The following is a 54,295-nucleotide window of genomic DNA, read 5'->3' on the forward strand; positions in this document are numbered from 1 at the left end:
GATCAAAGTCATAGGGCATCTCAGCTCGCTGCCGTTCAAGCTCTTTGAGCATGAATAAATTAAATGTATTTTTCGGAGTGGGTATACCCGGCAATGGGGGTTTGATCAAGCCAATTCGTTTTTTCTCTGAACGAAGTTTCATCCAATATCCTCGTGGAGGCCTTGGGATGTGATGCTCTTTACAGATCTTTCCAAGCATGACATCTGAAATGTCAAATTCTCGCGCCGCATGTGACATGGGCTTAGACCAAACTAACTCGTAAATTTGTTCGCGGGATAGATCGCCAATCTTCATAAAACCCCCATTTCCAGATTCAGATCGAGGAGTATTAATTTTGCTCGAACGGGTGATGAAGTAAAGAGCTGAAAGCCTACTGCGTTTTGTACTAAAGAACGCAGGACATGTCGTAACCATCTAGGCTATGCTTGTGCTTTTGGCATATTGATTTTTACTCGCCCCCCAGTTAATTAAGCTGCCATTTGACTTTGTGAATCATTTTGTGCAGATTTCTGTGAATCAACATCTGACCATTGGTGCTGCTCACACCAAAGAATGATCTTTTCTTTGGCGTGCTTAAGGTTCGGATTGGAAAAAACTTCAAATTCAACTTGAAGTTGGCTGATTAGCAACTCAATCTTGTCGCTAGCCGCAATCCGGTTTTGAGATATTTGATTGATTCCTTCTTTTATTTTGGAAATGGAGATTTTGCCATGACCACAGAATGAAGAAACACTCCTATATTCCTCAATCAGTATTTGTAATTGATTTAATATACTTGGACTGACATCATAGCCACCTACGAATTGATCAAAATATTTAAGCAATGCAAAGGTCTTGGTACAACTGCGCTGAGGAACTATGTAAATATGAGTCACCTTTTTATTTTCATCGAAATTAAAATAATTGCCTTCGTCAGGAATTGAGTTCTTAATCGCATGGAGTTGATCAAAAAGATTTCCAACCTGCCAGTTCTCCCCCTTTGTTAACAGCAGGCTGCCTTTTTTAACTCTAAATGCCTTCTTCAATTCTGTGCGTGTCAGTTTATTTGCCGTGCTGAAAAGAATGAATGTTGCGTTCTTTTCTACAGATTGATCTGGAGTTGCAGTCATCTCTAGCTCCTAATATTTGTAATATTTGCCACAGCAGAGTGCCCAGCCCGTTTGGCTTGATTGGCACCCATGACTACATCACTAAAGATGCTTCGAGCTGAGCCACGACCCGCAATCACCACTTGATCCAAAACTGCATCCGATGGTGAATTTAAATTGGCATCTGTATAAACACGACGCAGAATAGGACGCCAATAAGCAGGTGGCGGCACATTCATATCAATCAGCACACTACGGTTTTGTATTCCAGCGTCAATCTTGTCAAGGTTGTTTGTGGTCATGATAAAAATCACATGGTGCTTGCCCATGATGGCCTTGAAGCCAGCTTGGGCTGCTTCGGTCAAGTTATCCACTTCATCCATCACGACAAAGTGGTACCCACTGGCGTTGAGCGAAACTAACTGTGTTCTGTTGTTGATCTGCTGTGTTAATTGGGCACCGTTTTGACCTTGGGCACAGGGGTAGTAGTCAACATAGGCCCCTTTGGTGTCACGAATCATGCTTGGATTTAAATTGGCAGCAGAAGGGTCAACCTTGCTGGTATCTATCAGTCCAGGTAGCAGATTTGCAATCGTGGTCTTGCCAGTGCCATAGAGTCCATATAAAACAATGCCACAGACCCCATTAGCGGGGAATGCCAAAGTTTGATCCAAGATACTTTCCAATTTGTACCTGCTGTTCTGATGAAGAGCAAAATCATCAAGGCATTCTGGTTGCTGTACTTTCACGGCACTTGTATTCACGATGTTCATACATTCTCTCTTGATTTGGTTGAGCAGTGACTGCAGACCTTTAGTCCACAGTCACTGGTTTACTGACAAAAAAACAAGTTCTTGATTCAAGCGACTTTGAGTCCTTTGACTGCTGCGAGTCGACTCTCTTCAAGTGCTTTGACGCCATCTTCAAACTCTTTGGCTTTGGCCTGTTCAACGCCAACGCTTGAGCAGGCAGCCAGGGCGCTCTTGACCGCAGAGTTGTTTTGCACAACCTTGCGTATGGCAAAGCTTCCATCGTCTTCTCTGGTGGCAAGAAGTACAACGCCTTCCTCTGTGCTGCTGGTGGAGTAGGCAGCATTCAAAGTGTCACTTTGGATATTGGCAATTGCGCTTGAATTGAGCACGGCTCTGCCAAGTTCCACTTTGTCTTTCATGGTCTTGGTGGGCTTGCCGTTTTTACGGCGAACCTCTTCTATGCCTCCAGATTCTCGAAGGAACTTAGGTAAATCCATCACTGAAACCTTTTCAGATATGGCAACTCTTACGGCTGATGCATAGGCATTGACCCGTCTGCGGTCTACTCCAAATACACAGCGAATTACCTTGGTAATCAATGGCGTGGCGTCTGTGAACTTATAGCCCTTGGTGGTGATGTAGTTGCCAAGTCCCTTGCGCAGGTTTTTGGCCATGGTGTCTCCACCAATCATGGCGTTGTTGAGCATGTAGCAATGCTGAAGCAACCCATATAGTGCATCGTTGGCACTAGCAAGTTCGTTGCTTTCCCAATTTGATCGTTTGGCGATCAAGAGGTCAATGGCCTCGCCAACTGCCTTATCCGGGTTACTTCGGGTCAGCAAAGAGACCATGCTTTCAGCATAGCCATTGCTTTGATTTTGTGTATTTTGGAGTGGCTTGATGCCTGACTCCAATACTTTGGTTTCACTCATGGATGAGCTCCTAGGTTGATTGAGGAAATGTGCAAACGGGCGTGAGCACAAATCTATTTCACCTACTAAAGTGATCAGCGAATACATACCTTTAGAAAGACTCAGAAAAAGTAAACACATATTTTCGGAAGGAGTAGGAGACATGACTGCAGGACATGGAAATCTCTACGACTCAGCCTTGCTGTGCGTACAAGACATAAAAAGATTGCTGTTTAATTTCTTGCGCATCAGTCCCAGTTACTGGAGCGTTTGCAGTAACCCGCACAAACTGCGACTTCACAAGCACATGCCTGGTGAGCAAAGAAACGCGGTTCTATGCTTTCGGCGCTATGGGGATGTGTTTTCCAAAAGCTATGTGGGCTGGAGCGATCTGCATCCTCGGTTGTTTGCAGCACACTGCGCACCTGCTGTGGCGCTGTATTCGAGTGGTGAGACAGGGAGAATCAAAAGTGGCGATATGTTTGTTCATCTGCCTCAAGCAACAGCACTACCAACTGAGTTTCAATGGGCGGATATGCTGATGCAGTTAAAGCGTCAACGCATGGCCAACAGTCTGATCGAAAAACTAAGGGTGCGAATCAGCAGTCTTTGGAAAATACTTAATTTGGTCTACACCCGTGCGCTGCATCCGGATATAGAGCAGTGGCGAGTTGGAGCCTTGGTCCAACTGGTCAAGGACTATGCCGGCAAGTTAGATCCCTGGGCCGCAAGGAGTAAGAACGGCGACGAGCACATGAGGCGACACATGAACATGATGGTTCACAGGTGGCTAGATCGTGGAGCCATCATTGCTGAAAATGCTGCTCGAGATGAGTTCCCAAACGATCAAGGGCTGATATCCAAACAAATTCGGTTTGATTTTGAGGACCGGGCTTTTGTCAGCAGACTTTTTAGTCTGGGCAATGACGAAGTGGCCTTTGTACGCAACAAGGTCCTAGTAGCATGACCCCCTGGTCACCAAGTGTCGGGTTGACCCGACACAAATGATCTGGGCCTGATGGAATTTGAGGTCAGTGAACCTTTAGGGCATCACACCAGCTCAACTGCTCGTCTAAGCATGTCATCCGATGCATCCACATAACCAATCGTGGTCGAGATGTTTCTGTGGCCCAGGATTTTCATCAGCACCCTGATGCTGGCCCCCTTGGAACTGAGGCTGGTTGCAAAAGTCCTGCGACCACTGTGGCTGCTGGCACCATCAATGCCCGCTATGCGATACATGTTTAAGAAGGGAGTGGTCAGTCATGAGCAAGCCATTCAACTCACTTTAACTTCGCTGATTTGAATGATTGGTTGCGAGTCGGTGTAGTTTGCAGAGGTAAACCATTTCACGCTGAAATGATTGCTTTAATGCTGCCGTCTATCAACGGAACGGTCGGCCTGTTGATTCAACAGGCTTTCGGGCGTGCAGCGTGTGTCGCCTGCAACAGTCAAATGGCTTGACTTGATGCCCCTTAAAGACAAAGGTGAACCCTTAATCATTCAGCCAAAATAAAAAAATAAGCCCAAGGCGAATGGATTGGCATATTTTTCTTTTTTAATCATTGATTTACGAATATCATCAGCCCCATAATAAGCGGTATTTTTAATAATTCCGACATTTCAAAAAGGATGCCGATACATGAGCTCAGCACCAGCGCAGCCCAATCCCCCTGTGTCCACCCAACCCACGGCCATGGACTGGCTCTTCCTGCTGTCATGCGCAGTGGCTTTGATTGTGGTGGCGTGGTTTGGGAAGATAAATTACACAGAAGCCACCAAAACCGAGACGGCCAAACGCAACGGCGAAGCCGTGGTGGCTTGGATGCAAGACGCCACCGCTGGCCGCTTTAAACCCGGCTTTGGCGTGGCCGCCTGCGCAGGCACTGCGCAACCCCCTGCGGGCGCTGCACCGGCCACAGCAAAAGCCCCCAACACCTGGGGCGGTTGTTTGGAAGCCATCTTGAAGGAATCCAACATGAAGGCCTTGGACAACCCGTTTCGAGATGGCCTTGCGCTGCACTTTGCCCCAGCCTGTAACACCGATGACCGCAGTTTGGCGGGCAACATCGTGATCGAAAAAATCACCCCCACCCCCCCCGGGTCGGCCATAGCGACCATCATTTCTCCGATCACCCCCGATGTGGTCATCGATCAAAAAATCCAGGTGCGCCTGTCCGTTTGTGACGAAGGTGCGAATACGGTCAAAGTGGCCGAGTTCGAATTCTGAGGTGCACCATGGAACAACCCCTCAAAGCCATCCGAATCGCCGACCTGAACCCCGCTCATTGCCAGCCTGGCTTGCAGTTGCTTTTTATGCTGAGCTATGCCTCGGGCGTGATCAGCCAAACAAAAAGCCCTGGTGGTCGAAGCCAGGGCTTGCTTGAGGTGTGCAGCCTTATGCGCCTGCGCTGCGCTTGAAGCTGGCCCGTACGCTGCCAGCGGTTGTGGCCAACTGCTCATCCAACTCACCTGCGTCAATGGCAGTTTTGATCAGTTCCAGGGTGGGGATCAACTGTGCGGGGCTTGCAATCTCAACTGCAAACTTGCCTCGGGCCAATTCCAGCACCCTTGCCCCGTAGCGGATGGCCACAGCAGTCTTGCCGTTCTCAGCGGTAAACACCCAACTCTTCACACGCTTGGGCACTTCAACTTGGCGGCGCACGCCCGTTTCTGCGTCCCGCACTGTGCGGTACTTGATGGGTGCGAACTGGGTGCCAGCTGCTTGGCATTTGAGCAGTTCAATTTGCTCCCATATTCTGCGCACCATTTTGTTTCGCCGCTGTTGGATGGGGTTGATCTGCAAGCTCTTTCGGGCAGTGGTGAGCTTGAGGTTTGCGAGTGCGGAAGTGGTGGCCATGTGCTGTTTCCTTTCAGTTGTTGAACAAGCACAGGTAATTTTGTGATCGATCAGGCGATCAGGGCGACCTGAGTCCGTTCACTTTGGCGGGTGATTGGGTGCGGTGTCGTGTTGCACGACAGGTGTTGATCGTCCAGTTACGGGACGTTGGGTGGCTGGCTGGCTGCAGCCATGGCTTTTTGCGCCCTGGCAGCTTGCTGGCGTTTGCGCTCTGCGTCCAGGGCAACAGCAGCACGCTCTTTGGTGGCCCTGAGTGTGGCTAATCTTTGTTGCTCTGGTGTTGTGGGTGAGGTGGTTTCAGCCAGCACAGGGTGGCCCACCACGCTGTTCATGCCAAACACATACTCAATCATCAGTCGTGCGTGTGTGGTGCTTTGCGCGAACACCACGGTTCGCACAGTGATGCCCTTGACTCTAATGGTGCAGAAATACTTGTTCATGGTGTATTTAGCCCTGGTCGATTTTGCCAAAACACTAAATTTCAGGTGGTTTTTCTGCGAGATTTATTTGCCAAGGCATAAATATTTGCGAGTTGCGATGAGTTGCTAATGGGTCTCGAGAAGTAAAACGTCGCTTGTTACTGGTCACTAAGTTACTCGTTGCGGCATTTGAGACAAATGAGCAACTGCGACTGGCAACAAGCGACATCAGAAACGCTTTGACATGCGTGACTAAGAGACCAGCAACCAAGCAGCAAGTGACGCCTTTTGGCCTCTGCGACTGGAAGCAACCAGCGCAACAGCAGCAACGCATCAGCAACTCCAACAGCAACATCAAAAGGAGAAATCATGCTGAACAATCAAATCGAAATCGCAGTGCGCCTGTATGACAACAACACCTACGGCAGCACCTATGGGCGTGGCCTATATCGCAAGGCCATTTACAACGGCACCATTGACGCCAAACATTCAAACGCCAAATACTTGGTGGATTTTTATAGCTTCGAGGACTGGGCAAATCAAGCCAAGACCGATCAGCAAATGACCATATTGGCAAATGTCACACCTGAAACTGACTCGCTATTTAGTTGGATCAAGCACTATGACAGCGACACCCGTGTCAAAACGCCTGTCACAGGCATGTGCCGCATGAACATGAGCACCATGGCCATCACTGTGGGCATCATGGATGAGCAAAGGGGCATGGAAGATGTTTGGAATATGACTGCTCACCCCTGCAAAAAAGCCACACGCGAAACCGTGCGAAGCCCCCAGCTGCTGGCAACCAATGCGGATTTGACTGCTTGGTAATTGGATCGCATGACCCAAGGGGTCAGTGCTCACAAGCCCACCGTCCAGCTGCTGGACCCTGGGCTTTTTTAATGGGCTGCTGCAAGCCCTCAAATCAGCTGCACAAGCATGAATTTGTCCCTGTCAGCACCCTGGGCAGCTGAAACGGGGATAAAGGCTGCTGCGCTGCGTAAAAGCGCCCAAGCGCCGGTGTCGTCTAGATCCCACATCAATAGCAATCACGGCATAAATAAACCAGCCAAAGAAAAGTGCGCTTTTCTTAACCGCGTTGATTTCATTGGTGATTTATTCACCCGCCAATTTGACGGGGCATGGTCGCCCATTTCGTCAAAAGAAAACATACTTAATTCAGCGCATGTATTAACTACCAGGAGCAATTCAAAAAATGGCACAAGCAAAATCCCTATCCCCCGCAGAGCTAGACGCTTTGATGGAATTCGTCTCCCGGCGCAGCTATGCCACCCGCAATCGACTGATCCTGTCATTTGGCTTCCACGCAGGCATGCGTGTGGGGGAAATAGCCAGTTTGACCATTGGTGATGTGATGAATACAGATCAAACAGTCAAGACCGAGGTTCGCCTGAGTGCTGAGCAGACCAAGGGGCGACACCCGCGCACAGTGTTCATGCCGCAACGCCTGCAAACAGAACTGCAAACTTATCTTGACCTGCGCCAGCCCACGAACCCCATGCATCCCTTGTTTGTCACAGCGGGTAGGCGTGCGTTCACTGCCAATGTCTTGACCCAGCACCTGTTCTGGCTGTACCGCGCTGCGGGCATATCTGGCGCCAGCAGCCACTCAGGGCGGCGCACATTCATCACCAACCTGGCCAGCAAAGGCATAGGGGTTCGGGTACTGGCAAGCCTCGCTGGGCACCGTAGCATCTCAGTTACCCAAAAATATATTGATGTGAACGATGACATGAAGCGCAACGCTGTTGAGTTGGCTTGAAGCAGGAGGGCGTAAATGTGTCGTGTTACACGACACCTGATAGCACCGTCCCGTAACTGGACGGTCAATTGCTTAAATAGGGTGTCGTAACTGATCCGATATTCCATCAACCCCTAACAACAATGAGTCGGGTCAAACCGACACTTCAACACCAGGGGGTAACGCTGATCACCCTTAATAGTTAAGTTGGCTGCACAGTCAATCCCTCAAGCCCTGTAGCAGATCAATGTTCATCTCCGCACTCAAGTTGGATGAGTAGAACTTCTCCACCATCTCCACTGACGTCCTGGCATTCCTGGCCAGTGTGAGCAAGTCAACCCGCCGCCCGTACAGCAGCCTGAATGTCATGGCCGAGTGCCGCAGGCTGTACAGGGTTCTTTTTTGACCGTTGGTCACATTCCGACCAATGCGGGCTTGGTCAAGCATGAAGTTGAACTGCCATCGATAGGTCTCAAGCACCAGTTCCCTGTTCACTTGCTTGGGCAGGAACACATAGTCCTCTGGCTGACCATGGCCCTGACTGATCTGCCAAGCCAGCAGGCGTTCATACACATGTACGGCTGCTTGTAGGGTGACGATGGGTTTGTCATGCTTCTTGGTCTCTGGCAGGTTCAGCCTCAAGTAGATGTGCTTTGCTCTGATCACTGTGACATGCTTGTGCTGAAGAAACTTGATGTCACTGGGCCGCATGAAGCTGTTGATCATGAACCGAATCATCCAAGACAGGTCCTGACTGATCACAGCGTACTGATCCAGATTCTGTTCACCCCTGCGGCTGTTCACTGTGAACTCAGTGGGTATGCGCTGGCCAATGCGTTGCCTGGACAGGCGAACCAGGCTCATGTACTCAGCCACGGTAAAACTGCCCCTGGGGTGCTGTTTGATGGTGATGGTGGGGAACTTGGGCAAGCTGGCTATCAAGTTCAAGCCATGGGCGTAGTTGAAGACCTTTCTGGTGGCCACCAAGTTCTGTTGAATGCTGGTGGTGCTTTGCCCGCGCTTGGTCAACAGGCTCACAAAGTCAGTCAAGTGCTGGTAGTTGATCTTGGCCAAGGCCATGTGACCAAAGAACGGCAGGATGTAGTTGTGAATGCGGCTGCGAAATATTGACAGGCTCAAGGCAGTCAAGTCATCACGGTCTACCCTGGCTTGCTGTTGGGCCAAGGTGGCTGGCACCACATCCTTGAACAGCGGTACGCTTGCCTCACGCACCGTGATGTGTTCGCCATACAGCTCTGCGCTTTTGATGTGGAAGAAGTGCTTGGCCTGACTGATGGCCGCTTGCTTGTTTGTGGTCTTGAGGCTTTGGGTATAGGTCCGGCCCCGCAGAAAGCAACGCACTTGCCAATAACTGCTGGCATGGGTCTTAAAGATTCTCAGCTTGGTAGGGTAGTTGGCAATGGGCGTGACTGTGGCCAAGATGGGCAGAGTGCGGTGCCGTGCTGGGAGGAAGAGGGTGTCGTTTGCGGCCTGTTCTTTTTCCCAAAATCCCATAGCCACAAGCATATTTGTAGCTAACCTGAAGGGCAACCGAAATCTAAAAAATCAGGGCAGGGCGGTGGGAGGCACATGAGCCATGACCCGCCCAAGAGGCTGCCATGATGCTGCCAATCACTAGGCCATCAATCAAGCCCTCAAAAAACTTTCCGAGCGTTGCGAATTTGTAGCAAACCGCAGACCTTGCTACAGCAGGGCCAAATTTACTGGCAAAAACAACTCATCCGAATGGAGTCGCTGAGCCTTGGTGAAATGGGTCGGCAATGGCACCACAGTCAAAAAAATCATACCTAAAACCAGGTGATTTTTTGGCACTGAAATGGCATGGTCAAGCGTGGTCGTGGCACGGTGAGAAACCGAAAAATCGTTATGAATCAATCACTTACAACGCGACTGAGCTAAAGCGCCGAGCCGCAAATTATAGCGAGAGTTTGCTGGGGCTCGTCACTGGCCAAGACATATTGGGTGCGACCGTTTGGCGTCAGCGTGATTGGCATTAATGGGGGGTGGTTCATTGAGGCTTGGCGGTCCAGCAACGGGTGGGTTGATCAGGCCCGCATGTGGTCAGCCCCTGGCCTCAAAGTGTCGGGTTGAACCAACAGGTTTGTTTAGGGTAGATCAATTCGAGGTCCACAGCGTCCAGCAACGGGACGATTGAACTTGAGACTCAGTGATCATGACCACTTGCTGGCTGTCCTTTTAAAGGACATGCTCACTTAAATCGGTATGTCAGTCCAAAGTTGGCTGTGGGTATGTACCCATTATTAAAAAGTGCGTTTCTGAAGTTGTTCATCTCGGTATCAACATCAGCAGTCGTTACATTTTGCGAGCCGATCAAGTTGGTGGTCGTCGTAGCATCGTACTTGCCGATCATGACGCCTGCATCAGCAAACAAATGAAAGCCAGGCGAATCGACGCTTATGTTGTTGTAACCAATTCCCAAAAATGGGGCCAACTGTGTTGGCGCTGGTTGAATTGCCAATATGCCTAACCTTAAACGCCACGAATTTGATCTAACGCAAGACAGTTTTTCGAGGTCGGCTCACACTTTAATTTTTTTAAAGTTAACCATGAAAACATCCCGTACTTTACGAATACTTGCTGGCATTGCTGTTTTGTTTGGCGTTCTCACAATTATCAGCGGTGGCCAAGTTTTGTTTGGCGACGAAGTCACCCGAGCCAACGCAGGGCAAGTTATAGCCTTTGTTTTATGGTTCAATTTTTGTGCAGGGTTTGCTTATGTGTTGGCGGGGATCGGGTTATGGTTTGGGATGCGATGGGCTTCTTTGGTTGCAATCGTGTTGGCAATAACAACCGCATTATTAGCGGTTGGCTTGCTTGTTTATATTTTTTTGGGCGGAGGCTATGAAATGCTCACCTTAGTTGCCATGGCTTTGCGCTTGGGGTTTTTGGTAGTGCTTGCGAGGCAAGCTAGGCAGGAACTTGAAACGTCGACAACTTAAAAAGAGCGCCCTTCAAGTGCCTAGATTTAAATTAGTAAACTGATCCCAGCTTTATATTCATCAGGCTTGCGTGTGGTCAGCCCCTGGCCACAAAGTGTCGGGTTGAACCGACAGGTTTGTTTAGGGGGTAGATGAATTCGAGGTCCACAGCGTCCAGCAACGGGACGGTGGAGATCAGGTCACATCCTGCTGGACAAATAATAAGTACCTTATTTCTACGACAGTAGGGACTTTACCTGTTCGTATTCCTGCCCCGAAAGAAAGCTCTTAGCTAAAAGACCGTAGTCCTTGATTTGTTCTTTGATGTTGTATGTAACAGTTCCGGATTTGCATATCAGATCCGCATACACAACAAAGGTTCTTAGCTCATTTGAGATCACAGCGGGCACTGGAGCAGGGAATGGATTAAAAGATGGATCTAATCGATCAATGTTCTCTAAGCAGCTTTTTAACTTAAGCAAGTGAGAGTCCTTAGAGACCTCAGCAACACCCAATTTATTGAGGAGATATTCGGCTTTAATCATTCGAGGAAAACGTCTTACGTTAGGCTTTAGGGTGCTTTTCAGATGCTGCCCGAGTTCAATCATTTTCGACCTTGCATCAATCACTATTGGACGTCTATCTTTATCTGCCAAGTATTCGTTTTTAAGATTTGGTATGAACAATTGCCAACCTTCTAATAACCCCAGAAGTCCGCCTCTTCGAGTTTTTCCACCAAAAAAAGTTTCAGACATTGATGAGTAATTCCCATCTCGAGACTTCAATAAATTCAAAAAATTTATATAATCTGCTTTATCTTTGCTGCTAAGAGCCATTGGCTCAAATTTACCAAAAAATGCCGTCAATTCACAACTAGTCGTAACTTCAACATAGTTATTTAAGTTATTCCACTCCAATTTCACGGCACTCATATATCTAACCATGCAACTCATATCAAGACCATTTAGAACAGCCTGTTCATAACGACCCTTGGCACCCTCAGTGTCCTCCATGTAAGGATTTACTAGAGACCACCAACCAGATATTCCATATGTCCCTGAGGGCGCATCTTCGTTGTCCAAACGAAAAATTTTGGTCCCAGGTAATAAAGTTATTTTGCGTGCGAGTTCACCCTTAAATCCTGATTTTGCACGATCTGGCAAGGTGTCTTCGTTGTTAACAGGAGGATTTGCCAAGAGTTCTTCAAGTGTCCATATTAAAATGATTGGCTGATGGTATGGTCATTTCATAATGAATGCAACGATTCTTTAGGGAAGCTATGCAAAAGCCCTGGTGTTCGAATCCAGGGCTTGGTGAGTGGCAATTAACCATTAATCGCCTGTGCTGCGCTTGAAACTGGCCCTCAAGCTTCCAGCGGTTGCTGCCAGTTGCTCATCCAGCTCACCTGCGTCAATGGCAGTTTTGATCAGTTCCAGCGTGGGTATCAGCTGCGCGGGGCTTGCAATCTCAACTGCAAACTTGCCTCGAGCCAATTCCAGCACCCTGGCCCCGTAGCGGATGGCCACATCGTACGGATGGGGTTGATATGCAAGCTCTTTCGGGCGGTGGTGAGCTTGAGATTTGCGAGTGCGGAAGTGGTGGCCATGTGCTGTTTCCTTTCAGTTGTTAAACAAGCACAGGTAATTTTGTGATCGATCAGGCGATCAGGGCGACCTGAGTCCGTTCACTTTGGCGGGTCATTGGATGCAAGTGTCGTGTAACACGACACACCAGAAGTTGCTACTGCATGCTGGGGGTTGCAGGCTTGGGTGGCTGGCTTGCTGCGGCCATGGCGCGATTTTAATTCCTTGGCAATGATCGCCGCAAAAAATCCAAGACACTGGCTTTGGCCCTGCTTCTCGCCTGTTCGTCGCCGATCACTTTCACCTGCCCACCTTTGCCATTCTTAGCGACAGGATCGTAAAACTGAACGGCCTGTGCGTTTGCGCTGTCAAAACCATGGGTTGCGTCTTCATACATCAACAACTCGATTGGCATGAGCGGGTGAGCCGTTTTTAGACTTTCGCAAATATTGGGTGCTGTGTCATAGTCGTCACGGGTACCGTTGTGAATTTGGACGGGTGCGCCTGTTGGAGTGGATAGATCAACGGATCGAGAAGCGATTCCATTTTTGACCCAAACATCGCAAACCGGATAAAAGGCGATGTGCGCAGCAAACTTTGCATTTGAAAGTTCAATGGGGGGATTTTTTGATTTTTTGCCAAAGGCTGTTGCCATGGCGTTGACGCCCCCCCATGAAAAACCCATGATCACAATTTTGTCTTTATTGATATTCGGGTTGTTCGCCAGAAAATGCCACGCCCCCCACACGTCTGGCAATGTGTCCAGGGTTGACCGGGGTCGCCTTGCTAGAGAGGTGACCGCACGTGGACTCCACATGTCCAACTCAAGCACAGCGAACCCGTTCTCCACAAGGTATTCACGGTGAAAAGTGCCTCTGGAGTCGGGGCCTGCGCTCCCATGAACAATAACGATGGCCGTTAAATTTTGTCCAGGTGGCAAATTGAATTTGGCCGGTATTTCACTGGGCAATGGGCTGCCGGAATGGGTCTCGCCCAATGGTTTGACCATGATATTCATGGGGTTTGCAGCAAAGGTCGCGCATCCGAGTGTGATCAGGGCCAAACCCAATAATGTGTTTCGCACATCCGTCTTTCATGTGGTTTTGACTGATTTTATGGCGCATCGATAAAAGCCTGAGCAGGAGGGCATGGACTTAATTTTTACCCAACAAAACATACTGAACGCCCGCAGTGGGGGTGCGGATCAAATTACCCCGGTAGTAAATTTTGATGCCACTGAGATCGGTACTGTGAAGGTGAAATGGTGGCCGTCCTTCCAGCGTGATGTTCTCTGATGGCTTCATGGTGATTTTTCGCTGTGCCTGTGCCGAGTCCTTCCAGCAGACCACGACAGGTTGAGCGGCCACCACATAAATGTAGTGACCAGGGCGTGAGCCTGTTACGGGTGTCAAATCCAATGATGTGCTGCCCCAGTCACATTCGCTGGGTAGAGCATTTGACGGATCTTTGGGCTGTGCGGCCATATTGGCTGCCGCTAGACTGATTCGTGGCTCCACCTGTGGCGTCGTTTGGTTCTGCGCTTTGTTGTCCTGAGCCGTTGTTTCAACCGCCCGCATTTTTTCTGGGCTTGAAATTTGCGATATCCCATACCAAGCTAAAACAAGTGTTGAAAGAATCAACAGCGATGGCACCCATCGTCGCTTTGGTCTTTTGAAGATTTGATCTGAATTGGTATTGAAAGATGGCTGCCGAACTTTGGCAGAGATCAGGGGTGGCGTTTCATTCAGGTTCGAAGGACTGAACAGCCCATCAAAGTCAGCTTCGATGATTTCCTCGCCAAAGGATCGGATCAACTTGCGACCAACCGTGTACTTGATCTCTGGGCTGTAAAAAGCACTGTCCCCGCTTTCTTCAAGCTGGTGAACTTGCGACGATGACAGAGAGTGTTTTTTGGCCAGCGTGGTGATCTCCACACCAGCGGCCAAACGCAATCTTTTCAATTGCTCAGCATGCTCAGGAAGCCAGCACAGCTTGCTCATGATCGGTTAAGCCTTGGCGCTTCGACTATTACTGATGAACTTCGTTCACAAGCCGGTGTTGTGGATGTAATGGGGCATCGTTGATCGGATGCTCTTGAGGGTTTGCCGCTGTTGCCTGATCCAAGTCATTGGCGTTGTTGCTTTGTGCTTGGCAAAAGAGGCCAACAGTGTTTGATGGTCTTTGCCAGTTTGGGCCACCAATTCTGTCCAGCCAATGGGTTCTGTAATGTGTTTATCAATCCATGCGCAAAGTTTGTGCATATCTTGCTCGCTAAGCTGTGCGTTATTGTGAGATTTGTTTAATTCGCGCATGGATTGTCCCCAAACTGGTGCAATTGTTATTTTTTTATTAGAATTAAAGTGTAACTTCAAGGTCAAAAATAATGTTCGGTTTTCGCCATGACCAATGAAAAGAAAGATTTTTCTGGTATTTCATTGCGGAAAAGGCCTGTACAGCAACGGTCAAAAATCACGATTGGTGCCTTGCAAGAAGCTTTTGTTCGGGTTTTGATTGACCGAGGATATGAAAAAATCACCATCCGCGAGGTCACTGCCGTGGCGGGTGTGGGTATTGGCAGTTTTTACGATTACGCACCCAATCTCAGGGCCTTGGCCGCATCTGTCATTCAAAAGCGATGCTTGGACACGGTGATCCTGTTGCGTCAATCCTTGTTGGGCAAAGAGGGTCGGCCCTTTTCTGAATTGGCGGACTTGCTGCTCCAAGCCTTGATCAAAGAAGGGTTTGGCCGACCCAAAGAGTGGACGGCATTGCTGTTGCTGGAAAGGCAGGTGTCTTCAGCAGCTGCACTCAAACAGGTGCATGGGGAGTTTGTGAGCATTTGGGCTGAGGCCATTCAAATGTCAGCAGCGAATGTGCCCAGCGCAAAAATCATCAGCATGGCCCGAATGGCTCATGCCATCAGCTATGGCTGGTACTCGCATGACTTGTTGTTTTACATGGACGACCCCATCACCAGTCGATCCATGTCCGACATTTCCAAAGCAATCACCCATTTCATTGAGTCTGCTTCCATTTAAAGCTTGAAATATGCCACCTTGTCGGTGCGATCGCCCAGCAACAGGACGGTCATGCTCACAGCTTGGCAGCGGCCCTCATCCGCTCCTGAGCCTGAACCTTAGAAATGGATTGGCTGGTTTGCTGTTACTTCTTTTGCTGCGCTGTGCGACGGGTTTGATCCGACAGTGCCCGCGTTGACCAAGGTTGGGTCGTGGCTCAATTCATTCCAGCTTGGCACCAGACAGCTCAACGGCGCGCTTGAATTTGTCCAGCTCCTTGCGGTGAAACGCAGCGCTGTCGGCCGGGCTGCTGCCCACGGGGGTCACGCCCTGGGCGTCGAGTTGTTGGCGCACTTGGGGGTCGGCCAGGGCTTTGGCCACTTCAGCCGAGATGCGCTGCACCACGGCTGGCGGGGTGCCAGCGGGGGCCATCAGCAACACCCAAGCGGTGGCATCAAAGCCGGGGATGTACTCGGCCATCGACGGCAAGTCGGGAAATTGGGGCGAGCGTTTGTTGGACGTCACCGCCAAGGGCTTCACATTTCCTGCGCGGATCAAGGGTGCCATCGAGGGCAGACCCTCCACGGTGACTTGGACGTCCCCGGCCATCATGGCTTGGGTGGCCAGTGCGCCGCCACGGTAGCCCACATGGATCATTTTCAAGCCGGCATCGGCGCTGATCAGCTCCATCACCAGGTGCGAGGTGGTGCCCTGACCCGCGGAGGAATACGCCATTTTGTCGGGTACGGCTTTGGTTGCGGTGACAAATTCGTTGAAGTTTTTGAAGGGCTGCTTGAGGCTGGTGGTCAATACTTGAGGAAAGGACACCAGCACCGAGACGGGCACAAAGTCTTTCAGCGCGTCATAGGGCAATTTTTTAAACAACCAGGGGTTGATGGCCATGGTGCCGGGCGAGCCCAGCAGCAAGGTGTAGCCATCGGGCTTGGCGCGGGCGGCAAAGTCAGTGCCGATGTTGCCGCTGGCCCCGGTTTTGTTGTCCACGGTGATGCCTTGACCAGTGTTGGCCGCGATTTTTTGGGCAATCAAGCGGCCCACCACGTCCACCGAAGAACCGGCTGAGAAGGGGTTGATGAGCACGACTGGGCGGCTTGGCCAATCGGCGTTTTGCGCGTGGGCTGGCAAGATCATCGCGATCCAGATGCAACAAGCTGCATTTCTAAGCCCATGCGCCAGGGAGCGGGTCGAGCCAGTTTTGGGTGCATGGTCGGTCATGTGTGGTCCTTTCGGTTCATGGGCGGTGGAGGCATCTTCAAGGCTGAAGGAGAAAAAAAAATCAGTGGGTCGAGAGTTGCGAGATGAGCGCGGTCATGTGATTGGCGTAGAAAATTGTGATCGACCAGGGCTGCGCTTGTGAACCGATCAGTTCAGCAGCCTATATCAAATCCAGGGGTGAGGCAACGCCCCCACAGCCTTGGCCCATGAACCCATGTAGATGCCTTCAACAAGTGTCAGGCTCGGTTCAATGCAGTCAAACACCATGCCCTTTGATATAGGTTTCAAGAAACTTGATTTGATTGCCTTGTAACTCAATGATGTTTTTGACCAAGTCGCCCACAGAAATCACGCCAATGACTTTGCTTTTTTCAAGCACTGGCAAGTGCCTGATGTGCTTGTGAACCATGATCGCCATGCACTCTTCCAACGAGTTCGCGAGTGAAACAGTCAGTGGGTTGGGCGTCATGACCTTTGCAACCAACACTTGTGCGGGATTGTTATGCGGCAACAACACCTTGATGGCGCAATCCCCCTGTGAAACGATACCCATCAACGCGCCGTCATCGATGACCAAGACGGCCCTGACGCGGAAATCACGCATGATTTTCAGCACATCTGCTATCGAGTCAGTCGAGCGTACTGAGAAGATGGTGTTGCTTTTTTGGTCAATAATTTTTTTTACTGTTGTCATACGAAGTAACCTAAAGATTGAAATTTTACAGCAGCTGCTGTTCTGAAAAGGCGTGTGAGGTTTTCAAAAGACTGGCCGGGGAATGAGCGCATCTAATTGAATCCCGTGCGCGGCCTGCACTGGGCCAACAGATTTCACGTAGGCCAACTGTGCGCGATGCATGGTGTTCGCACGACTGAGTGTTTGAGCAATAGAACCACTCAGGCGTTGTGGTCCATCCAATCTGTGACCAACTGCTTTGATTGAGCGACTTGTTCCGGTTTGAGTCTTTTCAACAAAATATCTCTGTTGGAAATGCTGTCAGAGTCCCCTTTTCGGGCAGCCAAAGAGAACCACATGTGCGCCTGCACGATGTCCACATCACAGCCTTTTCCGGATGTCAGACACACACCCAAATTAAACTGGGCTTCGATATCGCCCTGGTTGGCTGCTTTTTCGTACCAGTAAAAAGCTTTTCGCAGATTGACGGGACAACCGCGCCCCTGCTCCATCATCATCGCCAAGTTAAATTGAGATTCTGGGCTTCCATTGGTGGCCGCTTTTGTGTACCAGCGTATCGCCTCAGTCTCGTTCACGGCAACGCCTTCTCCGTTCTCGTAGATGTAGCCAAGCTGGTAACTGGCACCTAAATCACCTTGCAAAGCTTGCAGCATCAGGCCTTTCATCTCCTTTGTGACTTCGGGTGCTGCTGCCGGGCCTTGTGGGGGGCTTGTCGGCGTGCGTGAATCTGCTGGTTTTGGGGCCTCGTACTTGATGGGCGACTTATCGATGCTGATGTCAAACACATCAATGGGATCTTCAATGTTTTTAAGCATTTGAGGCCCTCTGGCGTAAAAAGCTACGCTATCGAATCTTTTGCGAACTTCTGCGTGCACACTGTTGGAGATGCAAATACCGCCAGGTATACCGATGGATTCCAATCGAGCGGCAATGTTGATTCCCTCGCCCATCAAGTCATTGCCCTGAATGATGACGTCACCCAAATTGATGCCCACGCGAAAGTGCGCTTGGTTTTCAACTTGATTGACTGCATTTCTTTGTTTCAAAAGTTTTTGAAATTCAATGGCAGCCGTGACTGCATCCACAGGGCTGCTAAATTCGGCGATCACAGAATCGCCTGCTGTATTGAAGATGCGCCCGTAATGTGCGGCAATGGCTTTGTCAATGTGGGCTCTGGATTCCTTTAACTTCTTGAGTGTTCCCGCTTCATCTTCACCGATGGCTTTGCTGAAACCGACCATATCGGAGGCAAGAATCACGGCCATTTTTCTTCTGGGCTTATCGTCGGACATTGGCTGTTCTCCATGGGTCAATTGACCATGAAATAGGGTGTAAAAATTCATTTTAGTCGGTGGTTAACCAACTCATATGAGAAAAATGCAAATGATCGACCCATGCAAAAGCCCTGGACTTTGCATCCAGGGCTTGAGCTTGTGAGACTTTGCCCCCAGCGTGGTGACAGTGGCTGATCCTGGGGCTGGCAGAGCTGGGAGGCCACTGGAAAACTGTGCGCTGATGTGCGCACAGTGTTCTTGGGTTGTTCAGTTGGGCTTGATGTTGTTGTCTTCAGCCACTTTTTTCCACAGTTGAATTTCAGACGAAATCAACTTGGCAAACTCTTCTGGTTTGCTGGTCAGTGTGACGACCGACTTGCTGGTCAGCGATTTTTGTACTTCCGGCAGAGCCATGACGCGGACCACCTCTTCATTCAGTCGCTTGATGATGGGCGCTGGTGTTCCAGCAGGGGCCAGCAGCCCGTACCAAAGAGAGGCTTTCATGTCCACACCCAATTCCTGAAGTGTTGGAACGGTGGGGTGGTCTTTTAAGCGTTCGCCAGCAGTCACCGCCAAGGCTTTGACACGCCCGCTTTGCAAGAAGGTGGTTGCCGGCCCCACATCTGCCATCACCATGGTGACGTCTCCTGCGATCACCGCAGAAATGCCTTCGGTGGTGCTTTTGTAGGGAATGTATGTGAAGCGCGCACCCGTCTTGCTTTTGAACAGCTCGTTGATCAATTGGAACGAAGAAGATGGAGCGGCATAGTTGGAGAGGTTGGGGTTTAGCTTGGATGCAGCCACCAGCTCAGCGACGTTTTTGGCTGGGTTGTTGTTATTGACCAAGATCATCAAGGGTGAATCGCCAAACAAAGCGATTGGCGCAAAATCGTTGGGTCCGTAAGGCAGTTTGGCGTTGAGCACATGGTTGAAAACAATGGGTCCTGGTGCGCCCATGAGCAATGTGTAACCATCCGGCTTGGCCTTGGCCACATAGGAAGCGCCAATGATGGATGCCACACCCGGTTTGTTTTCCACCACGACGGATTGACCCAAACCAGCTGGCATTTTTTCAGCCAAGATTCTGGCCATTTGGTCCACCCCACCGCCAGCGGAGTAGCCCACCACAATCGTGATGGGTTTGACGGGGTAATCTTGGGCATGGGCGCTGAGTGAAGTCAAGGTGAAGCTCGCCGTGACAAGCAGGCCGGCAACACAGGAAAGGTAAGTTTTCATCGAAGTCTCCTCATTGAGGTGTAAATGTACATCCGTCAGTGGTTGATGCTTGAAGGTGTGTATTGGGAAAAGGATGGCCACCCAAAGGGTCAAAGGTCGCTTGGGCGCGCCAACACCAACGGCCCTGTCAATGGACAGGCCTTCACACCCGGTTGTTTTGCACGGCACAGCTTTCATCAATGGATGGCGAGGATGCCACTGAGTTCAGCAACGATTCAATCATGGGGATAAAAGTTTCGATGGGTTCACTTGGGTAGTGGGGGTCGCAGGTGGCTTGGTCATAGAGTTTGACAAATTCTGCAGTCCAGTCAAAGAAGGGGTGACCACGCCACTGTTCACGTTCATGCCGATCTATTCCAGACAAGTGGTGCGCATGAAAATTTTGAAAGACCGCATGGTTGCGCAGCATCCAGTGGTTGCGTTCGGAAATATGCGGGCCCAACAGCACAGATGCAAATTCACCATGGTTGCTGTAGGAAGTGATGTAGCCCACGTCATGAAAAAGAGCCACCACCACATCCTCTTGCGACAAGCCATCGCGCAATGCCATGGTCGCTGATTGCAGTGCATGTCTGTACATGTTGACGCGGTAGCCAAAAGATGCGTCGTCGGCGCTGACGGTGAGCATGCGAAGCAGGTGCGCTGTTTTGGCTTGCGATATGTATGTTGTTCGCTGCGCCTCGAGAGACTTCCAGTCGGGCGCGGTGAAGGCCTCAATGCTTTGTTTTTCTACATAAACCCAATCGGAATGACCCAGGGGCGAATAGCTGTCTTGCAATATGTTCATTTATGCAAAAAAATAAAAAAGCCAAAAGCAGATAGATATGAGTATATTGGCAGTTCACAAATTCCCCATTCATATTTACCCACCCCCTCCATCCGAACATGGTTCTTGACGGGTCATGACCTGGCGTGGCTTGGATGCAAACCCATTGACTTGGATCAAAGCCAGCAGCTTGGCTTGAGAACAAAATTTTGGTGAGGTCATCGATTCATTTCAACCAAACCAAAGGGGGCTCGCATGATTCAATCTTTGCATTCTCTGACGCTATCTGTGCCGGATTTGGATGTCGGGAAAAATTTTTACACCTGCATGGGCTTGAACGCTCGGCTGGAGGATGAGGCTTATGTCTTCCGCTGTGAAGGACGCGATCAGGACCAATTGCGCTTGATCAAGGGCCCCCAAAAAGAAATAGCGTGGATGACATGGGCTACCCATCAAAAGGGCTATGCACAAATTTTAAAAACGCTGTTGGATATAAAGATTGATTTTCAGCACACCCATGAAGGTTCAAATTCTGGTCATTCGCCCGAGCAAAGCCTTTGGTTGCGTGACCCAGATGGCATGCTGCTGAATATTGTCGTGTCTGAAAGTGCGGTTCAAAGCCGCGATGCCGTCAAGTTGAATCACCCCGGCGAGGCGTTTCATCGCATTGCTGAGCGCGGGGCGCCTGATCGCCATGTGGATGCGCGCCCCAGAAAGCTGGGGCATGTGCTCAAATTTTCAACGGATGTGAATCGTCTGGTGGATTTCTACACAAAGGTTTTGGGCATGAAGCTCTCGGACAGGATCGGCGACAAAGAGGTTGCTTTTTTGCGGTGTTCGGGTGACAGCGATCACCACACCTTGGCCTTGGCATTGAGCCAGTCACCTGGCTTGCACCATTGCTCTTGGGAGATGGGCAACCTGGATCAAATTCAATTGTGTGCCCAACGCTTGATAGATGCCGGCTACCAAGACAGCTGGGGTGTAGGACGCCACATTTACGGCTCCAATTATTTTCACTATGTGCGCGACCCATGGGGTAGCTTGTGTGAGTTTTATTGGGACATTGACTTTATTGCCGAAGATTCGGATTGGAACGTGCAGGTCGCCAGCGCCAGTGGCTCGACATTGCATGAAAATTTATACCAATGGGCCTCCAGCCCACCGCCTGAAGATTTTTTGAAAAATTACGAGGCCGTCCATTGAATCGACTGGCCACTGGCCCATGGAGGCATTCAAAGGTTCATCGCATGGGGCAGGGTTTAAATGCCAGCCCGTTGGCAACTCAGGCATCAGGTTTTAGAAGTTCGTGTCGATCTTCTGGGTGTCAAGAGGTTTTTATGGACCTCTCCCTTCTCTGAAAGCAAGGCCATGGGCTATTTGATCTCTTTTCTTTTGGGTATTTTTGTCGCAACAGTAGGCGTCAGCGGCGCAGCATCTGTGTTGGACAAGGCTGTGAAACACACGCAGGCGTATATGAAAGAGTCGGTGAAATAAAGGGTGGTTCAGGGTGTTTGAACACTGGACTTCATGCTTTGAAGAATAAAGTGTGTGACGTCGGCCTCCACTGTATTTTTCCACCAAGATGCGTTTCGCCATTCAGACAAATTGATGATGGAAGACGCAGCCAGCAACACAAAAATACCGGAAAACATGCCCAAAATGCCGCCCAGCGTTCGGTGGGCTGGTTGCGGGCCGCTGCGGGTGAAAAGCTTTTTGTGCAAAACCACTGCTTGGTGACCCAATATCAATGTGCCAATCAAAGCGATCAAGGCGCCTAAATTGTCTCTCATGTATTCGCCCGGCCCGCTCAAGGGTAACCACTGTGCAATGCCAGGGCCCAATTTAACAAAAGCCACAAATGCCGCGAAGAATCCCAGCATTGACAGGGCTTGGGGCAGCCATCCGCGGTAGGCACCGATGATCACGGATATGAAAATGGTGGAGAGGAAGACCCAATCCAAATAGCTTAAACCAATGATCATTGATAAATTAAAGCGGTTCTTGCATGGTTTGATTTTAGGTTAATTTCGTATATTTTGAGGTTTTGTGTGTTTTAAATCAAAAAAATTCACTCGGAAAAATGATGGAAAGGTAAATGCAGACTTATTTAAGCAAATTAACCTCATACATAAATGTTGTAAATACAGAAATAATAGGAGACGCCGGTCCATTAAGGGCGTTCTGTGAACCTGTGAATTTGACCCCTCACCAACTCGATATGCTCTCGCAACACATACACATCAGATGAGGACAAGGATAAATTTTCCTGAACAATTCCCTCTTCAATGCGGTTAAGCATGGATTCATATTCCACAGCAGATAGTGAAGGGGATTTAGAGTGCATGCGTTTTTCCACGTCCGCCAAGGACTTGTATAACTTGGAAAACTTTCTGCTGGTGCGCCATTTGATGATGGATGGGATGAATTTCAGCATCGGGAAAATAACAAGCATCAAAGGCACCAAAGTCTTTGCCAATCGCTCAACAATGCTGGCCAATTCAAATGGCAAATATTGGGATAGAAACGGCATTCCTTTTTTGTAAAAAATATCAGCCTCATCGCTCAAAGGAAGCCCGATATCTTTGTCCGATGGGAACTCTCCCTCTGCACTGATCAGGCTGGGCGCATGATGGGTTTTGTCCATGATGCTGAGCATTAAATACTGAATGGCCGGGTGCAGTTGGCGATTGACGACCAAGGTGTTGGTGACAGACACAGTGCGAAATTCGGTTCTTGGTTGTGCGGTTACCAAGTCGATGGTGGACGGAGCCAGTGGGGTGACATGCAAATATCTGAGATTTCGATGAAAGGCATCTGCGTCTTTCAGATCCACCTCCAAAATATCTGGGCTGGTAAACAGCGACTTGATATTTGGGTTTTCAGGGGGGTCCATGAAAAACCCCACGTCCAAACGACCTGCATTCAATAGCTCAATGCTTTCCTTGGGGGACACATCAAAAAACTGGGTGTTTTGCGGCGTGACACCCGACAGGCTCAAGAGTTGGAGGGCCAGAAATCCAACCCCGCTGCCTTGCGGACCCAGGTTCACCCGCATCCCTTTGAGTTGGCTCAAGTCTGTGAAAACAGGGGTTCCTTTTCGGCGAAAAACCCAAATGGGTTCATAAGAAATACTTCCCAGCGATCGAAGATCGGGTTTGCCCTTGGCGAGGTTCAAACCATCGTGGGTCAGAGCGAGATCGGCTTTGCCGTCGGTGACAAGTTGCAAGTTATCCAAAGCACCCCTGGTCTGGACGATTTCCAGCGAAATCCCTTCTTTGGCCAGAGCAGACTTGTAGCTGGATGCCACCTCATGAAAATAGCTGCCTTGCGAACCCGCTGCAATGCGCAAGTGTTGCGGCGGTGCGGGATAGATAAACCGCAAAAAAATGACCAGCAAGGCCAAACACATCGCCGTGGCCAGCCATATCTTTTTTAAAAAACCAATATTTTGAAACAACATATTTGTTTAATTTAACATTTTCTATTCGCCATTTCGCAATAAATTGATTCCTCGCATCTCAAGTCAATCAGCAGGGATGCCAGCTGTGCGAAGCCAGATGGCTTGGAGGCATCGATAGCCATAAAAAAACCCACTGAATTGGTGAGTTCAGTGGGCTGCATGGAGTCAATGGTCGGGGTGAGAGGATTCGAACCTCCGGCCTCCACGTCCCGAACGTGGCGCTCTACCAGGCTAAGCTACACCCCGATGGATATCAGTGTAACAAAGCACTGTGGTGCGACAGATGTGTGCCTTCATGGTTTTTTGCTGCTTTGATTGGTGTAAATCGCTGCTTGTTGCACTTTTTTAACGTGCAATAGGCACTCCGAACGCAAGCCGGAGACCTTGATGTTTTCGCAGGTATATGAGTTGGGCTGTACCTTGGCCATGCACAGAAATTTTTTGTCCGAGCTGGACATGGTGTCGCAAAAACGGGTGGCTTTTTGTTGCATCGCTGCACACATGGCCTTTTCATCGTTGTCGGTCAGTGCCTCGCAATCTTGCTGTTGGGCGTATGCCCACAAGGGAAGACACATCAGAAGGGTACAGCTTAATTTCTTCATGAACCTCTCTCTTGGCGCTGGCGCGAGAACGGATGGGTATCTGGGATGGCGTGTGGGCGTTGGCCGGGGAATCACGTTGGAGCGGGGGGCGAGGGTGTGGCCGGCGCTTCCTCCCCGAGGGATTCTTCGGTGCCGGGCTCTCCATCTGAAGCCTTGCGCTGTGTTTTTTGCTTGAGCTTGTCTTCCTTTTTGCGCTTTTTGGCCAACTCCTTTTGGCGTTTTTCATAGCTGTAATTGGGGGTTGCCATGGTGGGTCCTTTGTCAGGTTCTGCGGTTCAAGAGTTGAGCGGCCAATTGGTGCAAGGCCTCTCGGTAAGGTGAGGGGGGCAGGGCGCTGAGTACTGCCATGGCGCGTTGGGCCTCTGCGGCTGCGGCGGCTTGGGTCGCCTCCAAGGCCCCTGTGCTGCGCACAATGGTCACAATTTGTTGCAGGGCTTGCAAGTCCCCGGTTTCAATGGCGTTGCGGATGGTTTGGTTTTGTTCAGGGCTGCCGTTTTGCATGGCCAAGATCAAGGGCAAGGTGGTCTTGCCTTCGCGCAGGTCATCGCCCAAGTTTTTGCCGAAATCGGTGCTGTCGCCCGCGTAGTCCAACAAGTCGTCGACGACTTGGAAAGCGGTGCCCAGGGCTTGACCGTAAGTGGCGCAGGCTTGTTCGGTGGCTGCGTCAGAGTTGGCCAGGATGGGGGCCAAGCGTGCACTGGCTTCAAACAGTTTGGCGGTTTTGGAGCGAATCACCAACAAATAGTCGTCTTCACTCAGCGAGGCGTCATGGGTGTTCATCAGTTGCAACACCTCGCCTTCAGCGATCACGTTGGTGGCCTCGGCCAAGACTTCCATGACGCGCATTTGGCCACTTTCCACCATCATCTGAAAGGCCCGCGAGTACAAAAAGTCACCAACCAACACACTGGCGGGGTTGCCAAAGCTTTGGTTGGCAGTGGGGCGCCCACGGCGCAAGGTGGATTCGTCCACCACATCATCGTGCAGCAATGTGGCGGTATGGATAAATTCGACAACGGCCGCCATGGGGTGTCGCTGTGGCCCTTCAAAGCCAATGGCTTTGGCCATCAGCAGCAACAATGCGGGCCGCAGTCGCTTGCCGCCAGCGGCAATGATGTATTGTGAAACTTGGCCCACCAGTGGAACGCCCGAGGACAGGCGATCGTGAATGATGCGATCCACTTCAGACATATCCTGGGCGATCAAGGACAGGGCTGTGGTGGAGGCGTCAGGCAAAGTTGACAAGTGGTGTGGGCTCTGGGTAAGGGTTCAGATCATTATAGGTAAGGCTTTTAGACCCCACAGATGTCCCTGGGTCATGCCAATTCCTGTCGCAGCCTCGATGGGCCACATGAGGGCTCTGATCGGGCCGCAGATTGAAAATCAACCACTGGTTATAAATTCTGATAGAATTTCAGGTTCTTCAAAAATCCTTTTGGAGAGCCTTCGAAGAACATTTTCCCAGAGGTCCTTATGTACGCGGTCATAAAAACCGGTGGCAAACAGTATCGTGTTGCTGCTGGCGAAAAAATTAAAGTAGAACAGATTGCTGCGGACGTTGGCCAAGAGATTGTGATCGACCAAGTGCTCGCTGTCGGCAACGGCGCAGAGCTCAAGGTTGGCACACCCTTGGTGTCCGGTGCAACTGTCAAAGCCACAGTGTTGGCGCACGGCAAGCACGACAAAGTGCGCATTTTCAAAATGCGCCGTCGCAAGCACTATCAAAAACGCCAGGGGCATCGGCAGCAATTCACAGAGCTGCAAATCGCTTCCATTCAAGGTTGAGGGGCTAAGTCATGGCACAGAAAAAAGGCGGCGGCTCTACGCGCAACGGGCGTGATTCACAGCCCAAAATGTTGGGTGTCAAGGCGTTTGGTGGCGAGTTGGTGAGCGCAGGCTCCATCATCGTGCGCCAGCGCGGCACCAAGTTCCACCCCGGTACCAATGTCGGTATTGGCAAAGACCATTCCCTGTTCGCCTTGGTGGACGGTCATGTGAGTTTTGCTGTCAAGGGTGCTTTGAACAAGTCCACGGTCAATGTCAAACCCGCTTGATGTGCGGATTTGATGCTGACAAGCCCCGACTGGTCGGGGCTTTTTTATTGATTAAGATGCCTTTATGAAGTTCGTGGACGAAGCGCTGATTGACGTGATCGCCGGTGACGGTGGGAACGGCTGCGTCTCGTTTCGGCACGAAAAGTACAAAGAATTTGGCGGGCCCAATGGGGGCGACGGCGGACGCGGAGGCCATGTGTATGCGGTGGCCGACCCCAGCCTCAATACCTTGGTGGACTTTCGGTTTTCGCGCCGCCATGAGGCGCGAAAAGGCCAACATGGTTTGGGCTCCGACATGTTTGGTGCAGCGGGCGACGACATCACTTTGAAGATGCCCGTGGGCTCTGTCATCACCGACGCCGAAACCGGTGACGTGTTGTATGAAATGCTGGTGCCCGGCGAGAAAATCATGATCGCCAAAGGCGGGGATGGCGGCTTTGGCAACATGCGGTTCAAAAGCTCGATCAACCGTGCGCCGCGCCAAAAAACACCGGGCTGGCCTGGCGAGCGCAAAAACCTCAAACTCGAACTCAAAGTCTTGGCCGATGTGGGTTTGCTGGGCATGCCCAATGCGGGCAAATCCACCCTGATCACGGCCATTTCGAACGCCCGACCCAAGATCGCCGATTACCCCTTCACCACTTTGCACCCCAACTTGGGGGTGGTTCGGGTCGGCCCAGAGCAGAGCTTTGTGGTGGCCGATATCCCAGGCCTGATTGAAGGCGCTTCTGAAGGGGCCGGTTTGGGCCATCAGTTTTTGCGCCACTTGCAGCGCACCCGCTTGCTGTTGCACATGGTGGACTTTGCGCCCTTTGACGACAACATTGACCCTGTGGCACAAGCCAAGGCGATCGTGGGTGAGTTGAAAAAATACGACCAAGCCTTGTTTGACAAGCCGCGTTGGTTGGTGCTGAACAAAATTGACATGGTGGACGCCGATTCACGCGTGGCGCAAGTCAAAGAGTTTGTGCGCCGCATGCGTTACAAAGGGCCGGTGTTTGAAATTTCCGCCCTCACCCATGATGGTTGTGACGCTTTGTCCAAAGCCATTTATAAATATTTGCACGCCCAGCACCTGTCCACCTTGGCACCGGTCGATGTCGATCCGCGTTTTGCGGGCACGGCGGCCGATGTGCCTTCCACCCCCATGTGAATGGCGATTCACCGATGAGTGACAACGCTGCCCATGTCTTGCGCGATGCGCGCCGCTTGGTCATCAAGGTGGGCTCCACCTTGGTCACCAACGAAGGCAAAGGCTTAGATCAACAAGCCATCGGTGAGTGGTGTCGCCAAATGGGGGCTTTGGTGCGCGAGGGCCGCGAGGTCATCATGGTCTCCAGCGGGGCCATTGCCGAGGGCATGAAGCGTTTGGGCTGGAGCACCCGCCCGCATGAAATTCATGAGCTGCAAGCCGCAGCCGCTGTGGGGCAAATGGGCTTGGCGCAAATTTACGAATCGAGTTTGCGCGAACATGGTTTGGGCAGTGCCCAAGTGTTGCTCACCCACGCCGATTTGGCCGACCGCGAGCGCTATCTCAATGCCCGCTCTACCTTGCTCACCTTGCTGCAACACGGCGTGCTGCCGGTCATCAACGAAAACGACACGGTGGTCAACGACGAAATCAAGTTCGGCGACAACGACACCTTGGGGGCTTTGGTGGCCAACTTGGTCGATGCGGATGCGTTGATCATCTTGACCGACCAAAAAGGCCTGTACAGCGCTGACCCGCGGCGCGACCCTTCGGCCACCTTTGTTCACCAAGCACGGGCTGGTGACCCCAAGCTAGAGGATATGGCGGGTGGCGCTGGATCGAGCTTGGGCAAGGGCGGGATGATCACCAAAATATTGGCCGCTAAGCGGGCCGCAGGCTCGGGCGCTTCTACCGTCATCGCCTGGGGCCGCGAAACGGATGTGCTGCTGCGCTTGGCCCATGGCGAAGCCATTGGCACCTTGTTGGTGGCCCCCACGCAAAAGCAGCAAGCCCGCAAGCAGTGGATGGTGGACCACTTGCAACTGCGCGGGTCGGTGACGATTGATGGCGGTGCACTGGCCAAGCTCAGCTTGGAGGGTAAAAGCCTGCTGCCCATCGGCATGACCGCTGTGCAGGGCGATTTTTCGCGCGGTGATGTGATTGCCATTCGCGCCACCGATGGGCGCGAAATCGCCCGTGGTTTGGCCAACTATGCCAGCGCTGAGGCGCGCTTGTTGTGCCGCAAGCCGTCCACTGACATTGAAACATTGCTCGGTTATGTCGCCGAACCCGAGATGGTTCACCGCGACAACTTGGTTTTATTAGGCCAAGCCTAAGCCGCGTTCCTGGGGGTGCCGCGCCAAGCGGCCAAGGGCTCAGCGGTTGGTGCCGTCAGGGTGCGGATCAAAACTACCCCCTGGGGGAAGCTCCAGGCCCTCTGGTGCCTGTCCGTTCGGGTCAATTTGTCCCATCATGCGGGGCGTGGCTCGGTACAGCCGATGACGCCCATCTTGTCGCGGCAAATAGCGCGACAACTCGGTCAGCGCCATTTGATAAACCCCGCGTTTGAAATCCACCACCGCGTCCAAGGGCACCCAGTAATCGTTCCAGCGCCAAGCGTCAAATTCGGGGTGGTCGGTGGCGCGCAAATTCAGTTGCCAGTCGTGGGCCTGCATTTGCAGCAAGAACCAAATTTGCTTTTGTCCCTTGTAGTGCCCACGCGCTTCGCGCCGAACATAGCGGTCGGGCACCTCGTAGCGCAACCAGTCGCGGGTGCGCGCCACCACCCGCACATGGTCGGGTTGCAAACCCACTTCTTCGTGCAGTTCGCGGTACATGGCCTGCTCAGGGCTTTCGCCTCTATCGATTCCCCCCTGGGGGAACTGCCAGCTGTGGGTGCGGATCCGCTTGCCCCAAAACACCTGGTTTTTCTGGTTGAGCAGGATGATGCCGACGTTGGGTCGAAACCCTTCACGGTCAAGCATAATCAAACCTCAAAATTCTTAAACTGATCCCATTATGCACAGACAGTCCGCCCCATCAAGGGGTTCGACCCGAGTGCCATATCCCCCAGCCGGAACTTCCCCGCCCCATGAAAGCCTCTCAATTTCTCATCTCCACCCTCAAGGAAGCCCCGTCCGATGCCGAGGTCGCCAGCCACCAGCTGATGATGCGTGCCGGCATGATCAAAAAGCTGGGCGCGGGCATCTACACCTACATGCCCATGGGCTTGCGGGTGATCCGCAAGGTCGAAGCCATCGTTCGCGAGGAGATGAACCGCGCTGGCGCCATCGAGCTGACCATGCCGGTGGTGCAACCCTCCGAGTTGTGGCAAGAGACCGGCCGCTTTGAAAAAATGGGCCCCGAGTTGCTGCGCATCCAAGACCGCCATGGCCGCGACTTTGTGGTGCAGCCCACCAGCGAAGAGGTGGTCACCGACATCGCCCGCCAAGAATTGCGCAGCTACAAGCAACTGCCGAAAAACCTCTACCAAATCCAAACCAAATTCCGTGACGAGCGCCGCCCCCGTTTTGGGCTGATGCGTGGGCGTGAGTTCACCATGAAGGACGCCTACAGCTTTGACCGCGACGCCGACGCCGCCAAGGTCAGCTACCAAGTGATGGCGCAGGCTTACCGCGCCATCTTCGACCGCTTTGGCTTGCGCTACCGCGCGGTGGCCGCTGACAGTGGCGCGATTGGCGGCGACCTGAGCGAAGAGTTTCAAGTGATTGCCGCCACCGGCGAAGACGCCATCGTCTACTGCCCCAGCAGCGACTACGCCGCCAACATGGAAAAAGCCGAGGCCTTGGCCCCTCAAGGCGCACGGCCTGCCGCCACCCAAGCCTTGACCAAAACCCCCACCCCCGGCAAGAGCACTTGCGCCGATGTGGCCGAGCTGTTGGGCCTGTCTTTGACCAAAACCATTAAATCACTGGTTTTGGCGACAGATGAGCTCAATAAAGAGGGTGTTATCGTTAAATCACAGGTTTGGCTGCTCTTGGTGCGTGGCGATCACGATATGAACGAGGTCAAGGTGGGCAAGTTGGCGGGCTTTGAAAAAGGCTTCCGGTTTGCCACCATTGCCGAGATTGAAGACCATTTCGGCTGCAAACCTGGTTATTTAGGCCCTATCGGCTTGCAAAAGCCGTTAAAAATCGTCATCGACCGCGATGTGGCGGTGATGGCCGATTGGGTGTGTGGCGCCAACACGGTGGACTTTCACATGACCGGCGCCAATTGGGGCCGCGACCTGCCCGAGCCCGACATGGTGGCCGACATCCGCAATGTTGTGGAAGGCGACGCCTCGCCCGATGGCAAAGGCGTGTTGGCGATTGAGCGCGGCATTGAAGTGGGGCATATTTTTTACCTCGGCACCAAGTACAGCCAAGCCATGAACGCCACGTTTTTGGCCGACGACGGCAAGCCCAAGCACTTCGAGATGGGTTGCTACGGCATTGGCATCACCCGCTTGCCCGCCGCTGCCATCGAGCAAAACCACGATGCCAAAGGCATCATTTGGCCCGACGCCTTGGCGCCCTTCACGGTGGTGATTTGCCCCATCGGCCCTGACCGCAGCCCCGATGTCAAAGCCGCCGCCGACACGCTTTACGCCGACCTCATGGCTGCTGGCGTGGACGTGATTTTGGACGACCGCGGCGAGCGCCCCGGTGCCATGTTTGCCGATTGGGAGCTGATTGGCGTGCCGCACCGCGTGACCATTGGCGACAAAGGCCTCAAAGACGGTTTGGTGGAATACCAGCACCGGCGCGATACCGAGGCCAGCAAGGTGGCGGTGGGTGAGGTGTTGGGGTTGTTGATGGCAAAGTTGGGCGTTTAAACCCCTGTATCTGCTGAGGGTTCAATAGAGGGTTCAATAGGCGCATGGGCAGCCAATAATGATGCGGCCCTCGTCTGCCAGCCTTTACCGCTGGCGCGCCAACGCTGCAAAACATCTTCATCCAAGCGCAAAGTGGTGGGCACTTTGTGTTGGTCTTTCACGCTGCCAACAGGGCGGCCCCGCCATGCGGCTTTGGCCAAGGCCTTGCCTTCTTTTGCCGTGACAGATACACCTGCCACCTGCCAAATGCCGCGTAGCATGTCGGCCTCGGTCAACTCTGGTGCGTCATCCGGGTCGGTCCAAGGCTTGGCTGAATTTTTCGATTTCACGCTCATTGGCTTTCCTTAATGAAATGATGCGCCGGACTTCCCTGCGCGGCGTCCAGACGATGACCACCAAGCGCTCTTGCATCAGCGCCCAAGTGATGAATCTGTGTTCTTCGTAACCTTTTCGAGCATCTTCAAAGGTGAAGGAAACGCCAGCAAAAGCCTGTTGACAGTCCGCAAAATCCAAACCCCTGTGAAGAAGGGTTTCGTGCCGTTTTGCAGGGTCAAACTCGATCTGCATCTAATTAATTGTACATTTAATTAAGTGGATATATTGAAGCACGATGCGCAATGCCCAATGCGTTTGAGTGAATGAATCTGCCGTTAATGAAATGATCTTATGGATTTTTGTGCAATATTTGAAGTGGTTGTTCTGCCTCAAAACCACAACCCATTGCCCTTACGATGACACAGATGCTGCTTTTTGCAGGAAAAAAGGTGTTCGGATGATCCATCGGCGTTTCTGGTTGGCGTGTTGGGTGTGGGCCTGGCCCATAGCCTTGCTGGCCGGGCCGCAGCGCGAGGAGGATTTGGCCGATGCGGTGCGCCACGCTTTGCGCTCGGCAGTGGCGGCTACGGGTGCGCCGGCGCTGGCTGAGGTGGCCGACGCCAGCGCCCAAGCCGTGTGGGTGCAAAGCATGGCACCCCGCTGGGCGCGCTGGTTACAGCGCCAGCAAAAGTCAGGCCCCACAGGCGCAACCACTGCACCGGAGTGGGCACACGAGGCGATGCGGACAGAGGCCTTGCAAACCATTTGGTACGAAGCCCGCCGCGCTGGGCTGGAGCCGTCTTTGGTGCTGGGGCTGATCGAGGTGGAGAGCGGTTTTCGCAAGTTCGCCATCAGCTCAGCAGGTGCGCGGGGCCTGATGCAAGTGATGCCGTTTTGGGCGCGCAGCCTGGGCGAGGGTGACGCGGCGGTGTTGTTTCAACTGCAACCCAATTTGCGCTTTGGCTGCGTGATCTTGCGCCATTACCTGTCTCTGGAAGGGGGCGACCTCACTTTGGCCCTGGGTCGCTACAACGGCAGCCGGGGGCAAGCGGCTTATCCGCGTGCGGTGCTGGCGGCGCAAAAGCGCTGGGCGGGATGAGGTGGTGCTTGCGCCCTGGATAGAATGAATCGAGCCTAGCGGCGTTTTTCACATTGAACATGGAGCCCCCAATATGCTGAACCGTTTTCTTTTGGCCCTGACCGCCATGGTTTTGGTTGTGTCGTCCCTGACGGGGACAGCGCAAGCGCAAACCGTCGAATGGCGCTTTAACAACAGCTATCCTGCATCGCGGCCGGAGTCAGTGCAAATCCGCGCGTTTGCCGCCGATGTGGAAAAACGCACCAATGGCCGCATGAAGATTTCGGTGTCTGAAGGTGGGGCGCTGGGCCTGAAAGATGCGGATGCACTGCGCTTCATGCAAACCGGCGCACCCGAGCTGGGCTTCATCTGGCCGCCCTTCTTGGGCCGTGATGCGCCAGCGCTGGCCAACATATATGTGTACGGTTTGGTGTCAGGTGCCGACGAGCACCTCAAGGCCCTGCCCGCGCTCAAAGCGGTGCTGAAGGAAGGCATTGGCAAGTGGAACGTTGAAGTGCCCGGGTTTTTGGGCTTTTCCATCGTCGATGCTTCGCTGTTTTGCCGCGAGCCGGTGCGCAGCTTGGACGAATTGCGCAAGAAAAAACTGCGCGTGGGCAGCCGCGAACAAGTAGAGACCTTCAAGCGTTTGGGCGTGGCCGCGCAGATCGTGCCGCAAAACGAGTTGTACTCAGCCCTGCAAACCGGTGTGGTCGATTGCGCTTTGTACGCCGCCCGCTTTGCCAACAGCATCTCGCTGCAAGAGGTGGCCAAGCACGTGACGCCCACGGGCTTCCCGTTCCCGCCTGCCCCTTATGCGTTGATGGCGCACAAGGGCAAATGGGCGGCACTGGCACCTGACTTGAAAAAAGGCTTCAACGATGCCGTGGCCGAGTTGGAGCGGGTGAGCTTTAACTTCAGTGGTGACACCGAGGCCGAAAAAGCCGCCCGCGACAAGCTCACCAGCCAAGGCTCCACCTTCTACCCCGCCTTGCCCGGTGCCGACCAAGCCGCTTTGCGCAAGTCGGCCCTGGAGACCTGGGACGTGTTGGCCAAAGAAACGGGCGGTGACGCCATCGTCTTTCGCCAACGTGTGCTCGACGCCCTGCCCAAATGACGCTTGAGGTCCGCAGGCCCCACCCGGCATGGGTGGTGGCGGTTGAGCGCGCCTTGCTTGGTCTTTGCACAGCCGTGTCGGCCATTGGTGCCGCGTCTTTGGCGGGCATGTTTGCCCTGGTGCTGGCTGCTGTGGTGATGCGCTACGGCTGGAGCCGACCGCTGGCCTTTACCGAAGAGTTGTGCGGCCTGCTGATGACCTTGGCGGTGTTCACCCTGTTGCCAATGACGGTACTCAAGGAAATCAACATCCGCGTCACTGTGGTGTCGCAGGTTTTGCCGGCACTGGGGCAGCGTGTGTTGTTTGTGCTGGGGCAACTGATTTTGTGGGCTTTTGTGGCGGTGTTCGTTTACCAAGCCGGCGGCATCAGCGAGTTCACCAGCATGCTCGGCCTCAAAACCGAGCAGTCGCGTTTGCCCTTGGCGCCCTTCATGTGGACGGCCACCGTGGCCATGGGTTTGGTGGGGGTGGTCGGGGTGTGGCGCACTTTTTACCCCGTGCAGCCTGCGCCCGAAGACGAGGTGCACCCATGATTTGGGCCTTTTTGGGGGGCGTGCTGGGTTTGACGGTGATGTCGGGCGCGGTTCTCGGTGCAGCCCTGGGACTGACCGGTTTTGCCATTTTGGAAATTTTTGGCGGCGGCGTCACGCGTTTGGGCGTTCAAGCCGTGTTCAATGTGCTGGCCGAGTTCACCCTGACCGCCATCCCTTTGTTCATTTTGCTTGGAGATGTGTTGGTCGCCAGTGGCTTGGCCACGGGCATTTACAAGGCCATGTCGCCGCTGTTTGGCCGCTTGCGGGGCGGTTTGCTGCACACCAACATCGCGGTGTGCACCGTGTTTGGGGCGGTGAGTGGCTCGTCCATGTCGGTGTCGGCGGCGGTGGGCTCGGTGGCCTACCCCGAGCTGTCGCAGCGTGGCTACGACCGCCGCTTGGTGGTGGGCTCCTTGGCCGGTGGCGGCACTTTGGGCTTGTTGATCCCGCCCAGCTTGTCGCTCTTGATTTATGGCGCGCTGACCGACACCTCGATTGGCAAGTTGTTTTTGGCCGGTGTGCTTCCCGGTTTGATGATGGCGGCCTTGTTCATGGTCTACATCGAGATCACGGTGCGCCGCCAACCCAGTTTGGCCCCACAAGAACCACGCATGCCCTGGGGCGAGACCTTGCGCGCCACCATGGCGGTGTGGCCCATATTGGTGCTGATCTTGGCGGTCTTGGGCAGCTTGTTTGCAGGCATCGCCACCCCCACCGAATCGGCTGCTGTGGGTGTGGCTGCGGCGGTTTTGTTGGGCTTCACCATGGGCGACTTGACCTGGCCCAAATTGGCAAAAACCTTTTTGAGCTCGGCCAGCACCTTTGCGGTGATCGCCCTGGTGTTCATGGGTGCGGTCATCTTGGCCCAGTCCATCAGCCTGATGCAGCTGCCGCAAAAAATGCTCGAAACCATCTCCGGCGTGGGCATGTCGCCCCTGGTGCTGCTGGTGGTGATTGTGTTCATTTACCTGCTGCTGGGCATGATCTTTGACGGCCTCTCCATGATGGTGATGACCTTGCCGGTGGTGTTTCCGCTCATGACCGGCTTGGGCTTTGACGCGATTTGGCTGGGCGTGGTGATCACCATGATGGTGGAGATCGGCATGCTCACCCCGCCTGTGGGCATGAACCTGTTTGTGCTGGTGGGCATTACCCAGGGCAAAGTCACTCTGGCCGAGGCGGCCATGGGCGCCTTGCCTTTTTGGATTTTGCTCATGGTGGGGGTGGCCATATTGACTGTTGTCCCTGGCATTGCCACTTGGTTGCCCAGCGTGGCTTTGTGATGGCGGCTAAACCATGAGCCATGTCAACCGCGCCCGTGCACAGCGCTTGATGCGCGAGCGCGGGCTGGACGCCATCGTGTTGGCCAAGCCCGAAAGCTATACCTGGGCCAGTGGGGCACCGGCTGGGGTGGCGGCTTTTTTCAGGCGCGCCGGGGCTTGTTTGGCCGTGGTGCCAGCAGACCCCAGCGCCCCCATCCAAGTGGTGACCACCGAGTTGTTTGCACCGCCGGCCCGGCAAGCCTTGGGCGACGCCCATGTGTGGACGCACAGCGATTGGGTGGAAACCGCTGATATTCGGCCCTGGGCCGATGGCGGCGAATCGGCGGCGGTGTTGGTCAACCGCGCCCAAGTGCATCGGCCTGAAAGTTTTGCGCGACCAGCGGTGTTTGACGCCCGCGCAGCCTTTGGCCAACTGGTCCACTTGCTGAAAAGTGCGGGCTTGGCCCAGGCCCGCTTGGGTTTGGATTTGGACTTTTGGCCCGTGGCCGATTACCGCTTGCTGTGCGAGGTGCTGCCCCATGTGGTGTGGCGCGACGCCAGCGCCACGATGGGCGCGATCAAGGTGGTCAAGTCAGCCGGTGAGATCGAGCGCTTGCAAACCGCTGCGGCTTGGGCTGAAGCCGGCATGGTGAAAGCCATTGCGGCCATTCACCACGGCGTGGACCGCGCCGAGATTGCCCAAGCTTGGCAAGCCGGTGTGGCCCAAGCGGTGCAAGCCAGCGGCCGGCGCATGAGCGGGCAGTGGGAATACATCACGGTGGGTCCCTTGCCTTGGCAAGGCGGGGGCCGGGTGCAAGACGGCGACGTCATTAAATTCGATGTGGGTTGTTTGATCGACGGCTACAGCTCCGACAGTGGGCGCACCTTTGTGTGCGGCCAGCCGCGCCAACGCACGCTGGACATTGCCCAAGGTTTGCAAGATGCGTTTGAGGCCGGCCTAGAGGTGTTGAAGCCCGGCCAACCCATGAGCGAAGTGCATCGCCGCGCCACCCAGGCCATGCACCGGGCGGGTTTTGTGGGCTACCAGCGCGGTCACTTTGGTCACAGCCTGGGGCATGACACCTTTTGCGAGGTGGCGCCCTTTTTGGCCCAAGAGGCCCACGACCTGATCGAGCCCGGCATGGTGCTGGCGTTTGAAACACCTTTTTATGTGGACGGCGAGGGCGGCTTCATCATCGAAGATCAATTTGTGATCACCGCGACCGGCGCTGAGCCCGCGTGGTCACTGCCACGCCCCTTGCAGGTGTTGGCTTTGTGAAAGCCCCAGTGGGTGGGGCAGGGCAGTGGCCTGGATTTGAGTTTGAGTTTCAGACCCGCAGGATATGCGGCTTTGGCCCGTTGAGGCCCGACACCAAAGCAGGCGCTTTCAGGGGTTGAGCACCGTTTGCAGCTCGCCCGATTCGTACATTTCCATCATGATGTCGGAGCCGCCGACAAACTCACCCTTGACATACAACTGGGGGATGGTGGGCCAGTTGCTGTATTCCTTGATGCCTTGGCGAATTTCGGCATCGTCCAGCACATTCACGGTTTTCACGGTCTTGGTGTCCACGCCACAGGCCTTGAGCACCTGAATCGCCCGACCTGAGAAACCGCACATCGGGAAGCTGGCGCTGCCCTTCATAAATAGAACGACTTCATTGGCCTTGACCAGTTCGTCAATGCGTTGCATCACATCACTCATCGCTGTCTCCATTCCGTTTCGACAATTGCAGCATTATTTCATCCCTGCGGTGCTGCCACCGGTGCAGCGGCGGATGCCCGCTTTGTCAAGGCGGCTTTGCACCTGTTGCCAGCCATGGGAGCGCATCAGGTCTTGCACCGCATCGGCTTGGTCGTGGCCGTGCTCCAGCAACAGCCAGCCCCCGGGGTGGAGGTGCTCGGCGGCGTGGGCCACCAGCCAGCGCAGATCGTCCAGCCCATCCGCACCCGAGGCCAGTGCCAGGCGCGGTTCATGGCGCAGGCCCGGCCAATGCGGGTCTGCTTCGGCCACATAAGGCGGGTTGGAAACGATCAGGTCAAAGCGTTGGCCAGACCAGGGCGTCAGCCAAGGGCCCAGGGCAAATTGCACGGGCAGGCCCAGCCGCTCGGCGTTGGCCTGGGCCACCGCCAGCGCGTCTGAGCTGACATCGCTGGCGCTGACTTGGGCTCGCGGGCAGTGGTGGGCGATGGCCAAGGCCACCGCACCGCTGCCGGTGCCCAAGTCCAACACCGAGGGTGATGTGAGTTCTTGCACACGCTCCAAGGACCAGTCCACCAAGGTTTCGGTGTCGGCGCGGGGGTCTAGAACGTGGGCGTTGACCTGCAAATCCAAGTCATAAAACGCCTTGCGCCCGGTCAAATAGGCCAGCGGAACCCCTTGGCTGCGCTGGGCGATCAACCCGGGCCAGCGCTCGGCGGCGGCCTCGGGCAGGGGTTGTTCGTCGTGCGCGAGCAGCCAGGCGCGGTCTTGCGCAGGCCGCCCCAGCAAGGCCAGCAGCAGCCATTGGGCGTCCAAGCGCTCCAGCCCCAGGGCTTGGGCTTGGCGCAAAGCCTGGGCCAAGGTCATGCCGGGCCGTCCAGCCCCAGCGCTTGCAGTTGCTCGGCTTCGCGGGCGTTGTGCAGGGCTTGCAACACGTCGTCCAGCTCCCCTTCCATGATTTGGCTCAACTTGTACAGGGTGAGGTTGATGCGGTGGTCGGTCAGCCGCCCTTGGGGAAAGTTGTAAGTGCGGATGCGGTCGCTGCGGTCGCCACTGCCGATCAAGCCCTTGCGCGTGGCCGCCTCTTTGGCCGCGCGTTCGCTGCGTTCGCGCTCTTGGATGCGTGCCGCCAGCACCTGCAAGGCCTTGGCTTTGTTGCGGTGTTGGGATCGGTCGTCTTGGCACTCGGCCACGATGCCGGTGGGCAGGTGGGTGACGCGCACCGCCGAGTCGGTTTTGTTGATGTGTTGGCCGCCTGCGCCGCTGGCGCGAAAGGTGTCGATGCGCAGGTCAGCCGGGTTGATTTGCACGGCGCTGGCCTCGTCAGGCTCGGGCATCACGGCCACGGTGCAAGCGCTGGTGTGGATGCGCCCCTGGGATTCGGTGGTGGGTACGCGCTGCACCCGGTGGCCACCCGACTCCAGGCGCAGCCAGCCATAGGCTTGGTCGCCCTCCACGCGCAGCACCACTTCTTTGTAGCCACCCAGGTCGCTGGGGGACTCGCTCATCAGGCTCACGCGCCAGCCCCGGCGCTCGGCACAGCGGGTGTACATGCGCAGCAAGTCCCCTGCAAACAAGGCCGACTCGTCGCCGCCGGTCCCAGCGCGTATTTCCAGGTAAGCCGCGCGCTCGTCCTCGGGGTCTTTGGGCAGCAGCATGCGCTGCAATTCGGCCTCCAGGCGCGCCATGTCTTGGTGGGTTTGCTCGGCCTCTTCTTGGCCCAGGGCGCGCATGTCGGCGTCTTCATGGGTCAGTAACCCCTCGGCGGCTTGGGCATCGGCCTGGCGTTGTTGGTGCTGAAGGTAGCGCTCGGCCACGGCCGCCACCTCGGTGCGCTCGCGCGACAAGGCCATGAAGCCTGGCATGTCTTTCATGATGTCTTCGCGCGAGAGCAAAAAATCGAGCTCGGCCAAGCGTTGGGTGTAGCGCTCCAGCTGAGCGCGCAAAAAGGCTTTCACGGAGGAGGGGGGCCGAGCTAACGGCTGCTGCGCAGGAAGAACTGCTCGATGGCACCACGGGCGCGTTCACGCGCGTCGGTATCGCTGGCATGCAACTCGGCCATGGCGCCGTGCAGCATTTTTTGGGTCAGCCCCCGGGCCATGGCTTCGAGGACTTCTTCGATGTCCTCGCCCTTGGCCAATTGCTTGCGGGCGCGTAGCAATTCGGCCTGGCGCCAAGCCTGGGCTTGGGCATTGAGTTGTTGGATCAGCGGCACTTGGCCGCGTTGGTCCAGCCAGCTCAAAAAGCTTTGCACACCCGCGTCGATGATGGTTTCGGCCTGGGCCACCGCCGCTTGCCGGTTGGCTTGCCCGGTTTGCACCACCGTGGCCAAGTCATCCACGGTGTACAAATAAACGTCGCGCAGGCTTTTGACCTCGGGTTCGATGTCGCGTGGCACCGCCAAATCGACCATGAACATGGGGCGCTGGCGGCGTTTTTTCAGGGCCCGCTCGACCGCGCCCAGGCCAATCAAGGGCAGGGTGCTGGCGGTGGAACTGATCACCGCATCAAACTCGTGCAGGCGATCGGGCAGGTCGGCCAAGCGCATCACATCGCCGCCAAATTGGGTGGCCAAGCGTTCGCCACGCTCCATGGTGCGGTTGGCGACGGTGATGGACTTGGGGTTTTTGGCCGCAAAGTGGGTGGCGCACAGCTCAATCATTTCGCCCGCGCCCACAAACAGCACGCGGATCTTGCCGATGTCTTCAAACAATTGCATTGACAAGCGCACGCTGGCCGCGGCCATGCTGATCGAGTGGGCGCCAATTTCGGTGCTCGAGCGCACCTCTTTGGCCACCGCAAACGAGCGTTGGAACAACTGATTCAGGGTGGTGCCCAGGGCGCCCACTTCGTCGGCGGCGCGCACCGCGTCTTTCATTTGGCCCAAAATTTGGGCTTCACCCAGCACCATCGAGTCCAAACCACTGGCCACCCGGAAGGCGTGGCGCGCGGCGTTGGCGTTTTCCAGTGAGTACGTGTGAGCGTGTAAATCTTGGGCGGACACACCGCCCGACTGGGCCAGCCAGTGCAGCGTTTGCTCCAGCGCGGGCGTAGGGCCGGCGCAATAAATCTCGGTGCGGTTACAAGTGGAGAGAATGGCGGCTTCACTTTGGTCGGAAAAGGCGCTGCGCAAACCCGACAGGGTGGGACCAATTTGGTCCACTGCAAAAGCAAATTTTCCCCGCATGTCCAGCGGGGCTGTGTTGTGATTGAGGCCCAAGGCCCAGACTGCCATGATCTGAATTATAAAATTTGCACCCCATGAACGCCTTTGACGCCCTTTGGCACATCCTGCACTTTACCGCGCCTGCTTTGGCTGTGGCGGCTTTGCTCAGCCTGAGAGGTCCTTTTTGGGGTTCTAAATGGCGTTTTTCGGGTTTTTGGTGGCGTTTTGTCTTGAACACCTTGGTGTCTGTGCTGGCTTTGGCCCTGGGCCTGTGGTTCTTGGGCAACGACGCCAAGATGCTCAGCTACATGGCCATGGTGCTGGCCTGTGCCAGCAGCCAGTGGTGCCTCATGCGCGCATGGCGGCGCTGAAGCTTTGCACCTCATCGGTGATGATGCCGTCAATGCCCCATTGGCGCAGTTGCTCGGCGCGCTGGGGGTCATTGACGGTGTAAACCCAAGCACGCAGGCCCATCGCGTGGGCGTGTTTGATCACGCTGGCGCTGCACAGGTTGTTGTGCAGCACCACAGCCACGCAGCCCAAATCCGCTGCGCATGTCCAATCCGGTGGTGCTGAGGCGTCCATCAGCAAAGCGCGTGGCAAGTCGGGGGCCGCCTCGCGCGCAGCTTGCAAAGACGGCACAGAAAATGAGCTCAGCACTGGCTGGAGGGCGCTGCCAGCCCAACATTGCTGGGCGGTTCTTGCCACAACCTCGCCACACATTGCTTCCAGACCCGGGGCGGGCTTGATCTCCAAATTGAAGGCCACGCCATGGGCCTTTGCCCAGGGGGCCAAAACATCCAGCCGCAGCAAGCCCAGGCCAGCATGCGCCGTGCTGTGCCACGTGCCAGCGTCCAGGCATTGCAAACGATCCCAGGTTTGCGCGGCGGCCAGGCCCTGGCCATTGGTGGTGCGCGACAAATGCAAATCGTGGAGCAAAAAAGGCACACCATCGGCGCTGATTTGCACGTCGCACTCAAACATGGCAAAGCCCAAGCGTGCACCGAGCTCAAAAGCGGGCAAAGTGTTTTCGGGGGCCAAACGGCCCGCCCCGCGGTGGGCGATCCAAAGCGGGTAGGGCCAGGGCTGGGGGCTGAGGGCAGGGTGCATGACCCAAGCATTGTCAGGCCCCAGGCTGGCGTTTGGACACCGTGCTGTACCCGTGCAAGCAGTGGTTTTTGCCAATGGGCTTGTGGGCGGGGGGATATGCCCCCTTGCGGTACCATTCAGCGCTTAAATCTATGAATGCACCCATCCCATTGCAGCAGCTGTTGTCCACCGCAGACAGCAGCCCCCGGTTGCGCGAAATCCCCTACAACTACACGTCGTTCTCAGACCGTGAGATTGTCATGCGCCTGTTGGGCGACGAAGCCTGGGATTGGCTTGAGCGCTTGCGCCAAGAGCGCCGCACCGGCCGCTCAGCGCGCATGCTCTACGAGGTGCTGGGCGACATTTGGGTGGTGCAGCGCAACCCCTATTTGCAAGACGACTTGCTCGACAACCCTGGTCGACGCCGTTTGTTGGTCGAGGCCTTGCACCACCGCTTGGCCGAGGTGCAAAAACGCCGCACGCCCAGCGACGATGCGCAACGCGATGTGTGGGTGGGTCGTTTGCTCGAGGCCGCTAGCGCGGCTGTTGACGGTTTTGCCCAAAACTTTGAGCGCATGGCGGCTTTGCGGCGCAAAGCGCAAAAGGTGCTGCGCAAATGCACCGCTGCGGACAACATCAAGTTCGATGGCCTGAGCCGCGTGTCACATGTCACCGACGCCACCGACTGGCGCGTCGAGTACCCGTTTGTGGTGCTCACACCCGACTCGGAGACCGAGATGGCCTCCATGGTCAAAGCCTGTATCGAATTGGGCCTGACCATCATCCCGCGCGGCGGCGGCACCGGGTACACCGGCGGGGCCATCCCGCTGACCTGGAAGAGCGCGGTCATCAACACCGAAAAGCTCGAAACCATGACCGAGGTCGAGCACCTGAGCTTGCCCGGCATTGATCACCCCGTGCCCACCATTTGGACCGAGGCCGGCGTGGTCACCCAGCGCGTGGCCGATGCGGCCGAGCGCGCTGGTTTTGTGTTTGCCGTGGACCCCACATCGGCCGAGGCCTCTTGCATTGGCGGCAACATCGCCATGAATGCGGGTGGCAAAAAAGCCGTGTTGTGGGGCACAGCCCTGGACAACTTGGCCAGCTGGCGCATGGTCACGCCCGATGCGCAGTGGCTGGAAGTGGTGCGCTTGTCGCACAACCTGGGCAAGATCCATGACGCCGATGTGGCCAGCTTTGAGCTGCGCTACTTTCAGGCCGATGGCAAAACCCCCATCCGCACCGAGCGGCTGGACATCCCGGGGAAAAGCTTTCGCAAAGAAGGCCTGGGCAAAGACGTCACCGATAAATTCCTCAGCGGCTTGCCCGGCATTCAAAAAGAAGGCTGTGACGGCCTGATCACCAGCGCGCGCTGGGTGGTGCACCGCATGCCCGCGCACACCCGTACCGTGTGCCTGGAGTTTTTTGGCCATGCGCGCGATGCCGTGCCCAGCATTGTCGAGATCAAAGACTTCATGTTTGCCGAGGTGCGCCGCAGCGGCACTTTGCTGGCGGGCTTGGAGCACCTGGACGACCGCTACCTCAAGGCGGTGGGCTACACCACCAAGAGCAAGCGCGGTGGTCTGCCCAAAATGGTGTTGATTGGCGACATCGCCGGTGACGATGCCGACGCCGTGGCCCGCGCCACCTCTGAAGTGGTGCGCTTGGCCAATTCGCGCAGTGGCGAAGGCTTTGTCGCGGTCAGCGCCGATGCGCGCAAAAAGTTTTGGCTCGACCGCAAGCGCACCGCAGCCATCAGCCGCCACACCAACGCTTTCAAGATCAATGAAGACGTGGTCATCCCCTTGCCGCGTATGGCCGAGTACACCGACGGCATTGAGCGCATCAACATCGAGTTGTCACTGCGCAACAAAATTGCCCTGTGCCATGCTTTGGATGCGTTTTTGGCCGAGGGCCATTTGCCACTGGCCAAGACCGATGACGCGGGTGACATACCGGCGGCCGAGCTGCTCGAAGACCGCGTGGCCCAAGCGCGGGCCCTGATTGCCCAGGTGCGCGATCAGTGGCAGGGCTGGCTGACCGATGTGGATGCCTTGTTTCCGCAGTTGCAAGACCACACTTTGCGCGCCAGCTGGAAGCTGCAAATCCGCCCGGGGTTGGAAAACATTTTCAGTGGCGCCGCGTTTCAGCCCTTGCTCAAAGCCTGTTTGGACATCCACCAAAAAGTGCTCAAAGGCCGGGTGTGGGCGGCTTTGCACATGCACGCCGGTGACGGCAATGTGCACACCAATTTACCGGTCAACAGCGACGACTACGACATGCTGCAAACCGCCCACGAAGCGGTGGGTCGCATCATGGCGCTGGCGCGCTCGCTCGATGGCGTGATCTCGGGCGAGCACGGCATTGGCATCACCAAGATGGCCTATCTGAGCGACGCCGAGTTGAAGCCCTTTGCCGACTACAAAGCGCGCATGGACCCGCAGGGCCACTTCAACAAAGGCAAATTGCTGCGCCAGCCTACCCACAGAGATGGCGATGTGCGTGCATCCGGATTGAGCCAGGCCTACACGCCCAGCTTTGGCCTGATGGGGCACGAGTCGCTGATCATGCAGCAGTCAGACATTGGCGCGATTTCCGAGTCCATCAAGGACTGCCTGCGCTGCGGCAAATGCAAGCCGGTGTGTGCCACCCATGTGCCACGCGCCAATTTGCTCTACAGCCCGCGCAACAAAATTTTGGCCACGTCGCTGCTGATCGAAGCTTTTTTGTACGAAGAGCAAACCCGCCGCGGCGTTTCGATCAAGCATTGGCAAGAGTTTGAAGACGTCGCCGACCACTGCACCGTTTGTCACAAGTGCGAGTCGCCATGCCCGGTGAAGATCGACTTTGGCGACGTCACCATGAACATGCGCAACCTGCTGCGCAAGATGGGCAAAAAAACATTCCGCCCCGGCAATGCGGTGGCAATGATGTTCCTCAATGCCACCAACCCGGAAACAATCAAGTTCATGCGGATGGGCATGGTCGAGGTGGGCTTTAAAGTGCAGCGCTGGGCCAACGATGTGTTGCAGCAGTTCATTCGCAAGCAAACCGCTCGCCCGCCATCCAGCGTGGGCACCGCGCCCATCAAAGAGCAAGTGATTCATTTCGTCAACAAAAAGATGCCCAAAGGCTTGCCGAATAAAACGGCCCGGGCTTTGTTGGACATTGAAGACAGCGACTACGTGCCCATCATCCGCAACCCGCAAGCCACCAGTGCCGACAGCGAAGCGGTGTTTTATTTCCCGGGTTGTGGCTCTGAGCGCTTGTTCAGCCAAGTGGGCCTGGCCACTCAGGCCATGTTGTGGCATGCCGGCGTGCAAACTGTGCTGCCCCCAGGCTACCTGTGTTGCGGCTACCCCCAGCGTGGGTCGGGCCAGCAAGACAAGGCCGACAAAATCATCACTGACAACCGGGTGTTGTTCCATCGTGTGGCGAACACGCTGAATTATTTGGACATCAAAACCGTGGTGGTCAGTTGTGGCACTTGCTACGATCAATTGCAAGGCTATGAGTTCGACAAAATATTCCCCGGCTGCCGGATTGTTGATATCCACGAGTACTTGCTGGAGAAGGGCATCACGCTGAATGCCGCACAACAAGGTCAATACCTCTATCACGACCCGTGCCACAGCCCGATGAAGCAGCAAGACCCGATGAAAACGGTCAAAGCCTTGGTCGGCGACCAAGTGCTCAAAAGCGAGCGCTGCTGTGGCGAGTCGGGCACCCTGGGCGTGACCCGGCCTGACATTTCCACCCAAATTCGCTTCCGCAAGGAAGAAGAGTTGCGCTTGAACGAGGTCAGCTTGGCCCAAATGACGGGTGTGGCGTCAGGGCCTGTCAAGATCCTCACCAGCTGCCCGAGTTGTTTGCAAGGTTTGTCACGCTACGGCCAAGATTTACAAAACGGCTTGCTCGAAGCCGACTACATCGTGGTCGAGATGGCCAAGCACATCTTGGGCGACAACTGGATGCCCACCTATGTGGCGGCGGCCAATGACGGCGGCATCGAGCGGGTGTTGGTTTGATGGAGTCCCCATGGCTGGCCTGAGCACCACCACCCCCAACCCCACGGGCATCACCTTGCACAACAAGTCCAAGGTGCTCGAGGTGTCATTTGCCGATGGCCAAACTTTTCGCATCCCCTTTGAGTTGATGCGCGTCTTCAGCCCGTCTGCAGAAGTGCAGGGCCACGGCCCCGGTCAAGAGGTTTTGCAAACTGGCAAACGTGAGGTGGCGGTGATCGAGTTGGCCCCGGTGGGCAATTACGCGGTCCAACCCACGTTCAGCGATGGGCATGACAGCGGCATTTTTTCTTGGGACTACCTGTACATGCTGGGGTCGCAACAAGACGATTTGTGGGCCCGCTACCAACAGCGCTTGCAAGCCGCTGGTGTGGAGCGCGATGCGCCCATGGCCGGCAAGGCTGCAGCTGGCGGTGCACATGCTTGTGGCAGCCACTGATCCCTGGCAATGAGCAGTACTCACTTTGGTTTTCAGTCGGTTGACGAGCGCGACAAATCGCGCATGGTGCGCGGCGTGTTTGATTCGGTGGCCAGCCGCTACGACGTGATGAACGACTTGATGTCGGCGGGTTTGCACCGCGCCTGGAAGGCCTACACCGTGATGGTGGCCGATGTGCGCCCAGGCATGCGGGTGCTTGACATTGCGGGCGGCACAGGCGACCTGGCCCTGGCTTTTGCGCCCTTGGTGGGCGCCCAAGGTCAAGTGGTGCACACCGACATCAACGAGGCCATGCTGCGCACTGGGCGCGACCGTTTGATCGATGCCGGTGTGTCTTTGCCCACCTTGGTGTGCGATGCCGAGCAACTGCCGTTCCCCGATCAGTACTTTGACCGCGTCAGTGTGGCTTTCGGTTTGCGCAACATGACCCACAAGGATGCGGCCTTGAAAGAAATGCGCCGCGTCCTCAAACCCCAAGGCCGTTTGCTGGTGCTGGAGTTTTCCCGGGTGGCCAAGCCCCTGCAAAAAGCCTACGATTGGTATTCATTCAACGTATTGCCCAAATTGGGTCAGTGGGTGGCGGGTGACCCCGACAGTTACCGCTACTTGGCTGAGTCGATTCGCATGCACCCAGACCAAGCGGGGTTAAAGACCCTGATGCAAGAATGTGGTTTGGGTCATGTGGATATTCACAACCTCAGCGCCGGTCTTGTGGCATTGCATGTTGCAATACGTTGTTGACATTTTTTGTTCGGTCTTTTTTGACGGAGTCTTTCCATGAAACTTTGGACCTTGATCCTTGCCAGCGCCCTGGCATTCACCAGCCTGCACGCCGATGCCTCTAAGCGCCTGGGTGGCGGTAAGTCTGTGGGGCAGCAGTCTAATAATGTGACCCAAAACCAAGCCGCCAAGCCCGCCGCACCGGCCCAGGCCACCCCGGCAGCGGCAGCACCGGCGCCCGCAGCGGCTGCACCCCAGCGCCGCCCATGGGGTGCCATGCTCGGTGGTCTGGCCGCCGGTCTGGGATTGGCTTGGTTGGCCAACTCCCTGGGTTTGGGTGCCGAATTTGGTCAGTTCTTGATGTTTGGCCTGTTGGCCCTGGTCATCATGATGGCGGTGGGTTACTTCATGCGCCGTCGCCAAGCACAGCAAGCGCCCAGCCCCTACGCGTTTGAAGGTGCCGGTGCACCCGCACAGCCCCAAACCTCACCCCAGTACAACCCGCGTAACGTGGGCAATGACGCATCGGCCAGACCGTGGGAAGGCCAAACCGCATCCTTCGAGCCCGCAGCACCCGCGCGCCAAGGCTTGAACATTGGCTCGGGCGTGGCTGGTGGGGCCTCCACTTGGAGCATCCCTGCAGGTTTTGACGTCGAAGGCTTTGTCTCGGCCGCCAAACAAAACTTCATCCATTTGCAAGACGCCTGGGACCGCTCTGACATCCCAGCCTTGAAGGCCATGATGACCGACACCATGCTGAACGAAATCAAGGCCCAGTTGTCCGAGCGCGAAGCCCTGGCACCGGGCCAGGTCAACAAGACCGAGGTGGTCAGTTTGCAAGCCCAGTTGCTGGGTGTGGAAGAGCTGGAAAATGACTTCCTGGCCAGCATCGAGTTCACCGGCTTGATCCGCGAAGACCCCAGCGCTGGTCCCAGCCCGTTCCGTGAAATCTGGAACATGGGTCGACCCAAGCACGGCCAAATGGGCTGGTTGGTTGCGGGGGTGCAAGCCCTGCAGTAAAAATCGCTGCACACGATCGGGAATAATCGGGGACTATGGAAACACAGTCCCCTTTTTCTTGGTGGGTACAACAGGCCCAAGCCTTGGCCAGCCGCATCCAACCGCCCGCTTGGCTCATTGATGAGGGCCAGCAACGGGTGGTGTTGCTCATCAACCATGTGTTGATGCAAGAGCCCCAAGCGTGCGAGCGCCTGCGCCGCGTGGCTGGCCAAAGGGTCGAAGTGCGCTGGCGCCAATTCAATTTTTGCGTGGTGTTCACACCGGCAGGCTTGATTGACAAGGCCGAGCCGTTTCAAAAACCGCATTTGGTGCTGGAAGTCGCCGAGCCCTCACCCTGGGCACTGGCGCAAACTGTGGCCAGTGGGCAAAAGCCCCCGATCCACATCGAAGGCGATGTGCAACTCGCCGCCGAAATCAACTGGCTGATCGACCATGTGCGCTGTGATTTGGAAGAAGACCTTTCGCGTGTGATCGGTGACGCCCGCGCCCATGTGGTGATGGGTGTGGCACGGCAAGTGGCGCAAGCCTTGCGCCAATGGATGGCCCGCCCTGGGGCCGCCCCTGGTGGCCGCAGCGGCAGCCAGGTTGGCTTTCCATGACGCGCATGTTTCGCGGTATTTTTATTCTGTGGGTGGTGTTTCGCCACGGCCTGGACGAGTTGGTGTTGTCGGGCTTTCAACAACCCGGCTTGCGACTGCTGCGCCGCCTGATCAGCCTGGGGCGCAACCTGTCCACCCCGCGGGGCCAGCGCCTGCGCGAAGCGCTGGAGTCCTTGGGCCCCATATTCGTCAAGTTTGGCCAAGTCTTGTCCACCCGGCGTGACTTGTTGCCCACCGATATTGCCAACGAGTTGGCATTGTTGCAAGACCGGGTTCCCCCGTTTTCGTCTGACGTGGCAGTGGCCACCATCGAGCGCGCCCTGGGGCGGCCTGTGGATGAATTGTTCTTGTCGTTTGACCGAGTGCCCGTGGCCAGTGCGTCGATTGCCCAGGTGCACTTTGCCCAGATGCGCGGCAAAGATGGCCAGGTGCGCGATGTGGCGGTCAAGGTGTTGCGCCCGGGCATGCTCAGCGCCATTGAAAAAGACCTGGGGCTGATGCGCACGATGGCGCAGTGGCTGGGCCGATTGTCCAGCGACGGCAAGCGCTTGAAGCCGCGCGAGGTGGTGGCCGAGTTCGACAAATACCTGCATGACGAATTGGACCTGGTGCGCGAGGCCTCCAACGCCGCGCAATTGCGCCGCAACATGCAGGGCCTGGACTTGGTGCTGATCCCCGAGATGTTTTGGGAATATTGCCGCAATGAGGTGATCGTGATGGAGCGCATGAACGGCGTGCCCATCAGCCAAGTGGACCGCTTGCGCGAGGCGGGCGTGGACATCGCCAAGTTGGCGCGCGACGGTGTGACCATTTTCTTCACCCAGGTGTTTCGCGATGGCTTTTTCCATGCCGACATGCACCCCGGCAACATCCAAGTCAGCATCGCGCCGGAGAGTTTTGGCCGCTACATCTCGCTCGACTTTGGCATCGTCGGCACCTTGACCGAGTTCGACAAAGAGTACTTGGCGCAAAACTTCACAGCGTTTTTCCGCCGCGATTACAAACGCGTGGCCGAGTTGCACCTGGAGTCGGGCTGGGTTCCGGCCGACACCCGGGTCGATGAATTGGAGGCAGCGATTCGCTCGGTGTGCGAGCCCTATTTCGATCGGCCCCTGAAAGAAATTTCATTGGGCATGGTGTTGATGCGCTTGTTCCAAACCTCGCGCCGTTTTAATGTGGAAATCCAGCCCCAGTTGGTGCTGCTGCAAAAAACCTTGCTCAACATCGAAGGCTTGGGGCGCGACCTCGACCCCGATTTGGATTTGTGGAGCACCGCCAAACCCTTTTTAGAGCAGTGGATGCTCGAGCAAATTGGCCCCCAAAAGTTGTGGAACCAACTCAAGGCCGAGGCCCCGCGCTACGCCAAGCTCATTCCCGAATTGCCTCGCTTGGTGCACTTGTTTTTGCAACACCAAAGCCAGCACACGCCCAACCCGCAAACCCAGGCCTTGTTGGCCGAGCAACGTCGCACCAACCAATTGCTGAGCCGCTTGTTTTGGACCGGCTTGGGCTTTGTCGCTGGCTTGCTGCTCATGCAATTGTTTTTCAAAACCCATTGACCCCACACCCTTGCCACCCCTTTGGCCAGGGGCGCAGGGTTATTTGATTGGAGTTCATTGCCATGCTGCTCACCCTGGTTTTTATTTATTTATTGGTCACCATTGCCATTGGTTTGATGGCGGCCAAACGGGTCAACAACAGCGCTGACTTTGCCATTGCCGGGCGCCATTTGCCCTTGGTCATGATCGTCACCACCACCTTTGCCACCTGGTTTGGATCTGAGACCGTGCTGGGCATTCCGGCCAAATTTGTCAATTCGGGCTTGGGCGGCGTGGTCGAAGACCCCTTTGGTGCGGGCACCTGCCTGATATTGGTGGGCGTTTTCTTTGCGGCCAAGCTCTACAAAATGAACCTGCTGACCATCAGCGATTACTACCGCGAGCGTTATGGCCGGGTGGTAGAGGTGATGTGCTCGGTGATGATCATGATCAGCTACCTGGGTTGGGTGTCTGCCCAGGTCACCGCTTTGGGCTTGGTCTTCAATGTGCTCTCGGGCGGTGCCATCCCCATCCCCATCGGCATGGTGATTGGCGTGGTGTCCATCTTGGCCTACACCTTGTTTGGGGGCATGTGGTCGGTGGCGGTGACCGACTTCATTCAAATGATCATCTTGGTGGGAGGGCTGAGCGTGCTGGCGGTGTTTGCTGCGGACCAAGCGGGCGGCGCCGACAAGGTGGTGGCCCTGGCCATCGACCGCGACATGTTTGCGTTTTTCCCAGAACCCAGCTTCAAAGATATCGCCTTTTTCTTTGCAGCGGCCATCACCATCATGCTGGGCTCCATCCCCCAGCAAGACGTGTTTCAGCGCGTGATGTCGGCCAATAGCATGCACGCGGCCAAATGGGGCCCGGTGATTGGCGGGGTGTGCTACATCTTGTTTGCGTTTGTGCCGATGTTTTTGGTGGTCAGCGCCTTGATCATCATGCCCGAGCGCGCCGCCACCTTGATGGCCGAAGACCCGCAAAAAGTGTTGCCCACCTTGGTCATGGAGCAAATGCCGTTTGTCATGCAGGTTTTGTTTTTTGGGGCTTTGCTGTCTGCCATCAAGTCGTGTGCATCGGCCACCTTGCTCGCCCCCAGCGTGACCTTCACCGAAAACATTTGGCGCCAATTCCGCCCCTTCCAGAACGACCGGCAAGAGCTGCGCGCCATGCGCATCACCGTGTTGGCCTTCAGCGCCGTGGTGCTGTCGTATGCCATTGCCATGCAAGGCACTTCCATTTATGAAATGGTCTCTGGCGCCTACCAAGTGCCTTTGGTCGGCGCATTTGTGCCGCTGGTGTTTGGTTTGTACTGGCAGCGCGCCACCACCCAAGGGGCGATTTTTTCCATGGCGTTGGGCCTGTTGACCTGGGGTTTGTTTTTGGCCACCCCAGCGGGCGAAGAATTCCCCGCCCAATTGGCCGGTCTGGCCGCAGCCCTGGTGGGCATGATCGGCGGCTCCTTGGGCCCGCAAGCCCTGACCAACCGCCACGGGCAACACCACCATTTGGTCGGATCTGCGCGCTGAGTATGGATTTCCGCTAAAGTAAGGATTCCTTACGTGCGGATAAGTCCATGCTTGCCAAAATCACTGCCAAAAACCAACTCACCTTGCCCAAGAGCCTGACCCAGGCTGTGGGAGCTACCGAATACTTTGATGTAGAGGTCCGTGGTGGCCAGCTCATCTTGACGCCTGTGCGCATTCAGCGTAGCGATGCGGTGCGCGCCAAACTTGCTGAACTCGACCTGACCCCAGACGATATGGCTGCGGCCGTGGCATGGGCCAGAACGCCAGCCCTTACGCCCACTGTGGTCAATGAGCCTTCTGTGGCCTATGAGGTGACGCCCGCCAAGCCCAAGAAGGCGGCTGCCAAAAAGGCCAAGCCCAAAGCATGAGCGTTGCGGTGCGTGTGGTGCTGGACACCAATGTGGTGTTGTCTGCGCTGGTGTTTCGCGGCGGCGCAGCCGGGCAGGTGCGGTTGGCTTGGCAGCGCGGCTTGCTTTTGCCGCTGGCCAGCACAGCCACGGTGCAAGAGCTGGTGCGCGTGTTGGCTTACCCCAAGTTCCGTTTGTCGCCAGCTGAACAAGACGAGTTACTGGCCGACTACCTGCCTTATGCAGAAACCGTGCGGATTCCGCAGCCGCCACCCGCGGTGCCCGAATGCCGTGATGCTTTGGACTTGCCGTTCCTGCACCTGGCAGTGGCGGGTACAGCGCAGGTGCTTGTCAGTGGCGATCGAGACTTGCTCGTCATCGCAACCGAGTTCGAACGGAACAGTGCGTGTCCCATCGTGTCGCTGGAGACGTTTTGCAAGATGCATTCATTCGGTGTTCTCGAATAGCAAGCAGTCTATGGGAATGGCCCTTGAAGTCGGCCCACAAGCACCCACCTATAATCACGTGCTTTGCATTGCGCGGCAGACATTTGGTTTGTTGCCGTCTGTAACCACCCCTCCCACACCATGCCCATTTACGCTTACAAATGCGAGTCCTGTGGCCATGCCAAGGACTTTTTGCAAAAAATGTCAGACCCGCCCTTGACCGATTGCCCGGCCTGCGGCAAACCCGCTTTGGTCAAGCAGGTCACAGCAGCTGGATTTCAGCTCAAGGGGTCGGGCTGGTACGTCACCGATTTCCGTGGCGGCAATTCGGGTGGTGCCAAAGAGGGCGGCGAGGCCAAGGCTGATGCCAAGTCTGAGACCAAAACCGACGCCCCCAGCGGCGACAGCGCCAAGTCGACTGATGCATCCAGCGCATCGGCACCGGCCCCCAGCGCGCCCGCTGCGGCAGCTGCACCGGCCAGCACACCCAGCCCCAGCACCCCTGCGTCATCGTCTTGACCCGGCCCCATTGCGTTAACCGTTTGTGAGCACCAGACCATGAAGCTGCCGATCAAAAAATACCTGCTGGCTGGATTGCTGGTGTGGTTGCCCTTGGCCATCACCATTTGGGTGTTGCACTGGTTGGTGGGTCTGCTCGACAGCGTGTTTCTGGGCATGATGTACGGGCTCGAATCGGTGATCCCTGTGGGTGGCGTCAATCCCGTGGCGGGCTTGCGCGATGTGCCGGGCTTGGGCGTGGGCTTGATTTTGTTGCTCCTGTTGCTCACCGGCGCTTTGGTGTCGAACGTGGCAGGGCGCTGGTTGGTGCGCCAATGGGACCGGTTGTTCACCCAAATCCCCATCGTCAAGTCCATTTACACCAGTGTCAAAAAAGTGTCTGACACTTTGTTCTCGAGCAACGGCAATGCGTTTCGCAAAGCGGTGATGTTGCAGTACCCGCGTGCCGGGTCTTGGACGATTGGGTTTCAAACCGGCTCGCCCTCTGGCGAGGTGGCCCAACACCTGGATGGCGAATGGATGAGCGTGTATGTGCCCACCACGCCCAACCCCACGAGTGGTTTTTTTCTGATGGTGCCGCGCGCCGATGTGATTGAGCTGTCCATGAGCGTGGACGAGGCCCTGACCTATGTGATTTCCATGGGCGCCGTCGCACCTGACGCGCAAACGGATACCAAAACCCTGACCCCGCGAGCTTGACAGGCCGGGTCTTTTTGACAAGAGAAAGCTAAGTATGGCCATGCGTTCCCACTACTGCGGTCTGGTGACCGAAGCCCTGGCGGGGCAAACCGTTTCTTTGTGCGGCTGGGTCAACCGCCGCCGCGACCACGGTGGCGTGATTTTTGTCGACCTGCGCGACCGCGAAGGCTATGTGCAAGTGGTGTGCGACCCCGATCGCCCCGAAATGTTTGCCATCGCCGAAGACTTGCGCAACGAGTTTTGCATCCAGGTCAAAGGCTTGGTGCGTCCCCGCCCCGAGGGCACGACCAACGATGGCCTCAAAAGCGGCAAGATCGAGGTGCTGTGCCATGAACTGACGGTGCTCAACCCCTCGGTCACGCCCCCCTTCCAGCTCGATGACGACAACCTCTCCGAGACCACCCGCTTGACCCACCGCGTGCTCGATTTGCGCCGCCCCTACATGCAAAAAAACCTCATGCTGCGCTACAAAGTGGCGATGGAGGTGCGCAAGTTTTTGGATGCCCATGGTTTTGTCGACATCGAAACCCCCATGCTAACCAAGAGCACCCCCGAAGGCGCGCGCGACTACCTGGTGCCCAGCCGGGTGCACGACGGTCAGTTTTTTGCGCTGCCCCAGTCGCCCCAGCTGTTCAAGCAATTGCTCATGGTGGCGGGGTATGACCGTTA

63 protein-coding genes and 1 tRNA gene (1 of these 64 cut by a window edge) are annotated in these 54,295 nt (G+C 55.4%); 31 read left to right on the top strand and 33 right to left on the bottom strand.

The genetic code is table 11. The features are described 5' to 3' along the window. The 4 genes from AC8GFZ_RS08770 to AC8GFZ_RS08785 form a co-directional block, all read right to left on the bottom strand. Positions 1–295: RWP-RK domain-containing protein (locus AC8GFZ_RS08770; protein ID WP_506644474.1), on the bottom strand; the 295-nt coding region annotated here is incomplete at its 3' end. Positions 296–468: 173 nt separating this feature from the next. Next, on the bottom strand, positions 469–1,110 hold the full coding sequence (locus AC8GFZ_RS08775) for a hypothetical protein (RefSeq protein ID WP_506644475.1): 642 nt from the start codon (positions 1,108–1,110) through the stop codon (positions 469–471). Positions 1,111–1,112: 2 nt separating this feature from the next. Further along, entirely contained in the window at positions 1,113–1,862 is a 750-nt protein-coding gene (locus AC8GFZ_RS08780) for an AAA family ATPase (protein ID WP_506644477.1), read from the bottom strand. Between the two features lie 86 nt (positions 1,863–1,948). Continuing rightward, positions 1,949–2,773, bottom strand: a complete 825-nt coding sequence (locus tag AC8GFZ_RS08785) for a hypothetical protein (RefSeq protein WP_506644479.1) — start codon at positions 2,771–2,773, stop codon at positions 1,949–1,951. A gap of 142 nt (positions 2,774–2,915) precedes the next feature. On the opposite strand from AC8GFZ_RS08785, the gene AC8GFZ_RS08790 reads away from it, so the two are divergent. Then, the gene (locus AC8GFZ_RS08790) at positions 2,916–3,719 is read left to right on the top strand and encodes a hypothetical protein (protein ID WP_506644481.1); all 804 of its coding nucleotides are present in this window, start codon (positions 2,916–2,918) and stop codon (positions 3,717–3,719) included. A gap of 83 nt (positions 3,720–3,802) precedes the next feature. Here AC8GFZ_RS08790 and AC8GFZ_RS08795 read toward each other — a convergent pair whose 3' ends face one another. Continuing rightward, entirely contained in the window at positions 3,803–3,994 is a 192-nt protein-coding gene (locus tag AC8GFZ_RS08795; protein WP_506644482.1) for a tyrosine-type recombinase/integrase, read from the bottom strand. 400 nt (positions 3,995–4,394) lie between these two features. Between AC8GFZ_RS08795 and AC8GFZ_RS08800 the strand changes: the two genes are divergently transcribed. Continuing rightward, entirely contained in the window at positions 4,395–4,982 is a 588-nt protein-coding gene (locus AC8GFZ_RS08800) for a hypothetical protein (RefSeq protein ID WP_506644484.1), read from the top strand. Between the two features lie 168 nt (positions 4,983–5,150). Here AC8GFZ_RS08800 and AC8GFZ_RS08805 read toward each other — a convergent pair whose 3' ends face one another. Continuing rightward, on the bottom strand, positions 5,151–5,612 hold the full coding sequence (locus tag AC8GFZ_RS08805; protein WP_506644486.1) for a DUF6641 family protein: 462 nt from the start codon (positions 5,610–5,612) through the stop codon (positions 5,151–5,153). Between the two features lie 137 nt (positions 5,613–5,749). Then, positions 5,750–6,052, bottom strand: coding sequence for a hypothetical protein (locus AC8GFZ_RS08810; protein WP_506644488.1), 303 nt, complete (start codon positions 6,050–6,052; stop codon positions 5,750–5,752). A gap of 267 nt (positions 6,053–6,319) precedes the next feature. Here AC8GFZ_RS08810 and AC8GFZ_RS08815 point away from each other — a divergent pair, with 267 nt between their 5' ends. Then, positions 6,320–6,862: a hypothetical protein gene (locus tag AC8GFZ_RS08815; protein WP_506644490.1), complete on the top strand. Its 543-nt coding sequence runs from the start codon at positions 6,320–6,322 to the stop codon at positions 6,860–6,862. A gap of 385 nt (positions 6,863–7,247) precedes the next feature. Further along, positions 7,248–7,814, top strand: a complete 567-nt coding sequence (locus AC8GFZ_RS08820) for a tyrosine-type recombinase/integrase (protein WP_506644492.1) — start codon at positions 7,248–7,250, stop codon at positions 7,812–7,814. 198 nt (positions 7,815–8,012) lie between these two features. Here AC8GFZ_RS08820 and AC8GFZ_RS08825 read toward each other — a convergent pair whose 3' ends face one another. After that, complete coding sequence (locus tag AC8GFZ_RS08825; RefSeq protein ID WP_506644494.1) at positions 8,013–9,233, bottom strand: site-specific integrase; 1,221 nt, start codon at positions 9,231–9,233, stop codon at positions 8,013–8,015. A 1,148-nt stretch (positions 9,234–10,381) separates the two neighbouring features. Here AC8GFZ_RS08825 and AC8GFZ_RS08830 point away from each other — a divergent pair. Then, positions 10,382–10,774 (top strand): hypothetical protein, encoded by a 393-nt coding sequence (locus AC8GFZ_RS08830; RefSeq protein ID WP_506644496.1) that lies wholly within the window; start codon positions 10,382–10,384, stop codon positions 10,772–10,774. Between the two features lie 215 nt (positions 10,775–10,989). On the opposite strand, the gene AC8GFZ_RS08835 is transcribed toward AC8GFZ_RS08830, so the two are convergent. The 5 genes from AC8GFZ_RS08835 to AC8GFZ_RS08855 form a co-directional block, all read right to left on the bottom strand. Next, the gene (locus AC8GFZ_RS08835; protein WP_506644498.1) at positions 10,990–11,949 is read right to left on the bottom strand and encodes a hypothetical protein; all 960 of its coding nucleotides are present in this window, start codon (positions 11,947–11,949) and stop codon (positions 10,990–10,992) included. A gap of 135 nt (positions 11,950–12,084) precedes the next feature. Then, on the bottom strand, positions 12,085–12,279 hold the full coding sequence (locus AC8GFZ_RS08840; protein WP_506644500.1) for a hypothetical protein: 195 nt from the start codon (positions 12,277–12,279) through the stop codon (positions 12,085–12,087). A 274-nt stretch (positions 12,280–12,553) separates the two neighbouring features. Next, the gene (locus AC8GFZ_RS08845) at positions 12,554–13,354 is read right to left on the bottom strand and encodes a dienelactone hydrolase family protein (protein WP_506644502.1); all 801 of its coding nucleotides are present in this window, start codon (positions 13,352–13,354) and stop codon (positions 12,554–12,556) included. A gap of 136 nt (positions 13,355–13,490) precedes the next feature. After that, positions 13,491–14,336 (bottom strand): hypothetical protein, encoded by an 846-nt coding sequence (locus tag AC8GFZ_RS08850; RefSeq protein ID WP_506644504.1) that lies wholly within the window; start codon positions 14,334–14,336, stop codon positions 13,491–13,493. Positions 14,337–14,381: 45 nt separating this feature from the next. Further along, positions 14,382–14,708, bottom strand: coding sequence for a hypothetical protein (locus tag AC8GFZ_RS08855; RefSeq protein WP_506644506.1), 327 nt, complete (start codon positions 14,706–14,708; stop codon positions 14,382–14,384). A gap of 27 nt (positions 14,709–14,735) precedes the next feature. Between AC8GFZ_RS08855 and AC8GFZ_RS08860 the strand changes: the two genes are divergently transcribed. After that, positions 14,736–15,374, top strand: coding sequence for a TetR/AcrR family transcriptional regulator (locus AC8GFZ_RS08860; RefSeq protein WP_506644508.1), 639 nt, complete (start codon positions 14,736–14,738; stop codon positions 15,372–15,374). A 201-nt stretch (positions 15,375–15,575) separates the two neighbouring features. Here AC8GFZ_RS08860 and AC8GFZ_RS08865 read toward each other — a convergent pair whose 3' ends face one another. The 6 genes from AC8GFZ_RS08865 to AC8GFZ_RS08890 all read right to left on the bottom strand — a co-directional run bounded on the left by AC8GFZ_RS08865 (position 15,576) and on the right by AC8GFZ_RS08890 (position 21,282). Further along, the gene (locus tag AC8GFZ_RS08865) at positions 15,576–16,586 is read right to left on the bottom strand and encodes a Bug family tripartite tricarboxylate transporter substrate binding protein (protein ID WP_506644510.1); all 1,011 of its coding nucleotides are present in this window, start codon (positions 16,584–16,586) and stop codon (positions 15,576–15,578) included. A 256-nt stretch (positions 16,587–16,842) separates the two neighbouring features. Then, the gene (locus tag AC8GFZ_RS08870; protein WP_506644512.1) at positions 16,843–17,280 is read right to left on the bottom strand and encodes a CBS domain-containing protein; all 438 of its coding nucleotides are present in this window, start codon (positions 17,278–17,280) and stop codon (positions 16,843–16,845) included. A gap of 200 nt (positions 17,281–17,480) precedes the next feature. Continuing rightward, a complete protein-coding gene (locus AC8GFZ_RS08875; protein WP_506644514.1) occupies positions 17,481–18,623 on the bottom strand; it encodes an adenylate/guanylate cyclase domain-containing protein in 1,143 nt (380 codons plus the stop codon). Between the two features lie 198 nt (positions 18,624–18,821). Further along, positions 18,822–19,790, bottom strand: a complete 969-nt coding sequence (locus tag AC8GFZ_RS08880) for a Bug family tripartite tricarboxylate transporter substrate binding protein (RefSeq protein ID WP_506644516.1) — start codon at positions 19,788–19,790, stop codon at positions 18,822–18,824. A gap of 142 nt (positions 19,791–19,932) precedes the next feature. After that, entirely contained in the window at positions 19,933–20,577 is a 645-nt protein-coding gene (locus tag AC8GFZ_RS08885) for a hypothetical protein (RefSeq protein ID WP_506644518.1), read from the bottom strand. 504 nt (positions 20,578–21,081) lie between these two features. After that, positions 21,082–21,282, bottom strand: coding sequence for a hypothetical protein (locus tag AC8GFZ_RS08890; RefSeq protein ID WP_506644520.1), 201 nt, complete (start codon positions 21,280–21,282; stop codon positions 21,082–21,084). A gap of 33 nt (positions 21,283–21,315) precedes the next feature. Between AC8GFZ_RS08890 and AC8GFZ_RS08895 the strand changes: the two genes are divergently transcribed. Together AC8GFZ_RS08895 and AC8GFZ_RS08900 are read left to right on the top strand one after the other, a co-directional pair. After that, positions 21,316–21,762, top strand: coding sequence for a VOC family protein (locus AC8GFZ_RS08895; protein ID WP_506644521.1), 447 nt, complete (start codon positions 21,316–21,318; stop codon positions 21,760–21,762). A 60-nt stretch (positions 21,763–21,822) separates the two neighbouring features. Further along, positions 21,823–22,053, top strand: coding sequence for a hypothetical protein (locus AC8GFZ_RS08900; protein ID WP_506644523.1), 231 nt, complete (start codon positions 21,823–21,825; stop codon positions 22,051–22,053). A gap of 8 nt (positions 22,054–22,061) precedes the next feature. Here AC8GFZ_RS08900 and AC8GFZ_RS08905 read toward each other — a convergent pair whose 3' ends face one another. From AC8GFZ_RS08905 to AC8GFZ_RS08930, 6 genes are all read right to left on the bottom strand, one after another. Further along, positions 22,062–22,541 (bottom strand): CvpA family protein, encoded by a 480-nt coding sequence (locus tag AC8GFZ_RS08905; protein WP_506644525.1) that lies wholly within the window; start codon positions 22,539–22,541, stop codon positions 22,062–22,064. Positions 22,542–22,729: 188 nt separating this feature from the next. Continuing rightward, the gene (locus AC8GFZ_RS08910) at positions 22,730–24,019 is read right to left on the bottom strand and encodes a TAXI family TRAP transporter solute-binding subunit (RefSeq protein ID WP_506644526.1); all 1,290 of its coding nucleotides are present in this window, start codon (positions 24,017–24,019) and stop codon (positions 22,730–22,732) included. A 169-nt stretch (positions 24,020–24,188) separates the two neighbouring features. Next, a tRNA-Pro gene (locus AC8GFZ_RS08915) sits at positions 24,189–24,265 on the bottom strand. Between the two features lie 47 nt (positions 24,266–24,312). Next, on the bottom strand, positions 24,313–24,594 hold the full coding sequence (locus AC8GFZ_RS08920) for a hypothetical protein (protein ID WP_506644527.1): 282 nt from the start codon (positions 24,592–24,594) through the stop codon (positions 24,313–24,315). A gap of 98 nt (positions 24,595–24,692) precedes the next feature. After that, complete coding sequence (locus AC8GFZ_RS08925; RefSeq protein WP_506644528.1) at positions 24,693–24,869, bottom strand: hypothetical protein; 177 nt, start codon at positions 24,867–24,869, stop codon at positions 24,693–24,695. 13 nt (positions 24,870–24,882) lie between these two features. Further along, on the bottom strand, positions 24,883–25,812 hold the full coding sequence (locus AC8GFZ_RS08930; protein ID WP_506645103.1) for a polyprenyl synthetase family protein: 930 nt from the start codon (positions 25,810–25,812) through the stop codon (positions 24,883–24,885). Between the two features lie 282 nt (positions 25,813–26,094). Between AC8GFZ_RS08930 and rplU the strand changes: the two genes are divergently transcribed. From rplU to proB, 4 genes are all read left to right on the top strand, one after another. Continuing rightward, on the top strand, positions 26,095–26,406 hold the full coding sequence (gene rplU, locus AC8GFZ_RS08935; RefSeq protein ID WP_506644529.1) for a 50S ribosomal protein L21: 312 nt from the start codon (positions 26,095–26,097) through the stop codon (positions 26,404–26,406). Between the two features lie 11 nt (positions 26,407–26,417). Further along, positions 26,418–26,675 carry a 50S ribosomal protein L27 gene (gene rpmA, locus AC8GFZ_RS08940; RefSeq protein WP_506644530.1) on the top strand — a complete coding sequence of 86 codons (258 nt, stop codon included), beginning with the start codon at positions 26,418–26,420 and terminating at the stop codon, positions 26,673–26,675. Positions 26,676–26,739: 64 nt separating this feature from the next. After that, entirely contained in the window at positions 26,740–27,828 is a 1,089-nt protein-coding gene (gene obgE / locus AC8GFZ_RS08945; protein WP_506644531.1) for a GTPase ObgE, read from the top strand. A 14-nt stretch (positions 27,829–27,842) separates the two neighbouring features. Further along, positions 27,843–28,982, top strand: coding sequence for a glutamate 5-kinase (gene proB, locus AC8GFZ_RS08950; RefSeq protein WP_506644532.1), 1,140 nt, complete (start codon positions 27,843–27,845; stop codon positions 28,980–28,982). A 39-nt stretch (positions 28,983–29,021) separates the two neighbouring features. Here the strand turns inward: proB and AC8GFZ_RS08955 are convergent, their stop codons facing one another. Continuing rightward, positions 29,022–29,630 carry an RNA pyrophosphohydrolase gene (locus tag AC8GFZ_RS08955; RefSeq protein WP_506644533.1) on the bottom strand — a complete coding sequence of 203 codons (609 nt, stop codon included), beginning with the start codon at positions 29,628–29,630 and terminating at the stop codon, positions 29,022–29,024. 107 nt (positions 29,631–29,737) lie between these two features. Between AC8GFZ_RS08955 and AC8GFZ_RS08960 the strand changes: the two genes are divergently transcribed. Next, a complete protein-coding gene (locus AC8GFZ_RS08960; RefSeq protein WP_506644534.1) occupies positions 29,738–31,483 on the top strand; it encodes a proline--tRNA ligase in 1,746 nt (581 codons plus the stop codon). Here AC8GFZ_RS08960 and AC8GFZ_RS08965 read toward each other — a convergent pair. Both AC8GFZ_RS08965 and AC8GFZ_RS08970 read right to left on the bottom strand, forming a co-directional pair. After that, positions 31,480–31,818, bottom strand: a complete 339-nt coding sequence (locus AC8GFZ_RS08965) for a BrnA antitoxin family protein (RefSeq protein ID WP_506644535.1) — start codon at positions 31,816–31,818, stop codon at positions 31,480–31,482. The two genes, AC8GFZ_RS08960 and AC8GFZ_RS08965, sit on opposite strands and share 4 nt — an antisense overlap. After that, on the bottom strand, positions 31,769–32,050 hold the full coding sequence (locus AC8GFZ_RS08970) for a BrnT family toxin (protein WP_506644536.1): 282 nt from the start codon (positions 32,048–32,050) through the stop codon (positions 31,769–31,771). Before AC8GFZ_RS08970 ends, AC8GFZ_RS08965 begins: the two co-directional genes overlap by 50 nt. Positions 32,051–32,255: 205 nt before the next feature. On the opposite strand from AC8GFZ_RS08970, the gene AC8GFZ_RS08975 reads away from it, so the two are divergent. The 5 genes from AC8GFZ_RS08975 (at position 32,256) to AC8GFZ_RS08995 (ending at position 37,064) form a co-directional block, all read left to right on the top strand. After that, positions 32,256–32,897 carry a transglycosylase SLT domain-containing protein gene (locus tag AC8GFZ_RS08975; RefSeq protein ID WP_506644537.1) on the top strand — a complete coding sequence of 214 codons (642 nt, stop codon included), beginning with the start codon at positions 32,256–32,258 and terminating at the stop codon, positions 32,895–32,897. A gap of 73 nt (positions 32,898–32,970) precedes the next feature. Then, the gene (locus tag AC8GFZ_RS08980; RefSeq protein ID WP_506644538.1) at positions 32,971–33,990 is read left to right on the top strand and encodes a TRAP transporter substrate-binding protein; all 1,020 of its coding nucleotides are present in this window, start codon (positions 32,971–32,973) and stop codon (positions 33,988–33,990) included. Next, entirely contained in the window at positions 33,987–34,523 is a 537-nt protein-coding gene (locus AC8GFZ_RS08985; protein WP_506644539.1) for a TRAP transporter small permease, read from the top strand. The genes AC8GFZ_RS08980 and AC8GFZ_RS08985 overlap by 4 nt, the downstream gene beginning before the upstream one ends. Then, positions 34,520–35,806, top strand: coding sequence for a TRAP transporter large permease (locus AC8GFZ_RS08990; RefSeq protein WP_506644540.1), 1,287 nt, complete (start codon positions 34,520–34,522; stop codon positions 35,804–35,806). Before AC8GFZ_RS08985 ends, AC8GFZ_RS08990 begins: the two co-directional genes overlap by 4 nt. 13 nt (positions 35,807–35,819) lie before the next feature. Further along, positions 35,820–37,064 (top strand): M24 family metallopeptidase, encoded by a 1,245-nt coding sequence (locus AC8GFZ_RS08995; RefSeq protein WP_506644541.1) that lies wholly within the window; start codon positions 35,820–35,822, stop codon positions 37,062–37,064. Between the two features lie 108 nt (positions 37,065–37,172). Here AC8GFZ_RS08995 and grxD read toward each other — a convergent pair whose 3' ends face one another. From grxD to hemA, 4 genes are read right to left on the bottom strand one after another with little or no spacing between them, the layout of a single operon-like run. Beyond that, positions 37,173–37,490 carry a Grx4 family monothiol glutaredoxin gene (gene grxD / locus AC8GFZ_RS09000; protein WP_506644542.1) on the bottom strand — a complete coding sequence of 106 codons (318 nt, stop codon included), beginning with the start codon at positions 37,488–37,490 and terminating at the stop codon, positions 37,173–37,175. A gap of 33 nt (positions 37,491–37,523) precedes the next feature. Next, positions 37,524–38,354, bottom strand: coding sequence for a peptide chain release factor N(5)-glutamine methyltransferase (gene prmC, locus AC8GFZ_RS09005; protein ID WP_506644543.1), 831 nt, complete (start codon positions 38,352–38,354; stop codon positions 37,524–37,526). After that, positions 38,351–39,445, bottom strand: coding sequence for a peptide chain release factor 1 (gene prfA, locus AC8GFZ_RS09010; RefSeq protein ID WP_506644544.1), 1,095 nt, complete (start codon positions 39,443–39,445; stop codon positions 38,351–38,353). Before prfA ends, prmC begins: the two co-directional genes overlap by 4 nt. Positions 39,446–39,462: 17 nt before the next feature. Next, on the bottom strand, positions 39,463–40,722 hold the full coding sequence (hemA, locus tag AC8GFZ_RS09015; protein WP_506644545.1) for a glutamyl-tRNA reductase: 1,260 nt from the start codon (positions 40,720–40,722) through the stop codon (positions 39,463–39,465). Between the two features lie 26 nt (positions 40,723–40,748). Between hemA and AC8GFZ_RS09020 the strand changes: the two genes are divergently transcribed. Next, on the top strand, positions 40,749–41,024 hold the full coding sequence (locus AC8GFZ_RS09020) for a hypothetical protein (protein WP_506644546.1): 276 nt from the start codon (positions 40,749–40,751) through the stop codon (positions 41,022–41,024). On the opposite strand, the gene ugpQ is transcribed toward AC8GFZ_RS09020, so the two are convergent. Next, complete coding sequence (gene ugpQ / locus AC8GFZ_RS09025) at positions 41,002–41,763, bottom strand: glycerophosphodiester phosphodiesterase (protein WP_506644547.1); 762 nt, start codon at positions 41,761–41,763, stop codon at positions 41,002–41,004. The two genes, AC8GFZ_RS09020 and ugpQ, sit on opposite strands and share 23 nt — an antisense overlap. Before the next feature lie 131 nt (positions 41,764–41,894). Between ugpQ and AC8GFZ_RS09030 the strand changes: the two genes are divergently transcribed. The 12 genes from AC8GFZ_RS09030 to aspS all read left to right on the top strand — a co-directional run. Next, positions 41,895–45,770 (top strand): DUF3683 domain-containing protein, encoded by a 3,876-nt coding sequence (locus tag AC8GFZ_RS09030; RefSeq protein WP_506644548.1) that lies wholly within the window; start codon positions 41,895–41,897, stop codon positions 45,768–45,770. A 10-nt stretch (positions 45,771–45,780) separates the two neighbouring features. Next, positions 45,781–46,206, top strand: coding sequence for a gamma-butyrobetaine hydroxylase family protein (locus AC8GFZ_RS09035; protein ID WP_506644549.1), 426 nt, complete (start codon positions 45,781–45,783; stop codon positions 46,204–46,206). A 9-nt stretch (positions 46,207–46,215) separates the two neighbouring features. Continuing rightward, a complete protein-coding gene (gene ubiE, locus AC8GFZ_RS09040; protein WP_506644550.1) occupies positions 46,216–46,947 on the top strand; it encodes a bifunctional demethylmenaquinone methyltransferase/2-methoxy-6-polyprenyl-1,4-benzoquinol methylase UbiE in 732 nt (243 codons plus the stop codon). Positions 46,948–46,983: 36 nt separating this feature from the next. Continuing rightward, complete coding sequence (locus AC8GFZ_RS09045; protein ID WP_506644551.1) at positions 46,984–47,946, top strand: Tim44 domain-containing protein; 963 nt, start codon at positions 46,984–46,986, stop codon at positions 47,944–47,946. A 35-nt stretch (positions 47,947–47,981) separates the two neighbouring features. After that, a complete protein-coding gene (locus tag AC8GFZ_RS09050; RefSeq protein ID WP_506644552.1) occupies positions 47,982–48,545 on the top strand; it encodes a hypothetical protein in 564 nt (187 codons plus the stop codon). After that, positions 48,542–50,104, top strand: coding sequence for a ubiquinone biosynthesis regulatory protein kinase UbiB (gene ubiB, locus AC8GFZ_RS09055; RefSeq protein ID WP_506644553.1), 1,563 nt, complete (start codon positions 48,542–48,544; stop codon positions 50,102–50,104). Before AC8GFZ_RS09050 ends, ubiB begins: the two co-directional genes overlap by 4 nt. Before the next feature lie 62 nt (positions 50,105–50,166). Beyond that, a complete protein-coding gene (locus AC8GFZ_RS09060; protein ID WP_506644554.1) occupies positions 50,167–51,615 on the top strand; it encodes a high affinity choline transporter 1 in 1,449 nt (482 codons plus the stop codon). A gap of 47 nt (positions 51,616–51,662) precedes the next feature. After that, the gene (locus AC8GFZ_RS09065; RefSeq protein ID WP_506644555.1) at positions 51,663–51,983 is read left to right on the top strand and encodes an AbrB/MazE/SpoVT family DNA-binding domain-containing protein; all 321 of its coding nucleotides are present in this window, start codon (positions 51,663–51,665) and stop codon (positions 51,981–51,983) included. After that, a complete protein-coding gene (locus tag AC8GFZ_RS09070) occupies positions 51,980–52,429 on the top strand; it encodes a putative toxin-antitoxin system toxin component, PIN family (protein ID WP_506644556.1) in 450 nt (149 codons plus the stop codon). The genes AC8GFZ_RS09065 and AC8GFZ_RS09070 overlap by 4 nt, the downstream gene beginning before the upstream one ends. 120 nt (positions 52,430–52,549) lie before the next feature. After that, the gene (locus tag AC8GFZ_RS09075; protein WP_506644557.1) at positions 52,550–52,927 is read left to right on the top strand and encodes an FmdB family zinc ribbon protein; all 378 of its coding nucleotides are present in this window, start codon (positions 52,550–52,552) and stop codon (positions 52,925–52,927) included. Between the two features lie 51 nt (positions 52,928–52,978). Next, positions 52,979–53,626, top strand: coding sequence for a DUF502 domain-containing protein (locus tag AC8GFZ_RS09080; RefSeq protein WP_506645104.1), 648 nt, complete (start codon positions 52,979–52,981; stop codon positions 53,624–53,626). 34 nt (positions 53,627–53,660) lie between these two features. After that, positions 53,661–54,295 carry the beginning of an aspartate--tRNA ligase gene (gene aspS / locus AC8GFZ_RS09085; RefSeq protein WP_506644558.1) on the top strand. Its footprint extends 1,168 nt past the window's final position, so 635 of the gene's 1,803 nt are visible here — the first part of the coding sequence; its start codon is at positions 53,661–53,663; its stop codon lies beyond the right edge, outside the window.

Source organism: Limnohabitans rimovensis (SeqCode), assembly GCF_965234775.1.
Classification (GTDB): Bacteria; Pseudomonadota; Gammaproteobacteria; order Burkholderiales; family Burkholderiaceae_C; genus Limnohabitans; species Limnohabitans rimovensis.

Coding starts and splice junctions, on each gene's coding strand:
- AC8GFZ_RS08775 (WP_506644475.1), bottom strand. CDS start 1,110: ATGACTGCAACTCCAGATCAATCTGTAGAAAAGAACGCAACATTCATT.
- AC8GFZ_RS08780 (WP_506644477.1), bottom strand. CDS start 1,862: ATGAACATCGTGAATACAAGTGCCGTGAAAGTACAGCAACCAGAATGC.
- AC8GFZ_RS08785 (WP_506644479.1), bottom strand. CDS start 2,773: ATGAGTGAAACCAAAGTATTGGAGTCAGGCATCAAGCCACTCCAAAAT.
- AC8GFZ_RS08790 (WP_506644481.1), top strand. CDS start 2,916: ATGACTGCAGGACATGGAAATCTCTACGACTCAGCCTTGCTGTGCGTA.
- AC8GFZ_RS08795 (WP_506644482.1), bottom strand. CDS start 3,994: ATGTATCGCATAGCGGGCATTGATGGTGCCAGCAGCCACAGTGGTCGC.
- AC8GFZ_RS08800 (WP_506644484.1), top strand. CDS start 4,395: ATGAGCTCAGCACCAGCGCAGCCCAATCCCCCTGTGTCCACCCAACCC.
- AC8GFZ_RS08805 (WP_506644486.1), bottom strand. CDS start 5,612: ATGGCCACCACTTCCGCACTCGCAAACCTCAAGCTCACCACTGCCCGA.
- AC8GFZ_RS08810 (WP_506644488.1), bottom strand. CDS start 6,052: ATGAACAAGTATTTCTGCACCATTAGAGTCAAGGGCATCACTGTGCGA.
- AC8GFZ_RS08820 (WP_506644492.1), top strand. CDS start 7,248: ATGGCACAAGCAAAATCCCTATCCCCCGCAGAGCTAGACGCTTTGATG.
- AC8GFZ_RS08830 (WP_506644496.1), top strand. CDS start 10,382: ATGAAAACATCCCGTACTTTACGAATACTTGCTGGCATTGCTGTTTTG.
- AC8GFZ_RS08845 (WP_506644502.1), bottom strand. CDS start 13,354: ATGAATATCATGGTCAAACCATTGGGCGAGACCCATTCCGGCAGCCCA.
- AC8GFZ_RS08850 (WP_506644504.1), bottom strand. CDS start 14,336: ATGAGCAAGCTGTGCTGGCTTCCTGAGCATGCTGAGCAATTGAAAAGA.
- AC8GFZ_RS08860 (WP_506644508.1), top strand. CDS start 14,736: ATGACCAATGAAAAGAAAGATTTTTCTGGTATTTCATTGCGGAAAAGG.
- AC8GFZ_RS08865 (WP_506644510.1), bottom strand. CDS start 16,586: ATGACCGACCATGCACCCAAAACTGGCTCGACCCGCTCCCTGGCGCAT.
- AC8GFZ_RS08870 (WP_506644512.1), bottom strand. CDS start 17,280: ATGACAACAGTAAAAAAAATTATTGACCAAAAAAGCAACACCATCTTC.
- AC8GFZ_RS08875 (WP_506644514.1), bottom strand. CDS start 18,623: ATGAATTTTTACACCCTATTTCATGGTCAATTGACCCATGGAGAACAG.
- AC8GFZ_RS08880 (WP_506644516.1), bottom strand. CDS start 19,790: ATGAAAACTTACCTTTCCTGTGTTGCCGGCCTGCTTGTCACGGCGAGC.
- AC8GFZ_RS08885 (WP_506644518.1), bottom strand. CDS start 20,577: ATGAACATATTGCAAGACAGCTATTCGCCCCTGGGTCATTCCGATTGG.
- AC8GFZ_RS08890 (WP_506644520.1), bottom strand. CDS start 21,282: ATGCCCCAGCTTTCTGGGGCGCGCATCCACATGGCGATCAGGCGCCCC.
- AC8GFZ_RS08900 (WP_506644523.1), top strand. CDS start 21,823: ATGCCAGCCCGTTGGCAACTCAGGCATCAGGTTTTAGAAGTTCGTGTC.
- AC8GFZ_RS08905 (WP_506644525.1), bottom strand. CDS start 22,541: ATGATCATTGGTTTAAGCTATTTGGATTGGGTCTTCCTCTCCACCATT.
- AC8GFZ_RS08910 (WP_506644526.1), bottom strand. CDS start 24,019: ATGTTGTTTCAAAATATTGGTTTTTTAAAAAAGATATGGCTGGCCACG.
- AC8GFZ_RS08920 (WP_506644527.1), bottom strand. CDS start 24,594: ATGTGTCTTCCCTTGTGGGCATACGCCCAACAGCAAGATTGCGAGGCA.
- AC8GFZ_RS08925 (WP_506644528.1), bottom strand. CDS start 24,869: ATGGCAACCCCCAATTACAGCTATGAAAAACGCCAAAAGGAGTTGGCC.
- AC8GFZ_RS08930 (WP_506645103.1), bottom strand. CDS start 25,812: ATGTCTGAAGTGGATCGCATCATTCACGATCGCCTGTCCTCGGGCGTT.
- rplU (WP_506644529.1), top strand. CDS start 26,095: ATGTACGCGGTCATAAAAACCGGTGGCAAACAGTATCGTGTTGCTGCT.
- rpmA (WP_506644530.1), top strand. CDS start 26,418: ATGGCACAGAAAAAAGGCGGCGGCTCTACGCGCAACGGGCGTGATTCA.
- obgE (WP_506644531.1), top strand. CDS start 26,740: ATGAAGTTCGTGGACGAAGCGCTGATTGACGTGATCGCCGGTGACGGT.
- proB (WP_506644532.1), top strand. CDS start 27,843: ATGAGTGACAACGCTGCCCATGTCTTGCGCGATGCGCGCCGCTTGGTC.
- AC8GFZ_RS08955 (WP_506644533.1), bottom strand. CDS start 29,630: ATGCTTGACCGTGAAGGGTTTCGACCCAACGTCGGCATCATCCTGCTC.
- AC8GFZ_RS08960 (WP_506644534.1), top strand. CDS start 29,738: ATGAAAGCCTCTCAATTTCTCATCTCCACCCTCAAGGAAGCCCCGTCC.
- AC8GFZ_RS08965 (WP_506644535.1), bottom strand. CDS start 31,818: ATGAGCGTGAAATCGAAAAATTCAGCCAAGCCTTGGACCGACCCGGAT.
- AC8GFZ_RS08970 (WP_506644536.1), bottom strand. CDS start 32,050: ATGCAGATCGAGTTTGACCCTGCAAAACGGCACGAAACCCTTCTTCAC.
- AC8GFZ_RS08975 (WP_506644537.1), top strand. CDS start 32,256: ATGATCCATCGGCGTTTCTGGTTGGCGTGTTGGGTGTGGGCCTGGCCC.
- AC8GFZ_RS08980 (WP_506644538.1), top strand. CDS start 32,971: ATGCTGAACCGTTTTCTTTTGGCCCTGACCGCCATGGTTTTGGTTGTG.
- AC8GFZ_RS08985 (WP_506644539.1), top strand. CDS start 33,987: ATGACGCTTGAGGTCCGCAGGCCCCACCCGGCATGGGTGGTGGCGGTT.
- AC8GFZ_RS08990 (WP_506644540.1), top strand. CDS start 34,520: ATGATTTGGGCCTTTTTGGGGGGCGTGCTGGGTTTGACGGTGATGTCG.
- AC8GFZ_RS08995 (WP_506644541.1), top strand. CDS start 35,820: ATGAGCCATGTCAACCGCGCCCGTGCACAGCGCTTGATGCGCGAGCGC.
- grxD (WP_506644542.1), bottom strand. CDS start 37,490: ATGAGTGATGTGATGCAACGCATTGACGAACTGGTCAAGGCCAATGAA.
- prmC (WP_506644543.1), bottom strand. CDS start 38,354: ATGACCTTGGCCCAGGCTTTGCGCCAAGCCCAAGCCCTGGGGCTGGAG.
- hemA (WP_506644545.1), bottom strand. CDS start 40,722: ATGGCAGTCTGGGCCTTGGGCCTCAATCACAACACAGCCCCGCTGGAC.
- AC8GFZ_RS09020 (WP_506644546.1), top strand. CDS start 40,749: ATGAACGCCTTTGACGCCCTTTGGCACATCCTGCACTTTACCGCGCCT.
- ugpQ (WP_506644547.1), bottom strand. CDS start 41,763: ATGCACCCTGCCCTCAGCCCCCAGCCCTGGCCCTACCCGCTTTGGATC.
- AC8GFZ_RS09030 (WP_506644548.1), top strand. CDS start 41,895: ATGAATGCACCCATCCCATTGCAGCAGCTGTTGTCCACCGCAGACAGC.
- AC8GFZ_RS09035 (WP_506644549.1), top strand. CDS start 45,781: ATGGCTGGCCTGAGCACCACCACCCCCAACCCCACGGGCATCACCTTG.
- ubiE (WP_506644550.1), top strand. CDS start 46,216: ATGAGCAGTACTCACTTTGGTTTTCAGTCGGTTGACGAGCGCGACAAA.
- AC8GFZ_RS09045 (WP_506644551.1), top strand. CDS start 46,984: ATGAAACTTTGGACCTTGATCCTTGCCAGCGCCCTGGCATTCACCAGC.
- AC8GFZ_RS09050 (WP_506644552.1), top strand. CDS start 47,982: ATGGAAACACAGTCCCCTTTTTCTTGGTGGGTACAACAGGCCCAAGCC.
- ubiB (WP_506644553.1), top strand. CDS start 48,542: ATGACGCGCATGTTTCGCGGTATTTTTATTCTGTGGGTGGTGTTTCGC.
- AC8GFZ_RS09060 (WP_506644554.1), top strand. CDS start 50,167: ATGCTGCTCACCCTGGTTTTTATTTATTTATTGGTCACCATTGCCATT.
- AC8GFZ_RS09065 (WP_506644555.1), top strand. CDS start 51,663: ATGCTTGCCAAAATCACTGCCAAAAACCAACTCACCTTGCCCAAGAGC.
- AC8GFZ_RS09070 (WP_506644556.1), top strand. CDS start 51,980: ATGAGCGTTGCGGTGCGTGTGGTGCTGGACACCAATGTGGTGTTGTCT.
- AC8GFZ_RS09075 (WP_506644557.1), top strand. CDS start 52,550: ATGCCCATTTACGCTTACAAATGCGAGTCCTGTGGCCATGCCAAGGAC.